Source organism: Variovorax boronicumulans (assembly GCF_030812215.1).
In the GTDB taxonomy this organism is placed as follows: Bacteria; Pseudomonadota; Gammaproteobacteria; order Burkholderiales; family Burkholderiaceae_C; genus Variovorax; species Variovorax boronicumulans_C.
In genome coordinates this window covers 503,251-559,567 of record NZ_JAUSSG010000004.1, presented here as the reverse complement: position 1 = coordinate 559,567, position 56,317 = coordinate 503,251, and the positions used below count along the sequence as shown (strand labels likewise).

Here is a 56,317-nt window from a genome sequence, read left to right as displayed (position 1 = left end):
CGGAAGGCGATGGCGCAGACGCTCGGGCCGTGCTCGCGGGCGAAGCGCTGCGCGAACGAATCGGGCTCGGCATTCAGGATGAAGTTGATATCGCCCTGGCGGTACAGCAGCACGTTCTTGTGGCGGTGCTTGGCGATGGCCGTGAAACCCATGCGCTCGAACACCTTGCCCATGGCGACCGGGTCCGGCGCCGCGTATTCGATGAATTCGAAGCCGTCGGTCCCCATGGGGTTCTCCCAAGGGGTGAAGGCGGGTGCGTCGGCTTGGCTCATGTGCGGTCTCCAGAAGGATCGATAGACAGGTAAGAGGTGGGCGAAAAACGCCCGTGCTGCAATGTAGGTTGGTTGCCGCTCAAGTTTTCAGCGTTGTCGGGCGCGTTTGATAGCAGATGCGCAGTAAAACTGCAAAAATGGCCCAATGGAAGCACTCGACAAGATTGATAGGCTCATTCTGCGCACGCTGCAAGCAGACGGGCGCGCAACCTACGACCAGCTCGCGGAGCAGGTCAGCCTGTCGCCCAGCGCCGTGCTGCGGCGGGTCAAGCGCCTGGAGGAAAGCAAGGTGATCGACCGCTACGTCGCCCTCGTGCGTCCCGAGGTGATCGGCCTGGGCCTCACGGCCTACCTCAATGTGCGGCTCGAAAAGCACACCGAGACCCACAAGCGCAACCCGATGGACCTGTTCCGCGCCAGCGTCCAGACCTGGCCAGAGGTGGTCGAATGCGCCGCACTCACGGGCGACATGGACTACCTGTTGCGCGTCGTGGTGGCCGACATGGCGCACTACAGCCGCTTCATCATGGACACCCTGCTCAAGCACCCCAGCGTCGAAGACTGCAAGACCAGCTTCGTGCTGGACCGTGTCAAAGCCACAACAGCCGTACCCGTTTAACCACGAAGTGGTTGCTCGGGCGCCACGTGTTCTGGTAATGGGTCACGAATGTGTCTTGGAAGTGTCCTTGGTGGGTTGTTGGTTAAGGGAAAACCCTTACATTTGAGCCATGCTTACCGCCAAGACCCTCCTCAAAGCGTCTCTCGGCCTCGGCTCTTTCCTGAAAGCGCCGATGGTTGAGACCCAGCCACGCGCTGTCTCTTCGCCCCAGCCCGTCATGGTGCCGATCCGCTCGATCGGCCCCCGCGAGCGGGAGCGCATCGCGCAGCACCTGCTGGCGCTGACCCCCCACGACCGTTACCTGCGCTTCGGCTATGCCGCGGCCGACGAGCAGGTCCAGCGCTATGTCGACAGCCTCGATTTCGAGCGCGACGAGATGTTCGGCATCTACAACCGCCGCCTCGAACTGATCGCGATGTCCCACCTGGCTTTCGCGCCGGGCGACCAGCACAGCGACTGCGCCGAATTCGGTGTTTCGGTCTCCGCGCACGCCCGCGGCCGCGGCTACGGCGCGCGCCTGTTCGAGCGCGCGGTGGTCGTCGCCCGCAACGAAGGCGTGGGCATGCTCTTCATCCACGCGCTGAGCGAAAACGCCGCCATGCTCAAGATCGCCCGCAACGCCGGCGCGACCGTGGTGCGCAGCGGTGCCGAAGCCGAAGCGCATCTGCAACTGCCGGAGGCCACCTTCGACAGTCGCATGAGCCAGATCTCGCTGGAGCACTACGCGGCGGTCGACTTCGCCCTGAAGAGCCGCGCCAAGCAGTTCTGGGCCTTCCTCGCGAGCCTGCAGGAAGTGCGCAGCGGCATGCGCGATGCCCGCAGCAAATCTGCCCCCTGAGCGCCCCGAAACGGCCTATGCCGAGCGGGCGGTAGAGCGTGTCACACGCAATCCGTTATCCTTGTCCCTCCTCAACTCCGCCCTCCCGCAGTGGCCGAACCTCACCCTGAACGCGCACCCGTAGAACGGGAAGACAAGCGCGGCTTCCTCCAGAAGCTTGCCGAATTCATCCACCCTGGTCCCGACTCGCGCGACGAGCTGATCGAAACCTTGGCCGATGCCGAGGACAACGAGGTGATTGGCGCCGAGTCGCGCGTGATGCTCGAAGGCGTGCTGCGCATGGCCGACATGACTGCCGGCGACGTCATGGTTGCCGCGCCGCGCATGGACCTGGTGAACATCGATGCGCCGTTCGATGCGCTGCTGCACCTCATCATCGACACCGCGCATTCGCGCTTTCCGGTGTACGAGGGCGAAAAAGAAAACATCATCGGCATCCTGCTGGCGAAGGACCTGCTCAAGCTGCAGCGCGCGCCGGGCCTGAACATTCGCGCTCTGTTGCGCCCGGCCACCTTCGTGCCCGAGAGCAAGGGCCTGAACGATCTCCTGCGCGAGTTCCGCGGCAACCGCAATCACCTGGCCATCGTCATCGACGAGTTCGGCCGCGTGGCCGGCCTCATCACCATCGAGGACGTGCTCGAGCAGATCGTCGGCGAAATCGAGGACGAGTTCGACATCGCCGAGGACGAGGGCGACATCTTCGGCCTGGCCGACCACACCTACCGTGTCTCGGGCGACACGCCCATCGAGCGCGTGGCCGAGGCCTTCGGCATCGTGTTCGACGAAGAGCAACTGAGCGAAGACTTCGACACCATCGGCGGCCTCATCGCGCATGAGATGGGCCACGTGCCCAAGCGCGGCGAGCACCATGCGATGGGCGGCTTCGACTTCGTGGTGCTGCACACCAAGGGCGGCGCAGTGCGCTGGTTCAAGGTGTCGCCGGCACGCGGCGGCGACGCGGCCGACTGATGCCGCTGCCCGCGGCGGCGACGGCGCGTATCTCGCCTGCTTCTCCTGTGATGGCCTGGCTTCGGCTGCTCGGGTTCGGGTTGGCCGGATTGGCGCAGTCGCTGTCGATCGCCTGGCCGCTCGGCGGAAGGCCGCTGTGGTGGCTGCAGCTGCTTTCGATGGGGGCGCTGGTCTGGCTGCTCGCCAGCCTGCGTGCCGAGGGCGCCGGCTGGCGCCGCGCCGGGCTTCACGCCTGGCTCTTCTCGACCACCTGGCTCGCCGGCAGCTTCTGGTGGCTCTTCATTTCGATGCACACCTACGGCGGGCTGCCGGCGCCGCTCGCCGCCATCGCCGTGCTGGCGCTCGCCGCCGCGCTGGGGCTCTACTACGCCGTGGCTGCCGCATGGTTCGTGGTGCGCGGCCCGAAGGGACGCGTGACCGGCGCGCTGGTCTTCGCCGCGCTGTGGACGCTCGCCGAGCTCGTGCGCGGCAGCTGGTTCACCGGCTTTCCCTGGGGCGCGGGCGGCTATGCGCATGTGGAAGGCCCGCTCGCCGCATGGGCGCCGTGGATCGGCGTCTATGGCATCGGCGCCGTCGCGGCGCTCGCGATGGCGCTCGTTGCGCTGGGCTCCCTTCCGCGCCGCACCGAGGTCGTGCAGGGGCTGGTGCTGATCGCACTCGTGTTCGGACTCCCTCATTTCGCGCCCTCGCTGCGGGGCGCCGGCAGCGGCAGCCTCCAGGTCGCCCTCCTGCAAGGCAATATCCCGCAAGACGAGAAATTCATCCCCGGTGGCGGCATCGAGACCGCCCTGCGCTGGTACGGCGAACAACTGCGCGATGCCAAGGCCTCGCTCGTCGTCACGCCCGAAACCGCTGTGCCGCTGCTGCCCCAGCAATTGCCGGCCGGCTACCTCGAGGCGATCCAGGCGCGCTACAGCAGCGGCACGCAAGCGGCCATCGTCGGCCTGCCGCTGGGCGGGCGCGGCGGCTACAGCAACGCGGTGCTCGGCTTCCAGCCCGGTGCCTCGCAGCCTTACCAATACAGCAAGCACCACCTCGTGCCCTTCGGCGAATTCATCCCGCCGGGCTTCCGCTGGTTCATCCAGATGATGAACATCCCGCTCGGCGATTTCCAGCGCGGCGGCCTCGCGCAGGCCCCGTTCGTCTGGCAGGGCCAGCGCATCGCGCCGAACATCTGCTACGAAGACTTGTTCGGCGACGAGATCGGCGCGAACTTCCGCGACGAGGCCAAGGCGCCGACCATCCTGCTCAACGTGAGCAACATCGCGTGGTTCGGCGACTCGGTCGCCATCGACGAGCACCTGTCCATCTCGCGCATGCGCTCGCTCGAATTCGCGCGGCCGATGGTGCGTGCCACCAACACCGGCGCCACCGTCGTCATCGACGCCGAAGGTCGCGTGACGCACCAGTTGCCGCGCCTCACGCGCGGCGTGCTCGAAGCCACGGTCGAAGGCCGCACCGGACTCACGCCGTACGCGCGCTGGGTGGCGCCGTTCGGCCTGTGGCCGTTGTGGATCGCGATGCTCGCCATCGTCGGCATCGCCTTCGCGCTGGGCCGCCGCCAGCGCTGAACGCCTTCAGGCCGCCTGCCGCACTGGCCAGTCGCGCAGCTTGCCGGGGTTCAGCAAGCCCATCGGGTCGAAGCGCTTCTTCACCGCGATCACCTCGGCCGGCAGCGGCCCGCCGGCCTTGCCGTCTTCCACGATGTTCACGTGCGGGTTGTTGATGTGCACGTTGTGCGCGCGGTGGATGTCGATGATCTCGGCGAGCCGCTCCTCGGTGCTGAAGCGCACCAGCTGAAGCCCGCTGCAGGTCATGAGACCCGCCACGTTGCGGATGAACTCGATGTGCATCATCACCTCGCCGCCCAGCAGCTTTTCCATCTCGATGATCTGCTCGACATGCCTGCCGGGAATGAAACCGCTCTGCAGGTAAGTCAGCGTCGGATCGATCTTCAGCGCATGCAGCGTGGTGTGGTTCCAGGTGAACTCCATCAGCGTGCGGTTGCTTTTCTGCACCTCGGCTGCGGTCTTGCGGTAGCTCACGGTGCCGCCATGCGCCTCGGCCAGTTGCAGCAGCGCCGGCTCGCACGATTCCGCCACCAGCGACAGCACCGTGTGGCAGCCCTTGGGCAGGTGCGCCGCGAGCTGCGCGAGGTGATCGGAGATCGGCGCCGCGAAGAACGCGATCTCGCGCTTGACGATGCCCGGCCCGTTCGCGAGCTTGTCGGCGAAATGCAGCGCGTTCTCGAAGTCGTCGAAAGTCACCAGCGTCTCGAGCCACGGATGCGCGGGCGCCAATGCAACCTCGAGCTCCAGCACGAGCCCGTTGGTGCCCCACAGGTGGTGCATGCGCATCGCCTCGGCACCGCGCAGCTCGACCACCTGCGGCTCGGGCTCGATCGTCATCGCGCGGATGCCCAGCACGTTGCCGGGCGCGCCGAGCGGCCCGTAGTTGATCGAGCCCACGCCGCCGAAGCCGCCGCCGAAAAGCCCGCCCAGCGTCGCGCTGCGGTAGGTGGACGGCACGCAGCGCATCTCCTGGCCCGAAGGCTTCGTCTGCTTCTCCAGTTCGCCGAGTCGGATGCCGGCCTGCGCACGCGCCACGCCGGGCTGCACCCAGAGGCAGGCGTTGTAGCCCGTCATGTCGAGCACCACGCCGCCCGCGAGCGGCGTGGTCTGTCCGTAGTTGCCGGTGCCGCTGCCGCGAATGACGATCGGCACGCCGCGGCGCGCGCACGCACCCACCACGGAGCGAATCTCGTCTTCGCTGCGCGGTCGCACGACGACATCGGCGCGCTTGTCCTTCAGCTGGCGGTTCAGCACCGGGCTGAACCACGAGAAATCCTGCGAGAGCCGCGTGACGCGCCCTTCGTCGGTGATCCAGTCGAGGTCGGGCAGTTCGAGCAGCAGTTGCTCGATGGAAGAAGCGGGAGCGTTCATGGTCGTCGTCGATGTCAGCAATATCAGTCTTGGGAAAGTTCGCTCGCATGCCAGGAGCCCAGCGCCACCTTGGTGAGCCAGGCCATCAGCACGAAGAGCGCCACGCCGGTCAGCGAGATGAGCAGCAGTGCAGCGAACATGCGCGGAATGTTGAGCTGGAAGCCCGCCTGCAGGATCTGGTAGGCCAGCCCCGCGCCAGAGCCGCCCGTGCCTGCGACAAATTCCGCCACCACAGCACCGATCAGCGCGAGGCCGCTGGAGATGCGCAGGCCCCCGAAGAAGTACGGCAGCGCGCTCGGAATGCGAAGCCGCACCAGCTGCTGCCAGCGGGTCGCGCGGTTCAGCTTGAAGTAGCTCTGCAGATCGGGGTCGATGCTGCGCAGCCCCAGCGTCGTGTTGCTGATGATCGGGAACAGCGCCACCAGCGCAGCGCACACCGTCATCGCCGCCACCGGGTTCTTCACCCAGATGATGATGAGCGGCGCCACCGCGACGATGGGCGTTACCTGCAGCAGCACCGCGTACGGGAAGAGCGCGGTTTCGATGCGCTTGCTCTGCACGAAGAGGAACGAGATCAGCACGCCGGCCACCGTCGCCAGCGCGAACGACAGCACCGTGATCTTGAGCGTGACCAGCAACGCGTTGCCGAGAGGTACCCAGTCGGTCACCAGCGTCTGCATCATGAGATACGGCGAGGGTACGAGGTAGGGCGGCAACTCCATCGCCACCACCATCCATTGCCACAGCGCCACGAGCACCACGCCGATCAGCACGGGGTACAACACGCGCTGCACGCGCGGTTGGTTCAGAAGGGGCGTTTGCTTCATTGCGCGTGCTCCTCGTCGCCCTGGCTTGCGCGCAGCAGGCTGTCCTGCAGCCGCTTCGCATACTTCGCGAACTCGGGCGTCACCATGAAGTCGGCGCTGCGCGGGTAGGGCTCGTCGATCTGGAACTGCTCCACCACGCGCCCCGGCCGCGCGGCCATCATCACCACGCGGCTCGACAGGAACACCGCCTCATGGATCGAGTGCGTCACGAAGATCACCGTCAGTTTCTTCTTGCGCCAGAGCTCGAGCAGGTCGGCATCGAGCTTGTGGCGCGTGATTTCGTCGAGCGCACCGAAGGGCTCGTCCATCAAGAGAAGATCGGGCTGTGTGACGAGCCCGCGCGCGATCGACACGCGCATCTGCATGCCGCCCGAGAGCGCACGCGGCAACGCACTGGCGAACTTCTCCAGCCCCACGAGTGCCAGGGATTCCGTCACTCGCGCATCCGCCTCCTTGCGCTGCACGCCGGCAAGGTCCAGCGGCAGCCGCACATTGGTCTGCACGCTGGCCCACGGCATCAGCGTGGGCGACTGGAACACGAACGACATGCGCCGCGCGCTGTCGTGCAACTGGCTCACCGGCTTGCGCCACACCAGGAGGCGCCCGTCGCTCGGCTCCAGCATGCCCGCCACCATCTTCAGCAGCGTGCTCTTGCCGCAGCCCGAAGGCCCGAGCAGCGTGACGAACTCGCCTTCGGCGATCGACAGGTCCACCGGCAACAGCGCCTGCGTGCCGTTGGGGTAGGTTTTCTCGGCCGAGAGCACTTCCACCGCGGGCACGGCGGGGGCCGTCGGCGGCGCGAGGGTGTGGGGTTCGATGCGGTTCATGGAAGGCGAAGGCTCAGGGAATGACCTTGGCGTCTTTCACGAACTCGGTCGTGTAGGTCTTGGCCAGTTCGACCTTCGCGGGGTCCAGAAGCTTCGCGCTCACGAGAAAGTCGTAGCTCGCCTTCGCCCGCGCATCGGTGATCACGCCGATGCCCAGCTTGGCCGCGTCGCCGCCCGTGATCATTCCCATCTCCTTGAGCTTGGCCACGCTGTAGGCCAGCTGGTCGTCGGTCATGTTGGGGTTGTCCTTCTTGATGAGCGCATTGGCGGGCGCGGGGTCGGCGAGGTAGCTCTTCCAGCCCTCGGCCGAGGCCTTCACGAACGCGGCGACCTGCTTGCTGCGGTCCTTCACCGTCTTCTCCATGCACGACACCGTGGTCGCGTAGGCGGGGAAGCCGTGGTCGCTGAACATCAGCACCGTGCTCTTCACGCCTGCCTTCTGAATGGCATAGGGCTCGGAGGTCAGGTAGCCCTGCTGCGCGGTGTTCTTGTCCGCCACGAAGGGCTGGATGTTGAAGGTGTAGGGCCGCGTCTGTTCATCGGTGAGGCCGAACTTCGCCTTCAGCCACGGCCAGTAGCCGCGGTTGGCCTGCGCGCCGATCAGGAGCGTCTTGCCCTTGAGGTCTTCGAACTTCTTCACGTCGTCGTGCGCGATCAGCACCTGCGGGTCCTTCTGGAAGAAGGCCGCGACGTTGACCACCGGCACGCCGCCCTCGCGCACCTGCATCATCTGGATGTCGCTCGAACCCATGATGCAGTCGGCTTGGCCGGCCGCCATCATCTGCGTGATGTTGACCTGCGGGCCGCCCATCTTGATGGTCACGTCCAGCCCGTACTTCTTGTAGATGCCCTGCGCCACCGCCTGGTAGAAGCCGCCGTGCTCGGCCTGCGCGTACCAGTTGGTCATGTAGGTGAATTTGTCCTGGGCCTGCGCCGGCGCGGCAGCGGCGAGGAGGGAAAGCGCGGCGGCGCCGGCCAGGGAAAGAGCGAAGGAACGCATGGTGGGGACCTCTCGTAGGCAGGATTGAAAGAACAGAGAAAAGGGCCGATGCAAGGCGTGCGCCTCAGGCCGGCACGAACGACTGCTGGATGAAGCCCTGCTGGTGGCCGCGCTCCCAGGTGGGCTCCTCGCGCACCACCCAGCGCAGCGCATGCAGCTCGGTCAGCGCCTGCACCCAGCTGTCGGACAGCGTCTCCAGGATCTCGATGCCCTGTTCGCGCGTGGCGCTGGTCGGGTCGCCGATGACGCCGCTCGGGCCGAAATCGCGCGCGGTCCATGCGCAGGCCGGGCGGCCGTCGGCCGACAGCAGCTTGATCGGGAAGGGCGGCGGAAAGTTGGCCGCGGCACGCTCCATGTGCACCGTGTCGGGTGCGAGCGCGAGCATCAGCGCCGTCTCGGAATGGCCGGCGTGCATCGACAGGCGTTTCTCTTGCTCGCTGATCTGCTTGCTGGACGCATTCGGCAGGCGCGACACGCCGTGCGGCACCACCACGAAGTCGCCATGCCGCAGCCGCAGTTCGCGCGCCGCCATCTCCAGCACCTGCGGCTGGCCGCCATGGCCGTTGGCGAACAACAGCTTGCGAAAGCCCGCGCGGTAGACCGACTCGCCGATCTCGGTCACGGTCGAGAGCAGCGTGGTGCCGGTCAGCGTCATCGTGCCGGGAAAGTGCAGGTGCTCTTCCGACTTGCCGTAGGTGATGGTGGGCAGCGCGAAGGCGCGCACCTCGGCGGGCAGCTTCTCGAGCGCCCGGCCCATCACGCCCGAGGCGATCACGCTGTCGACCGAGCACGGCAGGTGCGGGCCGTGCTGCTCGATGGCGCCGCAGGGCAGCACGATGACCGTGTTCTCGCGGTCGGGGAGCGCCGCGATTTCGGTCCAGCTCAGGTAGGGCAGGAAGCGGTGGGGCGGGATGTAGCCGTGGAGCATGGGAATCCTTGCTTGTTCTTTACTTGGGGAAAAAAGGTGTCGCGTCGCCGTGCGTCACGCGGCCGTCGCGCAGCACCACGCGGGTGGCGGTGCGCGAGGGCCAGCCGTGGCGATCGGCCTGCGTGAAGAGCACCAGGTCGGCCTTTGCGCCGACCAGCGTGGGCGTCGTTGTGGCGGGTGCGCGTTGCAGCCAGTCGCTGCGGCACAGCGCCTGCGACCAGTTGTCGAAGGGTTCGTCGAGTTGCGCGACCAGCGCGGCCGTGCCCAGCGCCTCGACGGGGTCGAAGCTGCCGAGGCGGCAGAACGGGTCTTGCACGTTGTCGCTCGCGAACAGGAGTGGAATGCCGCGCTCGCGCGCTTCCTTCACGAGCGTGATGCCGCGCAGCCGCGGCGTGCGGCCCGTGACCGCGTCCTGCAGCAGCAGGTTGGTCGCGGGCAGCGAGACCACGGTGATCGGCGCACGCGCCACCGCATCGAGCGTGGCGAAGGCCTGCGACTCAGGCTGTGCCGCGAGCGCACAGATGTGGCCGCAGACCACGCGGCCTTCGAAGCCGATTTCCCGCAGAAGGCGCGCTGTGGCCTGCAGGCCTACCGCCGAGGCATTGAGTTCTTCGTCGACATGCAGGTCGATGTCCAGGTCGCAGGCCTGCGCTGCATTGAGCAGGTTGCGCAGCGCGTTCTCGCTCCAGTTGGTCGAATGCACGAAACCGCCGAGCAGCGCATGCGGGCCTGTGGCCTTGACCTGTTTCGCAAGCCGCAATGCCTGTGCCGCGTCTTCGAACAGCGGCAGCTTGATCAGGCTGACCTGCTCCAGCCGCACCCTGTCCGCCCATTCCTGTGCGAGCTCGGCCAGCACCGGCCAGGCCAGCGGCACCGCATCGGGCTCCCACCAGTCGACGTGCGTGCGCACATGCGTGGTGCCGCATTCCCACGCCCACTGCAGGCCGCGCGCGGCGCGCTCGCGCACGTCGGCGGGGCTCCAGTGCACGCGGTCGGCGAGCATCGCGTCGATGGCGCCGAGCAGGCCCGGCCGCACATCTTTCATGCGCGGGAGCGTGAAGGCCTTGTCGAGGTGCGTGTGGGCATCGACGAAGCCGGGGAGCACGAGGGTGCCGGCGAGGTCCCAGCTTCGGGGCGAGGGCGTTGCCTCGCCGGCAGGGTGCACCGATTGCACGCGCCCCGCATCGAGCGCGATGCGCGCGAGCGCCGGTATGCCATCGCGTTGCGGCCAGTCCGAGGGCAGCAACCAGCGCGGCAGCCGCGCGTTGTCGAGCAGCACGGGCGCGTTCATGCGAAGCGCGCCATGGCCTGGCCGACGTGCGCCATGAAGCGCTTGAGCTGGGGCTCGGTCGCCACGTTCATGTGGTACTGGGCGTGGTAGTCCACCTTGGCCCGCTGGCCGGTGAGCCGCTTCATGTAGCGCGTGACGATCTTGCGCGGCGGATCGCCCATGTACCAGGCCATCCAGCGCGGCCGGCCGTAGGTGACCACGGCGCTGATGCGCTTGATGTGCGTGAGCATCGGCTTCACATTCGCCGGGTCGCTGATGTCGAAGGCCACGCCTGGCATGAAGAGCCGGTCGAAGTAGCCCTTGAGCATCGCCGGCAGCCCGAAGCACCACGTCGGAAAGCAGAACACGATGCCCTCGGCCCACTGCAGCCGCTCCACGTACGGCTTGAGCGGCAGCTGGTTGCCGGGCACATCGTGGTAGCCCAGCCGCTCCTCGCGCGAAAGCACCGGATCGAAGCCCTCGGCGTACAGGTCGCAGTCGTCCACCTCGTGCCCGGCCGCGCGCAGGTTCTTCAGCACTTCCTGGTGCAGGGCCGCATGGAAGCTGGTTTCGACCGGGTGGCAGTAGACGACGAGCACGCGCATGGTGTGTTTGACCGCTTAATCAGAGCAAGTGGTCAGGTTATGCAAGCGACGTGCCAGTCCGGATGCACCGCCGTGGTGATTTCCCTGGATTTCCTGGCCGGGCCCGGCGAGCCGCGCCCCCGCGCCCTGCGTGCAGGCGTGGCCGGGTCAGCCTTCGAGCGCCGGCGCGTCGCCCGCCATGCCAAGGCTCCAGAGCCGCAGCGCCACGTGGATCTCCAGCGCCCGGCTTGCGTTGCCCCAGTGGCCCAGCAATTCCTCCACGCTCGCGAGCCGCTGCCGCACCGTGTTGACGTGGATGCCCATGCGTGCCGCGGTCGTCTTCGCGTTCTGGTTGTTGTCGAAATAGGCCAGCAGCGTGGCCGTCAGTTCCGATCCGCGCTTCCTGTCGTGGCCCATCACAGCGCCGATGGTTGCATTCAGGAAGGTGTTCAGGCTCGCCTGATCGTGCGTCTCGAACAGCACCGAGTACAGCGCCATCTCGTTCTGCCCGACGATGTGGCCGCGCATGCCCAGGCGGCCCAGCACCGCGAGCGCGCGCCGCAGCGTCGCGTACAGGGCCGGCATTTCCGCGGGCGTTCGCACCGGCCTCGACAGCACGCCCCGGTAGGCATCGCCGAGTTCGCGGCTGGCGAACGCGGTGAATTGCGCCAGGACGTCCTGCGCCTTCGTCGCGCCGCACACGATGGCCAGCGCCCCGTCGACTTCGTCCATCACCAGGTCGGACAGGGGCGCGCCGGTCCTGAGGCGCCGCGCCCAGAAGCCCGGCCGCGGCTGCTCCATCTCGACCACCATCAGCGAGATCGGCTGCGAAAGATCGAGGCCAAAGCGTTCGGCGCGGTCCTGCGTGAGGGCCGGCTCGTCCTGCCTGGGCGAGATGAGCGTGTGCAGCAGCGCCGAGACATCGCGGCTCTTGCTCGCTTCCACGCGCTCCTGCGACAGCAGCACGACGCCGATGACGCTCGAGCTTCGCTCGAAGGTGCGCACCGAGATGTCGCGCAGGTCGTCGTGCCGAAAGAGCAGCACCGCGCCGAGCACGTCGTTGCCGCCGATCACCGCGATCGCGCGGCACAGCTCGCCGTCGCGCGTGTAGGCGACCGCCGAGCGGCCGGCCTGGCGGCTCTCGCGCAGCGCCTGCGCCAGCGCGGCGCTGTGCGCGTCGTGCGGCGCATAGGCATCGGCCGCCGTGCCGGTATAGCCCGGCGCGGTGGCCCGGCCGATCACTTCGCTGGCTTCGTCGAGCACCAGCACGCTGCCGTTCAGGAGCTGCGCGACCGACTCGCACAGCGCGCCGAGCGAGGCGCCCTTCGCGAGCAGCGAAGTCAACTGTTCGTGCGCCTCCGCCGCCTCCTGCACATCGCGCGCATGCCGCTCGAGTTCAGCGCGCGCCAGGTCCGCGTTCTCCAGCGCCGTCTTCGCTTCCGCGAAGGCCTTGGCGTTGTTGATGGCGACCGCCGCATGCGTGGCGAGCGTGCAGAGGATCGACACGTTCAGCGCCGTGTGCGTGCGGTGGTAGCGGTCGGCCACGAAGAGCAGGCCGATCACGTTGTCGTCGCACATCAGCGGCGCGCCGACCAGCGCCGCGACGCCTTCGTCCCTGAAGGTGTCGTCCAGCGCCGGGTCGTGCGCGAAGCGGTTGTCGTGCAGGTAGTCGGGCGTGAAGAAGGGCAGGCGCGTGGACATCACGATCCCCGCGACGCCCAGGTTCCTGCCTGCGGTCATCTTGCCGGTGCGGTCGGAGATGGCGCCGTCGGCCACGACCACCTGGAACTCGCCGCTCGCCGTGTCGTAGATCGTGAGCCAGCACAGGTGCGCTCCCATCAGCTTGCGCGCGCGGCTCACGATGGCTTTCAGCAAGCCCGCGAGATCCAGGCGGCTCGACAGGTCCTGCGCGGATTCGATCACCGCGAGCATGCCGCGTTCGCGCTGCTCGTGAAGCTCGAGCCGGTTGCGCAGCGCCATGGCCATGCGCACCAGTTCCACCAGCCCGGGCTTGCGCTGCAGCGCATCGGGCAGCGACTCCACATGCGCGAGACAGGCGGCGAACTCCTCGGCGGATGCGTTTCGGTGCAGGAGGCCGATGAGATCGGGTGCGATCTCGTCGCCTGTCTGGCCCAGCGACGGGCCGTTCGTTCGCTTTCGTTCGTGGGGCGATGCCGGCATAGGGCGCGAAGGCTAGCAGAACGATGCGCGCATGGGCATGGGCCCAAGCCCTAGTTCGCGCGGGTGCGCGCCGCGTGCGCCATGGATCACATCGCACGGGCTTCGGATGTGTGTTTGCCGCACATAGGTTTCGGCGAGCGGCATCCGGACACTTGCCGTGCCGAACCGTTCACAAGAGACATCACCACACATCCCATGAGCATCATCGATTCACTGCGGCCCGCGCCCGGCCTGCGCGTGCTGGTCACCGCGGGCGGCTCGGGCATCGGCGCGGCCGTTGCCCGCGCCTTCCGCGAAACCGGCGCGCGCGTGCATGTGTGCGACATCGATCGCGGCGCCCTCGACCGCCTGGCCGTCGAGGCGCCGGAGATCACCTCGAGCATGGCGGATGCCTCGGTGCCCGACGACGTCGACCTCGTCTTCGACGACGTGCAGGGCGCGCTCGGCGGCCTGGACGTGCTGGTGAGCAACGTCGGCATCGCCGGGCCGACCGGCGCGATCCAGGACCTGAGCCGCGGCGACTGGGAACGCACGGTCGACGTGAACCTCAACAGCCAGTTCTATTTCGCCCAGCGCGCCGTGCCCTTGCTCCGGCAGTCCGCGCAGAACCCGTGCCTCATCGCGATGAGCTCGGTCGCTGGCCGGCTCGGCTATGCGTTCCGCACGCCGTATGCCGCCACCAAGTGGGCCATCGTCGGCCTCATGAAATCGCTGGCGATCGAGCTCGGCCCGCACGGCGTGCGCGTCAACGCCATCCTTCCGGGCACAGTGGAAGGCGAGCGCATGAACAGCGTGATCGGTGCGCGCGCGGCGACCGCGGGCGTGTCGGTGGAGGCGATGCGCGCGCAGTACCTGCAGAAGATCTCGCTGCGCCGCATGGTCACGCTGGACGACGTGGCGGCGATGGCGCTCTTTCTCTCTTCGCCTGCGGCGCGCAACGTGACCGGCCAGGCGATCAGCGTCGACGGGAACATGGAATACCTCTGACCCCGGCGTGGCCGCTGCATCGCCTTTCGATTTCCTTTTCATAAAAAGCATGGAGACATCAATGCACAAGTTCAACGCACTCGCCTTCGCCCTCGTTCCCGCGGTGGGCCTTCTCTGCGGCGCCGCCTCGACCGCATCGGCCGCGCCGGTCAAGATCGGCGTGCTCGAAACACTCTCGGGTCCGCAGGCCTCGTCGGGACAGGCCTACCGCGCGGCCGTTCGCTACGCCATCGACCAGATCAACGCCGCGGGCGGCTGGAACGGCGAACCGGTGCAGCTTCTGGAGTACGACAACCAGGGCGGGCCCGCAGGCGCGGCCGACAAGCTCAAGGCGGCGGCAGCGGACGGCGTGCAGCTGATCGTGCAGGGCGCCTCGTCGGCCATCGGCGGGCAGATCACCGAGGACGTGCGCAAGTACAACCTGCGCAATCCCGGCAAGGAAATGGTCTACCTGAACGTCGGCGCCGAAGCGCTGGAGCTCACGGGCGAGAAGTGCAATTTCCATCACTTCCGCTTCGGCGGCGATCCGCAGGTGCGCACCAAGGCGCTCGTGAGCGCGATGAAGCAGGCCAATGCGCTGGGCACCAAGGTCTACTCGATCAACCAGAACTACTCCTGGGGCCAGGACATGGAGAAGGCCATCGCCGACAACGCGGCGGCGGGCGGCTACCAGGTGGTCGAGAAGACGCTGCACGACGTCAACAAGGTGCAGGACTTCGCGCCCTACGTCGCGAAGATCGCCGCGTCGAAGGCCGACTCGGTGCTCACCGGCAACTGGTCCAACGACCTGCTGCTCCTGATGAAGGCCTCGAAGTCGGCGGGCCTCAAGGCACGCTTCGGCACGGTCTACCTCGACCAGCCGGGCAACCTCGCCAACGCCGGCGATCTGGCGGTCGGACATTTCGTCGTGCAGACCTTCAACCCGGAAGCGGGCGGCGCCGAAGGCGAGCGATTCGTCAACGACTACAAGGCCAAGACCGGCCACGTGCCGGTGTTCATCGAACCGCAAACCGTCTTCGGCATGGCCATGGTGGCCGACGCATTGAAGCGCACCAAGCCCGAAGGCGGCGCGCTCAACGTGAATGCCTTCGCGAAGGCGCTGGAGGCCACCACCATCAAGACGCCGATGGGCGAGATGAGCATGCGCGCCGCGGACCACCAGGCGCAGCTGCCGATGGTGGTGTCCACCGTCACCAAGGATGCGAAGTTCAAGGTCGACGACACCGACATGGGCTTCAAGCCGGTCAAGCGCTTCACCGCGCAGGAAGCCTCGACGCCCGCACAGGCCAGCTGCGCGATGAAGCGGCCCGGCTGAGCCCCGCGCATTCCCTGAACTTTCACCGGGCCGGCGGAGCGAAGGCGCCCCGGCCGGCGCAGCTTCGGCTGCCCCCGAGAAAACCTATGGACCAGATCATCGTTTCCCTCATGAACGGCGTCATCTACGGCTTGCTGCTGTTCATGGTGTCCGCCGGGCTCACGCTCATCTTCGGAATGATGGGCGTGCTCAATTTCGCGCACGCCTCGTTCTACATGCTCGGGGCGTACTTCGCGTACACGCTGCAGGGCGCGATCGGCTTCTGGCTCGCGCTGGTCGTCTCGCCGGTGCTCGTGGGGCTGGTGGGCGTGGTGGTCGAGCGCTTCTTCCTTCGGCGGGTGCACCACCACGGCCATGCGCACGAGCTGCTGCTGACCTTCGGCCTCTCGTTCATCGTGGCCGAGTCGATCAAGCTCTTCTTCGGCAACTTCCCGGTCGACTACCGCGTTCCCGCGGCGCTCGATGTGTCGGCCTTCACCGTCGGCGGCTCGCAGTACCCGGTGTACCGCCTCCTGATGGGCGGCGTGGCCATCGCGATGTTCGTGGTCATCTACCTGCTGCTGACGCGCACGCGCGTGGGCATCGTGGTGCGCTCGGCCATCTACAAGCCGCGCATGGCGGAGGCGCTGGGCCACAACGTGCCGCTGGTGTTCATGGGCGTCTTCGGGGTGGGCGCGGCGCTCGCGGGCCTCGCGGGCGCGGTGGCCGGCGCGTTCTACACGACCAACCCCAACATGGCGCTCGAACTCGGCGTGATGGTGTTCGTGGTGGTCGTGGTCGGCGGGCTGGGCTCGCTCGGCGGCGCGATGCTGGCCTCGCTGCTGATCGGCGTGGTCACTTCGCTGGCCGTCGGCGTGGACCGGAGCCTTGCCGATCTGTTCGCGCTCTTCGGCGCTGGCGAGTGGGCCACGAGCGTTGGCGGCCTGATGACGCTGAAGATCTCCAGCCTGTCCGCGACCATTCCGTTCGCGCTGATGCTGCTGATCCTGCTCGTTCGGCCCAGCGGCCTGATGGGCGAGAAGGCGTGATGCGATGAAGACGGCCCTTCTCCTCGTCCTCGCGGGCGTCGCCGCGCTCGCCGCGCTGCCGTTCCTGCTGTCGCAGGGGCTGCTGAACGCGGCCATCCAGATGCTCATCGCCGCGCTGTTCGCGAGCGCCTACAACCTGCTGTGCGGCCAGGCCGGCATGCTGTCGTTCGGGCATGCGGCCTACTTCGGCGTCGGTGCGTTCGGCACGGTGCATGCGATGAACGCCATCGGCGGCGCGGGGCTCCTGCCCACGCCCTTGATGCCGCTCGCGGGCGCCGCCTGCGGCCTGGTCTTCGGCGGCATCGCGGGCTGGTTCGCAACGAAGCGCACCGGCACCTACTTCGCGATGATCACGCTCGCCATCGCCGAGCTGGTGCACTCGCTCGCGCCGCACCTCAAGGGCCTCTTCGGCGGCGAGGCCGGCGTGTCCACCATGCGCATGCCGGCATGGGGGCTGGATTTCGGATCGACCACGCAGGTGTACTACCTGACGCTCTGCTGGGTGCTGCTGTCGGTCGGGCTGTTGTACCTCTTCACGCGCACGCCCATGGGGCGGCTCGCCTACGGCCTGCGCGAAAACAGCCACCGGCTGCGCTTCCTCGGCTACAACGTGCACGGCCTGGGCATGGGGGTGTTCGCGATCTCGGCGATGTTCTCGGGCATCGCGGGCGGCCTGCAGGTGGTGTCCAACGAATCGGCGAACTACGTGGTGTTCGATCCGGCGCTCTCGGCCGCCGTCGTGCTCAACACCTACATCGGCGGCGTGAAGGTGTTCCTCGGCCCCGCATTCGGCGCGGCGCTCATGACCTTCTTCGGCTATGCCGTCTCCGACCTCACCCAGTCGTGGCTGCTCTACCAGGGCATCCTATTCGTGCTCGTGATGATGTTCATGCCCTCGGGGCTCGCCGGCCTCATCGGCATGGCAGGCCAGCTGCGCCAGCGCATCGGCATCGCGCGCCTGATGCCGCTCTTGCTGCTGTCGATCGCCGCCGCGGTGCTGCTGAGCATGGGCGGTGCATTCGCGGTCGAGATGCTGCAGCGCATCTTCTCGCAGGACTACCGCGCGATGGCCAAGCTCGCCGCGGGCGGTGCCTGGCCGCCGGTCACGCTGCTTGCCCGCGCCTGGTCGCCCACGGCGGTGGCGACGTGGGCGGTGCCGGTGGCGCTCATCGGCGCGGGCGCCTTGCTCGCGTGGATCGGGCAGCGACAACTCAAGCAGGCCACCGAGCGCGCGGGAGGTGCCGCATGAACGATCCGATCCTCAGCATCCGCGGGCTGCGCAAGTCTTTCGGCCCGACGGAAATCATGCGGGGCGTGGACCTCGACCTGCTCGGCACCGAGAGGCATGCGCTCATCGGCCCCAACGGCGCGGGCAAGTCCACGCTCTTCCATCTCATCTCGGGGCATCTCGCGCCGAGCGCCGGCACGGTCCGTTTCGACGGGCATTCCATCGGCGGCCGAACGCCGCAGGCGATCAACCGGCTGGGCCTTGCGCGCTCGTTCCAGATCACCAACATCTTTCCGAAACTCACCGTCTTCGAGAACATCCGGCTTGCTGTGATGCGTCCGCACGGTCTCGCGTACGCGTTCTGGAAATTCATCGACAGCGACCGGCGCGTCCGCGAAGAGACCTGCCGGTTGCTGGAGCTGGTGCGGCTGACGAGCCGGGCAGGCGCCATCGCCGGCGAGATGGCGTACTCCGAACAGCGCTCGCTCGAGATCGCGATGACGCTCGCCTCCGACCCGAAGGTGATCTTGCTGGACGAACCGATGGCGGGCATGTCGAACGAGGAAACGCACTACACCGCCGAACTGATCCTCGAAGTGACCAAGGGGCGGGCGCTGATGCTGGTGGAGCACGACATGGACGTGGTGTTCTCGCTCAGCGACCGCATCAGCGTGCTGGTCTACGGCCAGGTGATCGCGACCGGCACGCCCGACGAGATCCGCGCCAACGCGAGCGTGAAGGAAGCCTATCTGGGCGAGGAGGTGGCCGCATGAGCGCCGCAACCGAAACCCTGCTGCAGGTCGAGGACCTGCACGCCCACTACGGCAAGAGCCACATCCTGCATGGCGTGAACCTGCAGGTCGCGCGCAACGAAGTCGTCAGCCTGCTCGGACGCAACGGCTCCGGCCGCTCAACCACGATGAAGGCGGTCATGGGGCTGGTCGCGCCGACTTCCGGCCACATCCGGCTTCAGGGCCGCGAACTCGCGGGCGCAAGGCCCTACGCCATCTGCCGCGCCGGCATCGGCTACGTGCCCGAAGAGCGCGAGGTGTTCGCCAACCTCACGGTCGACGAGAACCTGCGCATGGGCGAGCAGACGCCGGTGCCCGGCGCGCACCGCTGGCGCATCGAGGAGATGTTCGACTACTTCCCGCGCCTCAAGGAACGCCGCAACACCAAGGCCGGCAGCATGTCCGGCGGCGAGCAGCAGATGCTCACGATGTGCCGCTCGCTGCTGGGCAATCCGCTGGTGCTGCTGGTCGACGAACCCACCGAGGGCCTTGCGCCCAAGATCGTCGCGCAGGTCGCCGAATGCATCCGCGACATGCACCGCAAGGGCGTCTCGGTCGTGCTGGTCGAGCAGAAGCTGGCCATTGCGCTGAAGGTCTCCACGCGGGTGTGCGTGATGGGGCACGGGCGCATCGTCTTCGAGGGCACGCCGCAGGAACTGACGACCAACGAGAAGCTCGTGGCCGAGTGGCTCGCGGTCTGACGCCTCTCTTTTCTTTCCATTCACCGCTGCGAATCCCGACATGGCAACGACAACTCCCCAAGACAAGGTCATCATTTCCTGCGCGGTCACCGGCTCCGTCCACACGCCGACGATGTCCGAGCACCTGGCGCTCACGCCCGACCAGATCGCCGAGCAATCGATCGAGGCCGCGGAGGCGGGCGCCGCCATCCTGCACCTGCATGCGCGCGACCCGAAGGACGGCCGGCCCTCGGCCGATCCGAAGATCTTCGATGCCTTCGTGCCGCGCATCCGCGACGCCACCGATGCGGTCATCAACATCACCACCGGCGGCAGCACGCGCATGACGCTCGAGGAGCGCCTGGCCTATCCGCTGCAGGCCAAGCCCGAGATGTGCTCGCTGAACATGGGCTCGATGAACTTCTCGATCCATCCGGCGGCGCGGCGCATCGCCGAGTGGAAGCACGAATGGGAGAAGCCGTACGTCGAAGGCATGGAGGACCTGATCTTTCGCAACACCTTCCGCGACATCAAGCACATCCTGAAGGTGCTGGGCGAAGACTGCGGCACGCGTTTCGAGTTCGAGTGCTATGACGTCGGCCACCTCTACAACCTCGCGCACTTCGTGGACGAAGGCCTCATCAAGGGGCCGCTCTTCATCCAGAGCATCTACGGCATCCTGGGCGGCCTCGGGCCGGACCCGGAAAACCTCGTGGTGATGCGCACCACCGCCGACCGGCTCTTCGGCCGCAACGGCTACCGCTTCTCGATCCTTGGCGCGGGCCGCCACCAGATGCCGCTTTTGACTATGGGCGCGGTGATGGGCGGCAATGTGCGCGTCGGCCTGGAAGACAGCCTCTACCTGGCCAAGGGCCAGCTCGCGAAGTCCTGCGCCGAGCAGGTGCGCAAGATCCGCCGGATTCTGGAAGAGCTCTCGCTCGAGATCGCCACGCCCGACGAGGCGCGCGCGATGCTGGGCTTGAAGGGCCGCGACGCGGTCGCGTTCTGAGCGCCCGCGCGAAACAAGCCATTCACATCAATCAGGAGTAGCAATGAAGAAGTTCTTGGACGGCCGCGTGGCCATCGTCACGGGGGCCGGCAGCGGCCTGGGCAAGGCGCATGCGATGGCGCTCGCCCGGCACGGCGCCCGCGTCGTGGTCAACGATGTGGCGGGCCGGCACGAAGGCTCGCCGGGGCGGGCGGTGGCCGACGAGATCGTGCGGGCCGGGGGCCTGGCCATCGCGGACGGCGGCGACGTCACCGATTTCGCGCAGATGGAGCAGATGGCCGCGCGCGCCATCGGCGAATGGGGCCGCATCGACATCCTGGTCAACAACGCGGGCGTGCTGCGCGACAAGACCTTCTCGAAGATGTCGCTCGACGATTTCCGGCGCGTGATGGACGTGCACCTGATGGGCACCGTCCACTGCGTGAAAGCGGTGTGGGAGCACATGCGCGAGCGCCGGTACGGGCGCATCGTGATGACGACCTCTTCGTCGGGCCTCTACGGCAACTTCGGCCAGTCGAACTACAGCGCCGCGAAGATGGCGCTCGTGGGCCTCATGCAGACGCTGGCGCTCGAAGGCGCGAAGCAGGACATCCGCGTGAACTGCCTCGCACCGACGGCGGCGACGGCCATGACCGAAGGCGTGCTGCCGCCCGAGGCGCTGGCCCGGCTCGCGCCGGACAACGTGAGCCCGGGGCTCGTGGCGCTGGTCGGCGAGGACGCGCCGACGCGCACCATCCTTCTTGCGGGCGCCGGCAGCTTCGAGAGCGCGAACGTCACGATGACGCAGGGCATCTTCATCGGCGACGCGGAAGACCCGGTGGCGCAGGTCCGTTCGCGCATGGAAGAAATCCTGGACCGCCAGGACGAGCGCGTGCCCGGCACGGGGTTCGAGCAGTACCAACTCGAACTGTCGAAGGCCGGCATCGAGATGGCACTGCCCGGCGCATAAGACGAGCGCGCACTGCGCGGCAAGGGTTTTCACGGCATGGGGGCACCACATCGGATTCGCCCCGCCGGTGTCGGGTTCGCACATTGGATTCATCGGGGCCCCGCGCGAGACTTTGCCGGGCCTCGAAAGAAGGCCGCGCAAGCAACCTACAAGGACATCGGAGACAGACCCATGAAATCCAGCAATCGAGACCTGGCCCTGGTGGCCGCGGCGTGCCTCGCGGCGACGGCCATGTTGGCCGGCTGCGGCGGTGGCGGCAATGGCGGCGGCGGCTTCCCGTTCGTTACCCTGCCCCCTGCCGCGCCACCGCCCGCGTCGCCGCCACCGGCCTCCCCGCCACCGCCTTCGCAGCCTGTCGCGCTCACCTGCGACCAACTGCAGGGCATGACCGTCCCCGCATCGGCCATCGGCCTGCCGACCTCCGGCGCCACCGTCACCTCCGTCAAGACGGTGGCCGCGAGCGGCAGCGGTGCGGCGGCCGTGCCCGAGTACTGCGAGGTCGCGGGCAAGATCGCGCCGGTCGACGTCACCGCACCCGACATCCTGTTCCGACTGGCGCTGCCCACGCGCTGGAACCAGAAGGTCGTCATGTTCGGCGGCGGTGGGTTCAACGGCACCATCCCGAGCGTCAAGAGCAATGTGCCCAACGGTCCCGTCGACCAGCCCACGCCGCTCGGCCGCGGCTACGCCACCTTCGCGAGCGACTCGGGCCACCAGGCCAATGCGCTCGGTTCGCAGGACGGCTCCTTCGGCCTGAACGACGAGGCCGTGCGCAACTTCGGCGGCGACGTGCTCAAGAAGGTGCACGACGTGGCGCTGTCGCTGGTGAAGGCGCGCTACGCCGCAAGCCCGGTGAAGGCGTATTTCGCCGGCGGCTCGACCGGCGGGCGCGAAGCGCTGACCGCGATCCAGCGCTGGCCCGCGGACTGGGACGGCGCGATCGCGTGGTATCCCGCGTGGAACGATGCGTCGGCGCTCCTGGCCGGGCATCGCATGAGCCGCGCGCTCGCGCAGCCGGGCGCCTATCCCAACGTGCCGAAGCGCGAGGTGCTCTACAAGGCCGCGATGGAGGCGTGCGATGCGCTCGACGGCGCCACCGACGGCCTCATCAGCAACCAGAACCTCTGCAACGCGCGCTTCGACCCGTCGACGGCCACGCTGGCCGGCGTTCCCCTGCGCTGCCCGGGCGGCGGCGACACCGGCAACACCTGCCTGTCGGATGCGCAGATCGCGGCACTGAAGACGATCGACACGCCAACCAACTTCAACTACCTGCTCGCGAGCGGGGAGACGCAGTACCCGGGCTACAACGTGTGGGGCGCCGACCTGGGCATCACCACCTGGCCCTCGCCGCTGGAGCCGGTGGTGACGTTCCTGGCGTTCGGCACCTCGCAGCCGGGGCGCCCGATGCCGGCGAGCGCGCCCTACATCAGCGTGCTCACCGACCAGTGGATCAAGTATTCGGTGACGCGCGATCCGCTCTACGACTCGCTCTCGCTCGACCCGGAAAACGCGGGCCCCTGGGCCAACCGCATCGGCGCGCTGAGCACGCAACTGGACGTCAGCACCGACATCTCCGCGTTCAAGGCGCGCGGCGGCAAGCTGCTGCTGGCCCACGGCCTGGCCGACGTGCTGGTGAGCACGCGCGCCACCGAGCAGTACTACCAGCGCCTGCAATCGCGGCTGGGGCTCGCGGAGGTCGATTCCTTCGTTCGCTACTACGAGGTCGCGGGCCTCGGCCATGCGGTGAGCAGCGTCTTCAATGCGACCTGGGATTCACTCACCGCGCTGGAGCAATGGGCCGAGAAGGGCACCGCCCCTACGGGGCAGGTGACGACCGACACGGCGGGCGTGCCCGGCCGCACCCGGCCGCTGTGCGACTACCCGAAGTGGCCGCAGTACAAGGGCGCCGGCGACCTGAACCTCGCGGCGTCCTTCCGCTGCGCCGACTGAGGCGTCGACGCGGGCCGGCTCAGGGCTTGCGGGGCGCGGGCAGCAGCCGCATGGCCAGTGCCGCCGCCGCCGTGCCGGTCGCGAGCCCGGTCACGCCGGCCCAGCCCCACTGCGCGAGTGCCAGTGCACCCAGCGCCGAGCCCGCCGCCATGCCGATGAACATGCTGGTGAACAGCACCGCATTCAGCCGGCTGCGCGCGCCGGGCTCGATGCCGTAGACGATGGTCTGGTGCGCGATCAGCGTGGCCTGCAGGCCGAGGTCGAAACCGACGGCCGCCAGCGCCAGCAGCCAGAGCTGGCCATGCGGCGTCATCAACGGCGCGAGGCCCATCGCGGCGAACGACACCACGGCCAGCCCGGCGCCCAGGCGCGTCACCAGCTGCGGCCCGCGCCGGTCGGCCAGGCGCCCGGCCAGCGGCGCCGCGAGCGCACCCGCCGCGCCAGCCAGCCCGAAGGCGCCGGCAGCGGCACTGCCGAGGTGGAAGGGCGCACCGTGCAGCATCACCGCCAGCGTCGACCAGAACGCGCTGAAGCCCACCGCCAGCAGCGCCTGTGCCAATGCGGCGCGGCGCAGCGCGCCATGGCGCGACCACAGCGTGCCCAGCGAACCGAGCAGCGCGCCGTAGGCCAGGTGCGTGGTCGGCCGGAAGCGCGGCAGCCCGCGCCAGGCGGCCGCACCGATGAGCGCGATGCTGGCCGCCGCCGCAATGAACATCGCGCGCCAGCCGAAATGCTCGGCGACGAAGCCGCTCACCACGCGCGACAGCAGGATGCCCAGCAGCAGCCCGGTCATCACCGTGCCGACGGTCTTGCCGCGCGAGGCTTCGGGTGCCAGCGTGGCGGCGGCGGGCACGATGTCCTGCGCCATCGTGGCCGCGAGGCCAATGGCGAGGCTGGCCGCGAGCAGCACGCCGATCGACGGCGCGGCACCGGCCACCAGCAGCGCGGCGCACAGGGCGGCTGCCTTGATCAGCACGATGCGGCGCCGGTCGAAACGGTCGCCCAGCGGCGCCAGCAGCAGGATGCCGAGCGCATACCCCAGTTGCGTCAGCGTGGGAATGAAGCCGACCGCGCGGGCGGAGGCCCCGATGTCGGCGCCCAGCACGCCCAGCATCGGCTGCGCGTAGTAGAGCGACGCCACCGACAGGCCCGCGCCGGTGGCCAGCAGCAGGACCAGCGAGGCCGGCAGCGCATGGCCGTCCGGGGCGGCGCCTGCGGGGGCATGCATTGTTTGAATGGAAGACATGGTGATAACCCTTGGTTTTCTGGCTAGGAGTGGAATGTGCTCCTCTTGGAGGTGGCTTGGTAGCCCTGCGGGTCGCACAATGTCTATACGAGATGCGCATAAAGAGCGAAAAAATGCCCAATTCACCCCCCGCCGCCGACCGCATCGAGCTGATGCAGACCTTCGTCCACATCGTCGAAGCCGGCAGCCTCTCGGCCGCCGCGCTGCGCATGGGCGCGACGCAGCCCACCGTGAGCCGCCGGCTGCAGGCGCTGGAGCGCTCGCTGGGCGTGCGGTTGCTGCGCCGCTCTACGCATGCCATGAAGCTCACCGAGGACGGCGAGCGCTGCTACGAGCGCGCCAAGGAGCTGATCGCCAACTGGCGCGCCTTCGAGGCCGACCTGCGCGGCGTGGGCGACGAGCCCGAGGGCACGCTGCGCGTGGTGGCGCCGCACGCGCTGGGGCAGTTGCTGCTGGTCGGGCCGCTGGCCGATTACCTGCGCGCCTATCCGCGGGTGTCCGTCGAATGGCTGTTGCACGACCGCCGCCCCGACTTCATCGCCGAGGGCGTCGATTGCGCGATCCAGGTCGGCGAGGTGACCGACACCATGGCCGTGGCCATCAAACTCTCGGAAGTGCCGCGCGTGGTGGTCGCCGCACCGTCGGTGCTGGAAGGACGCAAGCCGCCCACGCACGCCTCGGAGCTGGCCGAGCTGCCATGGCTCGCGCTGCGCACCTTCTATCGCAACGAGGTGCAGCTCACCCACCGGCCGAGCGGCGAGCTCGCGCGGGTGCCGATCCGCCCGCGCATGAGCACCGACAGCCTCTATGCGCTGCACAGCGCGGCGGGCATGGGGCTGGGTGCCTGCATCGGCTCGGCCTGGCTCATGAACGACGACATCGCCGCCGGCCGGCTGGTGCAACTGGTGCCGCAATGGCATGCGGCGCCGCTGCCCGTGTACCTGACCTATTCGCCCGCGCGCTTCCAGCCGGCGCGGCTGCGCCGCTTCATCGAGATGGTGCGCCTGGCCATGGCCGACCCGACCGGCCGCGCCTGGGAGGTCAGGGCGTCGTCGTCCTGATGCCGCAGCCGCCCAGCACGAAGGCCACCAGTTCGCGCGCGATGGGCTCGCGGTCGATGGGCGCATCGGGCGGCAGGCCGAGCATCACGCGCGTCTGGATCGCGTAGTCGGCGTAGCTCTGGGTCATGGCCCAGATGTGCATGAGGAGGATGCGCGCATCGAGCGGGCGCATCTGCCCGCGCGCGATCCAGCCGTTGATGATGTCCACCTTCTTCTGCGTCCAGGCCCGGGCGTTGGGCCAGTAGCGGTCCAGGTTGCGCCCGCCGTCGAGGATCTCGCGGGTGAAGATGCGCGACATCTCGGGGCTGTCGATGGCGTGGTCGAGTTTCTTGCGGATGTAGTCGCCCAGCACCGTGGCCGGGTCGCTCGCGTCCTCGAACGAGAACACCACCTTCCACGCGTGCAGCACCTGCATCAGCAGTTCTTCGTAGAGTTCTTCCTTGCCGGCGATGTAGTAGTGCAGTTGGGGCTTGGTGAGGCCGGCGCGGGCCGCGATGGCCTGGGTCGACGTGCCCTTGAGGCCGTGCAGGCTGAACTCGGCCACCGCCGCGGTGCGGATGGCGGCCATGATGCGCTCGCGCCCCGGCCGCGCGCGCGACAGCGGGCCCTCGGGGGCGGGCATTTCCTGGGCGGTGGAGGGGGGCAGGGCGGCGGTGTCGGAGGTCATGCTGGATCAGCTGGGAGAGGGCGGCGGGGGCGCCCGGCCGATGGTAATCCTTGGCGCATGGCCGCACGCCTCGCCAGAAGGCATGGCCGCATGCAGTGCCGGCATGGCCGTGCAGCGCATGCGGGCACGGTTCATGTATCTTCCTCGCCGCTTCCAGAAATTCACCTCAGACCAAGGAGTCTTCCATGTACCTTTCCCCCCGTTTCAGGGCCTTCGCCGCGGGCGCCGCCCTGCTTGCCGCCAGCGCCATTGCGCAGGCCCAGCAGGCGCTGCCGAACGTGGTCATCCTCGCCACCGGCGGCACCATCGCCGGTGCCGGCGCCTCGGCCGTCAACAGCGCCACTTACGCAGCCGCCAAGGTCGGCGTCGAGAAGCTGATCGCCGGCCTGCCCGAGCTCTCCAAGGTCGCCAACGTGCGCGGCGAGCAGGTGTTCCAGGTCGCATCGGAAAGCCTCACCAACGACAACCTGCTGACCCTGGCCAAGCGCGTCTCGGCGCTGTCCAAGCAGTCGGACGTGGACGGCATCGTCATCACCCACGGCACCGACACGCTGGAAGAAACCGCCTACTTCCTCACGCTGACCGTGCACACCAACAAGCCGATCGTCGTGGTCGGCTCGATGCGTCCGGGCACGGCCCTCTCGGCCGACGGCGCGCTCAACCTGTACGACGCGGTCAACGTGGCGGGCAGCAAGGACGCGGTAGGCAAGGGCGTGCTGGTGACGATGGGCGACAACATCGACAGCGGCCGCGACGTGAGCAAGAACGTCAACATCAAGACCAGCGCGTTCTCCAGCCAATGGGGCCCGCTGGGCATGATCGTCGAGGGCAAGAACTACTGGTTCCGCGCGCCGGTCAAGCGCCACACCATGAATTCCGAATTCGACATCGACAGCATCAACGCACTGCCGCCAGTCGAAATCGCGATGGGTTACGAAGGCGTGTCGTCGGTGGCCATCGACGCCATCGCCAAGAGCGGCGCCAAGGCCCTGATTCACGGCGGCACGGGCAACGGCTCGGTGGCCGACCGCATCGTTCCGAACCTGCAGAAGGCGCGCACCGATGGCGTGATCGTGATCCGCAGCTCGCGCGTGCCCGACGGCTTCGTGATCCGCAACGCCGAGCAGCCCGACGACAAGTACGACTGGGTGGTGGCGCACGACCTGCGCCCGCAGAAGGCGCGCATCCTGGCGATGGTGGCCTTGACCAAGACCAGCAACACCAAAGAACTGCAGCGCATCTTCTGGGAGTATTGATCTCCCCCAGGCTTGCTCGCTTCGCGTAGCCTCCCACCCCCTTCCGGGGGCAACACCTGCGGCCCGGCAAAGCCGGTTCCGCGGTGTTTCTGGCAAAGACGCCCGAGGCGAGACTCAGGCCAGCGCGCGCCGCCCTTTGCGGTGCCGCGCGTACTCCAGGCTGCTCACGCACACGAGCAGCCAGGCGAAGCCGGTCAGGAGGCCGGCCACCACATCGCTCGCAAAGTGCACCTGCAAAAAGATGCGGCTGCACGCGATGGTCAGGATGGCGCCCACGGCCGCCATGGCCGCCGGCACATGCCAGCGCGCCGGCAGCGTGCGCAGCGCCAAGTACAGCAGCATTCCGTAACTCACGATCGCACCCGCGCTGTGTCCGCTCGGGAAGCTGTAGCTCGTCTCGAATGCCAGCCCATGGTCATGCACCGGCCGGGCCCGCTCGAAGATGTGCTTGAGCGCGGGGTTCAGCACCACGATGCCGCCGAGCGCCATCACCCAGCCGAGCGCGAGGCCCCGGTGCGCATGGCGCCACAGCACCGCGGCGACGACCAGGCACACGGGCGCGAGAAAGGCGAAATCGCCCAGGTGGGTGAGCCAGCTGAATGCGACGAGGGCCGTCCACGGCACGTGGGCGCCGATGGCATCGGCCAGCGCCTGGTCGGCCTGGCCCATCGAATGGCCGTCCGAGAGGTTCGAGGCGATCCAGGCGAACACGCTCGCCGCAGCCAGGATCAGCAGGAAACCCGCCGCGAGCCCGAGCGCGATGCGCGGTTCGCTGGGCTCTTCGGCATCGAGCGCCTTGAAGTGGCGGCGCTGCAGCATCCAGCAGACGACGCCGGCGCCGAGCACCGACGCAATCCAGATCGAGAGAAACCAGCCGAGCGCATGGGCGCCGAGTTGCTGGGCAAGAAGAACAAGAAGGGGAGTGAGGGGGGAAGCTTCCAATGGCATGCGGCAGGACCCTAAGGGCGCGCCGTGCCGCTGGCAAGCGAAAGCGGGAATACTTTGGCGCACTCGAAGGCTTTGCCAGCGGCCGCGTAGTCCCAGCGCTCGATGCGGCACGCGCGCGCGTCGCCGGCCATGGCCAGGCGCACCACGTTCACCGAATTCGGAAAGCCCGCCCGCACCCGGGACGACACCGCCGTGCCCGCCTGCACCGCGAACGCGGTGCGCTTGCAGCCCGAGAACGCGTCGTGCAGCGAACGCACGTAGGGCAGGTGGATGTGCCCGCCCAGAATCAGGTCGACGCCCGCCTCGGACCAGCGCGCCACGGCCCGCTCGCGCCCATGCAGCCGGTTCGACAGGTCTTCCTGCCGCGTGACCATCACCGGCTGGTGCGTCACCACCACGCGCAGCTGCGAGGGCGATGCGGCCGCGAGGCGCGCCGCCACCCGCTCGACCTGCGCGGGCGACACCACGCCGTCCGCATGCCGGTACCAGCGCGTCGTGTTCACGGTGACCACAAGCCAATCTTCCGATTCGAACACCGGCTCCAGGTCGTCGCCGAAGGCCTCCATGTACCGGCCGTAGGGCGAGAAGCAGCGTGCGGCGAGTTGAAACAGCGGGATGTCGTGGTTGCCCGGAATGACGAGCTTCGCGGGTGCCGCCAGACGCTCGAGGAAGGCGCGTGCCGCCGCGAACTGCACGCGCGTGGCGCGCTGGGTGATGTCGCCCGACATCACCACCACCTGCGGCGCCAGCGCCTCCGCGAACCGCTCGAGCGCTCGCAGCACCTCCGGCTGCTCGGTGCCGAAATGCGGGTCGGAGATCTGCAGCAGGCAGGTGCTCATTGCTTGGCCGCCTCCAGCTCGGGCGCAACATCGGGCCGCACCAGCCACAGCGGCTCGGGCGACACGCGAAAGAGGAGCGGCATGTCGGTCCACGCGATCTCGCCGTCCGTCGCCACTTTCACGCGGCGCGGCGCACGCAGGCGGCCGGCCTTCACCGTCATCGATTCGAAGGGGAAGCTCAGCACCTGGTCGGCGTTGCCCAGCTTGCCGAGCGCGCCACGCACCAGCAGCCCCGGCATTGCGAGCACCCCGACCGGCTTGAGCGCGATGGCCGCGAGCTGCCCCTGCTCGGGCGCAGCGGCATGCTCGATGCCGACCTGCAGCAGCTGCAACGGGTTGTTGCCCACGAAGAGGGTCGGCGTGCGGATGTCCTTTTCCTGCCCGCGCCAGGCCATGCGCAGATTCCAGTGCCGGTGGCGGCCACGCATCACCGTCAGGAGGCCCGCGAAGAACGCGATCCAGCGGCTGCGGCCATAGCGCGCCTTGTAGGTTTCGCGCTCTTCCAGCAATTCGGCGTACAGGCCCATGCTGGCGTTCACGAGAAACACCCGGTCGTTGACCAGCCCCACCTGCGCGGCCCGCGGCTGCTCGGTCAGCAGCACCTGCAGCGCCTCGGCCGTGTCGCGCGGAATGCCATGGGTGCGGCTGAAGTAATTGAAGGTGCCCTGCGGCAGCACGCCGAAGGCGCAGCCGCTCCCGAGCGTGGCCTGCGCCACCGCGTTGATGGTGCCGTCGCCGCCCGCGGCCACCACCACCCCGCCCACGGCGCGGGCGCGTTCGACAGCTTCACGCGCCAGCGCCTGCACCCGGCCCGGGCCATCGACCAGGAAGATGCGGTGCCTGCGGCCGGCCGCGGCAAAGCCTTCCTCGATGACCTGGCGGGCCTCGACGGCGCTTTCGCTGCCGGAGCCGGCATTGAGAACGATGAAGAACGGGGCGTTCGGACCGATGTGGGGCGGTTGCATGTCTGTGGGAATGGAGAAAGACGGGCCCGGAAGGGCCGTGTGGGGGGCTGCCGCGTGCGGCCGGCCGGTGGTTGTCGCATGCCTGGCCGGGCGGCGGGAGCGGCCGGCATCCCGCCCGGCTGTGGGAGAGTTGCCCTACGCCCGTAAAATCGTCCGCTTTCGCGGCGCATCGCCGCGCTACCGTCCAATGTCCGGTCCACGCCGGCCAGCTTCATGTTGACCTTCCAGCAAATCATTCTCAAATTGCAGTCGTACTGGGCCGACCAGGGTTGCGCGCTGCTGCAGCCGTACGACATGGAGGTCGGCGCGGGCACCTCGCACACCGCCACCTTCCTTCGGGCCCTCGGCCCCGAACCCTGGAAGGCCGCCTACGTGCAGCCCAGCCGCCGCCCCAAGGACGGCCGCTACGGCGAGAACCCCAACCGCCTGCAGCACTACTACCAGTACCAGGTCGTGCTGAAGCCGGCGCCCAGCAACATCCTGGAGCTCTACCTCGGCAGCCTGGAGGCCCTGGGCTTCGACCTGAAGAAGAACGACATCCGCTTCGTCGAAGACGACTGGGAGAACCCCACGCTCGGCGCCTGGGGCCTGGGCTGGGAAGTCTGGCTCAACGGCATGGAGGTGACCCAGTTCACCTACTTCCAGCAGGTCGGCGGCATCGACTGCAAGCCGATCACCGGCGAAATCACCTACGGCCTGGAACGCCTGGCCATGTACCTGCAGGGCGTGGACAACGTCTACAACCTCACATGGACCGATGGCCTGAGCTACGGCGACGTCTACAAGCAGAACGAGGTCGAGCAGTCGACCTACAACTTCGAGCACAGCGATGCCGAATTCCTTTTCACCGCCTTCGCGGCGCATGAAAAGCAGGCCAAGCACCTCATGACCGAGCAGCTCGCGCTGCCGGCCTACGAGCAGGTGCTGAAGGCTGCGCACAGCTTCAACCTGCTCGATGCGCGGGGCGCGATCAGCGTGACCGAGCGCGCGGCCTACATCGGCCGCATCCGCAACCTCGCGCGCAGCGTGGCGCAGAGCTACTACGACAGCCGCGAGCGCCTCGGCTTCCCGATGGCGCCGCGCGAATGGGTCGCGCAGATGCCCCCGAAGAAAGCCGCCTGAGCGATGACGACGACTCCCATGAACAACAAGAACTCCCTGCTGGTCGAACTGTTTGTCGAAGAACTGCCGCCCAAGGCTCTGAAGAAGCTCGGCGATGCCTTCGCGGGCGTGCTGCGCGACCAGCTCGTGGCGCAAGGCCTGGCCGAAGCCGGCTCGGTGCTCACGCCGTATGCCTCGCCGCGTCGCCTGGCTGCGCACCTCACGCATGTGGCCGAACAGGCCGCCGACAAGGCCGTGTCGCAAAAGCTCATGCCCGTGGCCGTGGGGCTGGATGCCTCGGGCCAGCCGACGCCCGCGCTGCTCAAGCGCCTGGGCGCGCTCGGCGCCGACGCCTCGGCCGTGCCGGGCTTGAAGCGCGCAATGGACGGCAAGGCCGAAGCGCTCTTCTACGAAAGCACCGCCAAGGGCGCGACGCTGGCCGAGGGCCTGCAGAAGGCGCTGGCCGAAGCCATCGCCAAGCTGCCGATTCCCAAGGTGATGAGCTACCAGCTCGAAAGCGGCTGCGAGCTACCGGGCTGGAGCAGCGTGAGCTTCGTGCGCCCGGCGCACGGCCTCGTGGCGCTGCACGGCGACACCGTGGTGCCCATCGAGGCGCTGGGCCTGAAGGCCGGCCGTGAAACCCATGGTCACCGCTTCGAGGCCGCGGTCGATCCGGTGGTGCTGCGCGATGCCAACAGCTACGCGCTGCAGCTGCAGGACGATGGCGCCGTCATCGCGAGCTTCGAGGCACGCCGCGCCGAGATCGCGCGCCAGCTCGCGGCGGCGGCGGTCAAGGTCGGTGGCGGCTCGGTGCCGATCCACGACGACGCGCTGCTCGACGAAGTGACCGCGCTGGTCGAGCGCCCGAACGTGCTGGTCTGCAGCTTCGAGCGCGAATTCCTCGAAGTGCCGCAGGAATGCCTCATCCTCACGATGAAGGCCAACCAGAAGTACTTTCCGCTGCTCGACGCATCCAGCAAGCTCACCAACAAGTTCCTGGTCGTCAGCAACATCAGCCCCGACGACGCGAGCGCGGTCATCGAAGGCAATGAGCGCGTCGTGCGCCCGCGCCTGGCCGACGCCAAGTTCTTCTTCGACCAGGACCGCAAGAAGTCGCTGGCCTCGCGCGTCGAATCGCTGGGCAAGGTGGTCTATCACAACAAGCTCGGCACGCAGGGCGAACGCGTGCAACGTGTGATGCACATCGCGCGCGGCATTGCCGAGAAGCTGGGCGACGCAAAGGTCGCCGCACAGGCCACGCAAGCCGCGCAACTGGCCAAGGCCGACCTCGTGACCGACATGGTCGGCGAGTTCCCCGAGCTGCAGGGCACGATGGGCCGCTACTACGCGCTGCACGACGGCCTCGATGCCGCGGTGGCCGACGCCATCGAAGACCACTACAAGCCGCGCTTCGCCGGCGACGAGTTGCCGCGCAACGGCGTGGGCCTCGTGGTCGCGCTGGCCGACAAGCTCGAGACGCTGGTCGGCATGTTCGGCATCGGCAACCTGCCCACCGGCGACCGCGACCCGTTCGCGCTGCGCCGTCATGCGCTGGGCGTGATCCGCATGCTGATCGAGAAAGACCTTGCGCTGGGGCTCGACGCCCTGCTGCAGGACGCCGCCGCGCAGTTCAAGGACATCGCCGGCTTCGACAGCGGCAAGGCCACGGTCGAGCTGCGCGATTTCATCCTCGACCGCCTCGCCGGCAGCCTGCGCGAGCAGGGCGCGAGCGCGCAGGAAGTCGACGCCGTGCTGGCCCCGCTGCCGCAGCGCCTGGGCGAAGTGCCCAAGCTGCTGGCCGCCGTGCGCGCTTTTGCCGCACTGCCCGCTGCCGCCGCGCTGGCCGCTGCCAACAAGCGCATCGGCAACATCCTGAAGAAGGCGCCCGAAGCCGACGCGCACGTCAGCGAGCTGCTGCTGCAGGAGCCCGCCGAGAAGGCGCTGCACGCCGCGATGGCCGAGGTCGTGCCCGCCGCCAATGCGCAATTCGAAGCGGGCGACTACACCGCCTCGCTGCAGACGCTGGCCGCGCTGCGCGAGCCGGTCGATGCGTTCTTCGACGGCGTGATGGTCAACGCCGAGCAGGCCGATCTGCGGCTCAACCGGCTGGGCCTTCTGATGTCGCTGCACGCCGCGATGAACCGCGTGGCGCAGCTCGAACGGCTGGCCGTCTGATTCCCTCGACGACTCCTCCACCGGCGGCATTGCCATGAAACTCGTCATCCTCGACCGCAACGGCACGATCAACGTGCACCGCGAAGACTTCGTCAAGAGCGATATCGAGTGGACGCCGCTGCCCGGTGCGCTGGAGGCGGTGGCGCGCCTGAACCATGCGGGCTGGCACGTGGTGGTCGCATCGAACCAGTCGGGCCTCGGCCGGGGCCTCTTCGACATGGCTTCGCTCAATGCCATGCACGCCAAGATGCACAAGATGCTCGCGGCGGTGGGCGGCAAGATCGATGCGGTGTTCTATTGCCCGCACAGCCCCGACGAGGGCTGCGACTGCCGCAAGCCCAAGCCGGGCCTCTTCCTGCAGATCGGCGACCGCTACGGCATCGACCTCAAGGGCGTGCCGACCGCGGGCGACAGCCTGCGCGACCTGCAGGCGGGCGCGGCCGCCGGCTGCGAGCCGCACCTCCTGCTCACGGGCATGGGCGCGGCCTGCATCGGCGTCGATCCGCTGCCTTCCGAATATCCGGCGAACACGATGGTTCACGAGAACCTCGCCGCCTTTGTCGATTTCCTGCTCGCGCGCGAAGCGCGGGCTGCACTGCAGGTGGCTGTCTGATGGCGTTTCTCCGTTCCGTTGTCCACGCACTCTGGATGCTTGTCACCGTGGTGCCGTGGGGCATCATCATGTGCGTCAGTTCGATCTGGAAGCGCGGCATTCCGCTCTACTGGATGGCCGAGCGATGGCTCAGCTGGGCCATCGGCGGCGCGCGCGTGCTGCTGGGCATCAAGACGCGCGTGACCGGCATGGAAAACCTGCCGACCGACAAGCTCGCCGGCGCGATCCTCCTGGTCAAGCACCAGTCCACGCTCGAGACCTTCCTCATGCCCACGCTGATGCCGCATCCGCTGGCCTACGTGTTCAAGAAGGAACTGATCTACGTGCCCTTCTTCGGCTGGGCGATGGCGCGGCTGGACATGATCCACATCGACCGCAGCCAGCGCGCGCAGGCCTTCAACAAGGTGGTGAACCAGGGGCGCAAGCTCCTCGCGCAGGGCATCTGGATCATCATGTTCCCCGAAGGCACGCGCATTCCGCGCGGACAGAAGGGCACCTACAAGAGCGGCGGCACGCGCCTGGCCTGCGAGACCGGCGTGCCGGTGATTCCGATTGCGGTCACCTCGGCCAAGGTCTGGCCGCGCAAGGCGTTCATCAAGCGGCCGGGCGTGGTCGATGTGTCGATCGGGCCGGCGATCTCCAGCGTGGGCCGCAAGCCCGACGAGCTGATGCGCGAAGTCGAGACGTGGATCGAATCGGAAATGCGCCGGCTCGATCCCGAGGCGTACCGCTAGAAGCTGGAAGGCACAGAGGACGCCAGATGCAGGGGCTGCTGCAGTTCACGATGGACCTGTTCGAGGGGCTGGGCAGCGAATTCGCACAGCCCGAGCCACCCGCGCCGCGGCCGAAGAAGGTTCGCAAGGCCGCGCCGCCCGTTGCGACACCGTTGCCTTTCGAGCCGCAGGTAGTGCCCGAAGAAGTCCGGAACACGGGGCCTGCGCTGCCGGCGATCCCGCTGCGCGACACGCTGGCGCTCGCGAGCTTCATCCATCCGCAGGCCACGCGCGAACTCGTGCTGGGCTCGGCGCGCGTGGCCTACGAATTCAAGCGCGGCAAGCGCAAGACCATCGGGTTCCTGGTCGGCGCCGAAGGGCTGTCGGTGCGTGCGCCGCGCTGGGTCGCGCTGCGCGATGTCGATGCCGCGGTGCGCGAAAAGGCCGACTGGATCCTGCGCAAGCTCCAGGAAACACAGCAGCGCCACGCGCGCGTCGAAGCCACGCGCATCGAGTGGAAGGACGGCGCCGAATTCCCGTTCATGGGCGAGCCGGTGGTGATCCGGCTCGATCCGAAGCACGGTTTTGCAAGCGTCGGCGGCACGCTCGATGACGCTGAAGCTGCAGGCGGCCCGCGCATCCTGCGGCTGGCCGTCGCGCAGAACGCCGAACCCTCGCAGATCCGCGATGCCGCGCAGGCGTGGCTCATGCGGCAGGCGCGCAAGCTCTTCATCGAGCGGCTCGATCATTTCGCGCCGCTGCTGGGCGTGCGCTGGCAGAAGCTGTCGCTGTCGAACGCGGCCACGCGCTGGGGCAGTGCGAGCGCGGACGGATCGATTCGCCTGAACTGGCGGCTCATTCACTTTCGCCTGCCCGTGATCGACTACGTGGTGGCGCACGAGCTGGCCCACCTGCGCGTGATGGACCACTCGCACCGCTTCTGGGAAACCGTGGAGAGCGTGGTGCCCGACTACGACGTGCTGCGCCAGCAGCTCAAGGACGAAGCCGTTCCGCGCTGGAACTGACACGGGCTCGCAATCGAAGCGATAACCGCGTTGCTTCGCCTTGCCGTGCGTCAGCACTGTCTGCGGCTTCGCGCCTTGTTCTCGCTTCGATTGCGAACCCGTATGGGCTTCGCGCTATTCCTTGACCGACCCGGTCATCCCCGACACGTAGTACTCGACGAAGAACGAGTAGATGAACGCCACCGGCAGCGAGCCCAGCAGCGCGCCGGCCATGAGCGGTCCCCACTGGTACACGTCGCCCTGCACCAGCTCGGTCACCACGCCGACCGGCAGCGTCTTCACCTCCGACGACGAGATGAAGGTGAGCGCGTAGATGAACTCGTTCCACGACAGCGTGAACGCGAAGATGCCCGCCGAGATGAGCCCCGGCACCGCGAGCGGCAGCACGATCTTCACGAGGATCTGCCAGCGGCTCGCGCCGTCGATGAGCGCGCATTCTTCCAGCTCGGCCGGGATCGAGCGGAAGTAGCCCATCAGCAGCCAGGTGCAGAAGGGAATGAGGAAGGTCGGGTAGGTGAGGATCAGCGCCCAGCGCGTGTCGAAGAGGCCGAGGTTGAACACCACGTTCGCGAGCGGAATGAACAGGATCGACGGCGGCACCATGTACGCGAGAAAGATCGAGAGGCCCACATGCTTCGATCCCTTGAAGCGCAGCCGCTCGATGGCGTAGGCCGCGAACACCGAGGCCGCGAGCGACACGAAGGTCGACACCACCGACACCAGCACCGTGTTCCAGAGCCACTGCGGGTACGAGGTCTCGAACAGCAGCTTGTAGAAATGCGAGAGCGTCGGGTTGATCACCCAGAACGGATTGCCTTCGCGCGAGAGCAGCTCGGCATCGGGCTTCACCGAGGTGATGGCCATCCAGTAGAACGGGAACAGCAGCACGATGAGGAAGACCACGAGCGGCAGGTACACGGTCACCGCCTTGCGCGGGATCGTGTCGAGGTAGCTCATGCCGACGGTGTCGACCTGGCCGGCGTTGCTCATTTGAAAACCTCCGTGCTTCGCACTGCGGTGCGAGCTTGCTTGGGGCGGCCCGGCGCGACGCTCATTGGAATTTCCTCATTTGTCCGAACCACCCTGCTGCCACGCACGCCGCTGCAGGCCGAAGAAACTGAACATCACGCACGCCAGCAGGAACGGCACCATCGCGATCGCGATGGCCGCGCCTTCGCCGAGCGCACCGCCCGAAATGGCGCGCTGGAACGACAGCGTGGCCATCAGGTGCGTGGCGTTCAGCGGGCCGCCGCGCGTGATGACGTAGATCAGCTGGAAGTCGGTGAAGGTGAACAGCACCGAGAAGGTCATGACCACCGCGATGATCGGCGTGAGCAGCGGCATCGTGACGTGGCGGAACTGCTGCCACGGCGTCGCGCCGTCGATGGCGGAGGCTTCGTAGTAGGAGGGCGAGATCGTCTGCAGCCCTGCCAGCAGCGTGATCGCCACGAAAGGCACGCCGCGCCACACGTTCGCGATGATCACCGCGATGCGTGCGTTCCACTCGGAGCCGAGGAAGTCGATGTACTGGTCGATGAGCCCCATCTTCATCAGCGCCCAGCTGATGATGGAGAACTGCGAGTCGTAGATCCACCAGAACGCGATGGCCGAGAGCGCCGTCGGCACGATGTACGGCAGCAGGATCACCGCGCGGAAGAAGGTCTTGAAGCGGATGTTCCGGTTCAGGAGGATCGCGAGCCACAGCCCCAGGAAGAACTTGAACACGCTCGCCACCGTTGTGTAGAAGAGCGTGTTGAAGAGGGCGAGCCGCGTCACGGCGTCGCCCCACAGGTACTCGTAGTTCTCCAGCCCGATCCACTGGCCCGAGCGGCCCACCTTGGCATCGGTGAAGCCGAGGTAGGTGCCCAGGCCGAGCGGGTAGGTCAGGAACAGGAGCAGCAGCACCGCCGCCGGAAACATGAACGCCAGGCCAAGTGCGTTGCGGCTGTTCTGGAACCGGGCAAGGAGCGTCATGGGCGGGCTGCTTCAGGTGGAGTTGAAAAGAAGATCAGACCTTGTAGTAGCGCTCGGCACGCTTCTGCGCGCGCTCGGCCGCTTCCTTCGGCGTCTTCGACCCGCTCGCGGCCTCGGCCACCATGTTCGGAATGATGAAGTCCGCTGCGGCGCCCGCCGACGCGTAGCCCAGCTTGCCGTCATAGCCGGCCGGGCGCAGGTTCTTCACCGAGTCGCGGTAGGGCAGGTTCTTCGGATCGGAGCTCCAGATCGCGCTGTTCTCGTAGAAGCGCAGGGGCTGCGCCACGTAGCCGCCGCCGCCCTGCAGCCACGGATCGAACTGTTCCTTCTCCATCATGAAGCGCAGGAACTCCTTGGCCGCCTGCGGGAATTTCGTGTACTTCATGACCATCTGGTTGAAGAACAGGTGCGACTCCGTCGGCACGCCGACCGGGCCGATGGGGAACACCGCGTGGTTGATGTCCGCGGCCATTTCCTTGACCTTGGGATCGGCCGAATTCTTGGCCGCGTAGTAGATCGAGATGCCGTTGTTGGTGACGCTGATCTGCCCGTCGAGGAAGGCCTTGTTGTTGTTCGGGTCCAGCCACGAGAGCGTGCCCGGAATGAAGTTGGCGTAGAGCTCCTTGCCGTACTCCAGCGCCTTCAGCGTCTCGGGGCTGTCGATCACCACCTTGTTGCTCTTGTCGACCAGCTTGCCGCCGTGCGACCAGATGAGCCAGTTGCACCAGGTGCTGTCGCCGGTCGCGTTGCCCAGCGCCATGCCGCCGGGCGTGCCCTTTTCCTTCAGCGCCTTGTAGAGCTTCAGGAAGTCGTCGGTGGTCTTGGGGAAGGTCGCGAAGCCCGCGGCCTTGACCATGCTCTCGCGGTACACGATGAGCGAACCCGAGGCGCCCAGCGGCAGGCCCAGCCACTTCTTGCCGTCGGGGCGCATGAAGGCTTCGCCGGCCGGGTACCAGCCGCCGTATTTCTTGCCGAGGTATTCGGCGAGGTCCGTCACGTCGAGCAGCTTGTCGGGATAGAGGTTGGCGTCGTCGTTGGTCGACAGGATGATGTCGGGGCCTGCGCCGGTGTTGGCGGCCACCGCGGCCTTCGGGCGCACGTCTTCCCAGCCTTCGTTGTCCACGCGCACTTCGACGCCCGTGGCCTCGGTGAACTTCTTGACGTTGGCCATGTAGGCATCGATGTCGCCCTGCACGAAGCGGCTCCATCGCAGCACGCGCAGCTTGGCGCCCTTCTCGGGCTTGAACGTCAGGTTCTGGGCTTGCGCGAACGGTGCGAACAGGGCGCTGCCCGTGCCGACAGTCGCGGCAGCGGCAACGCCGGCCGAACCCTCGAGAAACTTGCGGCGATTGAAATCACTCATGGCTGTCTCCTTCGTTGTAAACGGACCGGTGTGAACCCAAGAAATCAGGCGACCAGGCGCAAGCCGGTAGCGGCATCGAACAGGTGCGCGCGCGCCAGGTCGGGCAAGAGATGGATCGTGCTGCCCGGCGCGAAGTCGTAGCGCTCGCGGAACACGGCCGAGAGCTCGGCGCCTTCGTGGCGACACGCGACGAAGGTGTCCATGCCGGTCGGCTCCATCACCACCACGCGCGACGGAATGCCGCCGCTGTCGCCGAGCGTCAGGTGCTCGGGGCGCGTGCCGTACACCACGGGCTGGCCGTCGGTGCCGCCTGCATGAATGGGGGCATCGAGCCGCGTGCCGTCAGGCAGTTCGACATGCGCCGCACCGCCCGCGCGCCGCAGCGTACCGGGCAAGAAGTTCATGGCCGGGGAGCCGATGAAGCCCGCGACGAACTGGTTGGCCGGGTGGTCGTACAGCTCCAGCGGGCTGCCGGTCTGCTCGATGCGGCCGTCGCGCATCACCACGATCTTGTCGCCCATGGTCATGGCTTCGATCTGGTCGTGGGTGACGTAGATGGAGGTGGTCTTCAGGCGCTGGTGCAGTTCCTTGATCTCGCTGCGCATCGCCACGCGCAGCTTGGCATCGAGGTTGGACAGCGGTTCGTCGAAAAGAAAAACCTGCGGATCGCGCACGATCGCGCGCCCCATCGCCACGCGCTGCCGCTGGCCGCCCGAGAGCTGGCGCGGATAGCGCTCCAGCAGCGGCGCAAGCGCAAGGATCTCGGCCGCGCGCTGCACCTTGGTGTCGATGGTGGCCTTGTCCATCTTCGCGAGCGAGAGGGCGAAAGCCATGTTGTCGCGCACCGTCATGTGCGGATAGAGCGCGTAGTTCTGGAACACCATCGCGATGTCGCGTTCCTTGGGTGGCAGGTCGTTCACGCGGCGTTCGCCGATGCGGATCTCGCCGCCGTGAATCTCCTCCAGCCCCGCGATCATGCGCAGCAAGGTCGACTTGCCGCAGCCCGAGGGGCCCACCAGCACCGTGAACGAACCGTCGGCAATGTCGATGTCCACCCCGTGAAGGATGGCGACCTCGCCGAATCGCTTCTTGACCGCCTGAATCGTGACACTGGCCATGCAAGGAGTCCTGACAAATCGCGGGAAGGAAAGCCAAGCAACACGGAGACCTCCGCATCGCAGCCCGCGCAGTATCGGTACTCGTTTTTGAAACCGGTATCAGGGCAAACCGGTACGAGAAAATCCCGGTTGACTTGTATGATGACCCGATAACCGTGCTCCACTTCCCCGCTGCCGTGCAGGCCTCCGCCCTCTCAGAATCCTTTCCTCTGGTCACGGACCGCCTGTCTGACCGGCTCGCTTCGCGGCTGGCTGCGCAGATCGAAACAGGCGCGCTGCGACCCGGCGATCGGCTCCCCACCGAACAGCAACTCGCGGCCTCGCACGGCGTCTCGCGCACCGTGGTGCGCGAGGCGGTGCACCAGCTCAAGTCGCAAGCGCTGGTCACTTCGCGGCAGGGCCTCGGCTGCTTCGTGGCGCAGGCGCCGCTGAACCGTCCGCTCGCTTTCGACCCCGCGGTGCTCGAGTCGGTGCAGGCGGTGGTCCATGTGGTCGAGGTGCGTCGCGTGCTCGAAGGCGAGATCGCCGCGCTCGCGGCCAAGCGCGCAACGCGCAGCCAGATCGCGGCGCTGCGGCGCGCACTGAAGGCCATCGACACGGCTGCGGCGGCAGGACAGGACGGCGTGGCCGAAGACCTCGCCTTCCATCGTGTGATCGGCGAGGCCACCGGCAATCCGCAGTTCCGTTTGTTGCTCGGTTTTCTCGAGCAGTACCTGCGCGAAGGCATGCGCATCACGCGCGGCAACGAGGCGCGCCGGCTCGACTTCATGGAGGCGGTGCAGAACGAGCACCGCGCCATCGTCGAGGCCATCGCGGCGCGCGACCCCGTGGCTGCGCGGCATCACGCGACGCAACACCTGATCCGCGGCGAGCAGCGGCTCGTCGAAGGCGGGGTCATCACGGGGCAGCGCCGTCGTGCCGCGGCGCGCGCGATGCGCAATGCCGCGCCCGCAACCACCGCCAAACGCACAACCGGCACCACCAAGAGGACGAAAAGGGACACCCCATGAAACTGTTGATCACCGGAGGCGGCGGCTTCGTCGGCTCCCGACTTGCACGTGCGCTGCTCGCGCGCGGCACGCTGGCCGGCCAGCGCATCGAGCGGCTGGTGCTGACCGACATCGCGCCGCCGCCGGCCGACCTGCTGGCCGATGCCCGCGTCGAGGCCCGCACCGGCCCGCTGCTTGCGCAGACCGAGGCGCTGAAGACGGAAGCCTTCGACGGCGTGTTCCATCTTGCCTCGGCCGTGTCGGGCGAATGCGAGGCCGACTTCGAACTCGGCCTGCGCTCCAACCTCGACAGCACGCGCGCACTGCTCGATGCGCTGCGCGCCAACGTCGGTGCGGGCGGCAAGGTGACGCGGCTGGTGTTCTCCAGCTCGGTCGCGGTGTTCGGGCCCGACCCCTCGGTGCCGCTGCCCACGCTGGTGGCCGACGACACGCTGCCGCTGCCGCAGACCTCCTACGGCACGCAGAAGCTGGTGTGCGAGCACCTCATTTCCGACTACACGCGCAAGGGCTACATCGACGGCCGCGCCGCGCGACTCATGACCGTCACCGTGCGGCCGGGCCGCCCGAACGGTGCCGCGTCGTCGTTCTTCAGCGGCATCATCCGCGAGCCGCTCGCGGGCGTGGAATCGATCTGCCCGGTGTCGCCCGACGTGTCGCACCCGATGACTTCGCCGGCCCACACGGTCGATGGCCTCATCGCCGTCTATGAAGCCAGCCGCGAGGCCTTCGGCGGGCGCGCCGCGCTCAACCTGCCGGCGCTCAACGTGCGCGTGAGCGACATGCTCGATGCACTCGAGGAAGTGGCCGGCCCCAAGGTGCGCGCGCTGGTGCGCTTTGAGCGCGACGAGCGCATCGCCGGCATCGTGGCCAACTGGCCCGCGGGCGCCACGGCCGAGCGCGCGGCGCGGCTCGGTCTCCATCCGCACGAGAATTTCGCAGACATCATTCGCCAATACATCGCCGATTGCGCCGCGCTTCCGAATGCGGCAGAAACCCTGAAGGGAATGTCCTGATGAGCAAGAAGAAAAGCCCCACGTCCAAGTCCAAGAGTGCGTCGAGGAAATCCGGGGGCGCGCTCAAGCTGCGCTCGCAGGAGTGGTTCGACAACCCGGCCAACACCGACATGACGGCGCTCTACATCGAGCGCACCATGAACTTCGGCCTCGGCCTCGACGAACTGCAATCGGGCCGTCCGATCATCGGCATCGCGCAGACGGGCTCCGACATCGCGCCCTGCAACCGCCATCACCTGGTGCTGGCCGAGCGCGTGCGCGAGGGCATCCGCGACGCGGGCGGCATCGCGTTCGAGTTTCCGATCCATCCGATCCAGGAGACCTGCAAGCGCCCGACCGCTTCGCTCGACCGCAACCTGCAGTACCTCTCGCTGGTCGAAATTCTTTATGGCTACCCGCTCGACGGCGTGGTGCTGACCACCGGCTGCGACAAGACCACGCCGGCGCAGCTGATGGCCGCGGCCACGGTCGACATCCCGGCCATTGCGCTGAACTCCGGGCCGATGCTCAACGGCTGGTACAAGGGCGAGCGCACGGGCTCGGGCACCATCGTCTGGAAGGCGCGCGAGCTGCTGGCCGCGGGCGAGATCGACGAGACCGGTTTCCTGAAGCTCGTGGCGTCTTCGGCGCCATCGACCGGCCACTGCAACACCATGGGCACGGCCTCCACGATGAACTCGCTGGCCGAGGCGCTCGGCATGACGCTGCCCGGCAGCGCCGCGATTCCCGCGCCGTACCGCGACCGCCAGGAAATGGCCTACATGACCGGCAAGCGCATCGTCGAGATGGTGCGCGAGAACCTCAAGCCCTCGGACATCCTGACGCGCGCCGCCTTCGAGAACGCGATCGTCGTGAACTCGGCCATCGGCGGTTCGACCAACGCACCGATCCACCTGAACGCCATCGCGCGCCACATCGGCGTTCCGCTGACCACCGGCGACTGGGAAAAGCACGGCTACAAGATTCCGCTGCTGGTCAACCTGCAGCCTGCGGGCGAGTATTTGGGCGAGGACTACTACCGCGCGGGCGGCGTGCCGGCCGTGGTGGCCGAGCTGATCGCCAAGGGCAAGATCCAGCCTGCGCTCACCGTCAACGGCAAGACGATCATCGAGAACTGCGAAGGCCGCTTCACCGAAGACCGGAAGGTGATCTTCCCGTATGCCAAGCCGATGATGAAGAACGCCGGCTTCCTCGATTTCAGCGGCAACCTCTTCGACTCCGCGATCATGAAGACCAGCGTGATCACGCCCGAGTTCCACAGCCGTTACCTGGAGGACCCGGCCGACCCGATGGCCTTCGAAGGTACGGCCGTGGTGTTCGACGGACCCGAGGACTATCACCGCCGCATCGACGATCCGAAGATGAAGATCGACGCGCACAGCATCCTGTTCATGCGCGGCGTCGGGCCGGTCGGCTACCCCGGCGCGGCCGAGGTGGTGAACATGCGGGCGCCGGCCTACCTGCTGAAGAAGGGCATCACTGCGCTGCCCTGCATTGGCGATGGACGGCAGTCGGGTACGTCGGGGTCGCCATCGATCCTGAATGCCTCGCCCGAGGCCGCGACGGGCGGTGCATTGGCGTTGCTGAAGACCGGCGACCGCGTGCGCATCGATTTGAAGAAGCGCACCGCGAACATGCTGGTCTCCGACGAAGAGCTGGCCAAGCGCCGCCAGAAGCTCGAGGCCGCCGGCGGCTATGCGTACCCGCCGAGCCAGACGCCGTGGCAGGAGATCCAGCGCGCGGTGGTCGATGAGCTTTCCGAGGGCATGGTGCTCAAGCCGGCGATCAAGTACCAGAAGATTCACGCCACCTTCGGCGTGCCGCGCGACAACCACTGACCCCGTAAGAGCCACAGCCGTTCGGGCTGAACTTGTCGAAGCCTTGCGCGGCGCTTCGACAGGCTCAGCGTGAACGGCTTTTTATTTCTGCAAGCTTCAGGCGCTCAGCGCGCGTGCGTCACGCCGCCGTCGACGATGAGCGTGGAGCCCATCACGTAGTCGCCCGCGCGCGAGGCGAGGTAGATCGCGGCGCCGGCCATGTCTTCCGGCGTGCCGATGCGGCCTGCGGGAATGCGGCCCTTGACCTCGTCGCCGTGGTCGCGCGCGTCCTTGTTCATGTCGGAGGCGAACGCGCCCGGTGCGATGGCGCTCACCACGATGCGCTCTTGCGCGAGGCGCAGTGCCATGCGGCGCGTGAGCTGGATCAGGCCGGCCTTGCTGGCCGCATACGAATACGTTTCCTGCGGGTTCACAGAGATGCCGTCGATCGATGCGATGTTGATCACCTTCGACAGGTGATCGGTCGCGGCCTTCTTGAGCATCGGCGTGAGCGCCTGGGTCAGGAAGAAGGGCGTCTTCAGGTTCAGGTCGACCACCTTGTCCCAGCCGCTCTCGGGAAACTCCGCATAGGGCGCGCCCCAGGCGGCACCGGCGTTGTTGACCAGGATGTCGAGCGAGCCTTCATGCTTCGCATAGGCATCGACTAGGCCCTGCGCACCTTCGACCGTGGACACGTCCGCCGGCAGCGAGACGCAATGGCCGAAGGCCGAGAGCTCCTTGGCGGTCTGGTCGCAGGCGGCGGCCTTGCGCGCCGAGATGTACACGCGCGCGCCCTGGGCCAGAAAGCCCTCGGCGATCATGCGGCCGATGCCGCGCGAGCCGCCGGTGATCAGGGCGGTGCGGCCCTTCAGCGAGAAGAGTTGGGTGGTGTCCATGATGCGGGTGTCTCCTGAAATGAAAGAATTTCAGGAAACGAGCTTAGTGCGGAGCGTGCCCGCGCCGCGTCACCTTGGTGCCAGCGACAGGCTTCGGGGGCTGGTGAAGCTGCGCAGGTCGCCCGTCACCGGGTCCTGGAAAGCGACGGACTTGGCCAGCAGCTGCAGGGGCTTGTCGAAGTCGTCGGTGTTCTCGGGCAGCAGCACGGGGTAGATGGGGTCGTTCTCGATCGGCATGCCGAGCGCGAGGCAGTGCACACGCAGCTGGTGCTTGCGGCCGGTGACGGGCGAGAGCCGCAGCAGCGCGCGATCGCCCCGTACTTCCTGCACTTCGATGCGCGTCTCGGAGTTGGGCTCGCCCGGTTCTTCGCGCATGCGCATGAAGTGCTCGTCGTCGACGAGACGGCTGCGGTAGGTGTCGGGCACCGACGAGACGCCTTCCTGCCATGGCACCACCGCCTCGTAGTGCTTGGCGATGCGGCGCTCCGGAAACATCTGCTGGTAGGTGCCGCGCGTTTCGCGGCGCACCGAGAACAGCACGAGGCCGGAGGTGCTGCGGTCGATGCGGTGCAGCGGCACGAGGTCGTCGATGTTCAGCTTGCGCTTGAGCCGCACCAGCAGGCTTTCCTGCAGGTACTTGCCGGTCGGCGTGACCGGGAGGAACGGGGGCTTGTCGGCCACGACGAGCTCGTCGTCCTGGAACAGCACCTGCTCCTCGAAGGGGATGTGCACTTCGCCGTCGAGCGTGCGGTAGTAGTAGACGCGCAGCGGCGATTCGTAGCGGCGCTCGAGGGTGACGGGCATGCGGTGCTCGTCGATCACGTCGCCGGCCGCGATGCGTTCCAGCCACGCGTCGCGCGTGATCGCCGGAAAGCGCTCGATGAGGAACTCGGCGATGGTCGGCCAGGGCCCGTACGGCAGGCCGACGCAACTCGGACCGACGCCGTCGCGCGTGGGCAGCGGCGGTGTCTGGCGCGGGCGACTCACGATGCGGCTTCCTGTTGCAGCACGCGCAGCACTTCGTCGAACGATGGGCGCGAGGCGACGTCGGGTTGCATGCAGCGCTCCTTCAGCACGGACATGGCGGTGGGTTGCGCATCGCTGCAGCGCGCGAGCAGTTCTTCGAGCAGGCAGCCGAAGGCGCGAATTTCCAGGCGCTGCAAGGCAGCGGTCTGGCTTGCATCGAGCGAGCCCGTCATCCAGCCGGCGCCGAAGTCGCCGAGACGGCCGCCGCCTTGCGCATTCCACAGGATGTTGTGCGCGTAGAGATCGCCGTGGAGGATGCCGCGTGCGTGCAGGTGCTGCATGGCCGAGGCGATGTCGCCTGCGATGCGTTGGGCGACGTCGGCGGTCCACTTCGCATCGTCCGCATAGATGTCGCGTGTGCAAGAAGCGAGACTCGGTGGCCCCGCCAGCGTGCGGAAAGAGGGCGGAACCAGCGGCATCACGAGGCCCTCTGTGCCCTTGGGGTGGCTGTCGATCCGGCTCTGCGCGGCGATCAGCGTGGGGTGCGCGCCGGCCGCGATGCAGGCGGCCATTTCGCTGTGCGGCCAGCCGTCGCTGGTGACCGCGCCCTTGAAGAGCTTGACCGCGACTTGCTGCTGCGATGGCGCCAGCGTGGCCTGGTGGATCACGCCCGATGCGCCTTCGCCAAGCTTCTTGCCGAGCACAAGGTCGTGCCAATCGACATGCGGCACCGACTGCGCGGTGATGGCTGCGCCTTCGGCTTGGGTATCGAACGGGTTGCCGGCAGCCGCGAGCCACGAGAGGCGCGGCAAGGAGAGCAACCACTCGGGCAGCGCCTCGAAACGGTTGGCGGAGAGGCGCAGCAGTTCGAGCTGCTGCAGCGCAGTCATTGACTCAGGCAGCCGACTCAACCGGTTGCCCGCCAGCATCAGCTTCTGCATCCGCGTGCAATGGCCGAGCGTGTCGGGTACTTCGCTGATCTGGTTGTCCGTGAGGATCAGCCAGCGCAGCGATGCTGGCAACGCAGCGGCCGGCACGTGCGCGATGCGGTTGGCCTTGAAGCCGACCATTTCGATGCCATGGCAGCCGCCGATGGATTCGGGCAGCGTCGTGAAGCGGTTGTCGGAGCAGAACAGCACCCGCAGCTTGTGCAGACGGCCCAGGTCGTCGGGGAGCGCATCGAGCGCATTCCCGGAGAGATTCAGTGTTTCGAGCGAATCGGCAAGGTCGAAGACCTCGCGCGGGAACTCGGTGAGTCCGCACGAGAGGTCGAGCCTGGTGGCGCCTGCCAGCCGACCCGCGCGCAGCTCGGCCAGTGTGTCCATCCGCCGAGTCTAAATCCCTAGGCGACGGTGGTCCGGGGGCCGAAGCGGTAGACGCCGTCTTTGCCGAGTTCGCGCTTGACCTGGCCCGAGAACCACAGGAGGTGCAGGTGCGCCACCGTCTCGCCCATCGCGAAGGTCATCTGGTGCAGGTCGAGTTCGCGCTTGAAGAGGATCGGCAGGCCCTCGGCGGCTGTGAGCGCGCGCGCCGTGCAGGCTTCGAGCAGCTCGGCCAGCCGGTCGCGGTGATGTTCCTGCAACTGGTCGACGCGGCGATGGATGCCGGTGAACGGCTTGCCGTGCGAGGGCAGCCCCACGGTGTCGACCGGCAGCGCCTTGAACTTGTCGATGCTGTCCAGAAAGAGCCGCAGCGAGTTGGCCTCGGGCTCGCCCGCGTGCACACTCACATTGGTCGAGATGCGGGGCAGCATCATGTCGCCGCCCAGGAGCAGCTTCTGCTCGTCGCAGTACAGCGCGATGTGTTCGGGCGCATGGCCGTAGCCGCTGATGCAGCGCCAGCCGCGTCCGCCGATGGTCACGATGTCGCCGTCCATCATGCGCACGTACCGGTCGGGCACCGAAGGCACCATGTTCGCGTAGTAGTTGGTGCGCGCTCGGATCTTGGCGATGCCCACCGGGTCGGTCATGCCGTGCGAGGCGAAGAAGTCCGCCGCCGCATCGCCGCCCGCGAGCGTGTCGCCGGCGGTGCTCAGCACGCGGGCCACGTGGTAGTCGGTGGCGCTGATCCACAACGGCGCATTCCAGCGTTTGCAGAGCCAATCGGCCAGGCCGATGTGGTCGGGGTGCATGTGGGTGACGATCACGCGCAGAATCGGCAGGCCTTCGAGCTGCGTCTCGAATATCTGCTCCCATTGCTTGCGGGCCTCGTCGTGCGAGATGCAGCAGTCGACCACCGTCCAGCCGTCGACACCATCGATCGTGTCGCGCAGCAGCCAGAGGTTGATGTGATCCAGCGCAAAGGGCAGCCGCATGCGGATCCAGCGCACGCCGGGCGCGACCTCCAGGGCTTCGCCGGGCCCGGGCAGGGTGTCGCCCAGGGTGTAGTGGAGTTCGCGTTCGAGGAGGTTCATGTAAGATTGACGTTTACGTAAACGTCATGTGTAGGTGGCACCATTGTAGGGATCGCGGCAAAAACCTGCTGTCGCCCCCATAACACCCCTCCAGGCGTTTTTCGGAACGTTCTTTCATCCGCATGTCCACGCCAACCTTCACCATCAGCGAGCTCGCGAAGGAGTTCGACCTCACGACGCGGGCGATCCGCTTCTACGAGGACATGGGCCTGCTCACGCCCGAGCGTGCCGGCCTGCAGCGGGTGTACAGCGCGCGCGACCGGGCGCGGCTCACGCTCACGCTGCGCGCCAAGCGCCTGGGCTTGAGCCTCACGGAGGCCAAGGACATCCTGGACATGTACGACAGCCCGCGCGACACCGTGCCGCAGCTGCAGAAGTTTCTCGGCGTGCTGGGCGCTCACCGTGCCCAGCTCGAAGCGCAGTTGGCCGAACTGCAGGCCAACCTCGCGGAAGTGCGCGCACACGAGAAGAAGGGCCGCGCCACGTTGGCGAAAGCCAAGAAGGCGGCCAAGTCCCCCCGGGTGTCCTGACCGGCCACGACTCATCGACAATCACGATCTATGTCCGACAACAACCTCGAAGACCTGTTCGCCCACAACCGTGCCTGGTCCGCACAAATGGAACGCGACCGCCCCGGCTTCTTCACCAGCCTGGTGAAGCAGCAGACGCCGCGCTACATGTGGATCGGCTGCTCCGACAGCCGAGTACCCGCCAACCAGATCACCGGCCTGGAACCCGGCGAAGTGTTCGTGCACCGCAATGTCGCCAACATCGTGGTGCACTCTGATCTGAATGCGCTCTCGGCGATCCAATTCGCGGTGGAGCACCTGAAGGTCGAGCACATCATGGTGGTGGGCCACTACGGCTGCGCGGGCGTGAAGGCCGCGCTCAGCGGCAAGCGCATCGGCCTGGCCGACAACTGGATCCGCCACATCCAGGACGTGCGCGACCGCCACAGTGTGATGATCGAAAGCCTGCCCGAAGAAGTGCGCGTCGATGCCCTGTGCGAACTCAACGTGGCCGAGCAGGTGGTCAACGTGGCCGTGAGCACTGTCATGGTCGATGCCTGGGCGCGCGGCCAGAAGGTGCAGATCCACGGCTGGACCTTCGGCGTGCACGACGGCCTCCTGCAGGACCTGGGCCTGAGCGTCGACGGCGCCAAGCCGCTGGATACGGCGTACAAGGCCGCGGTGCAGCGCATCCGCTACAAGTGGAGCAAGCCGGCGGGCGCGGCGCTTGCATCGCCCTCCGCGCAGGCGGGCGCAGACGGCACCGAAGGCACGGCAAAGTAAACCGGCCCGGGCTCATGTTCCCGCAGCGCCTCGATTCACCGCTGGCCTACGACATCGCCAAGGCGATGATCGATGGGTTCAACCGGCACTACCGGTTGTTCCGCGCCGAATCGGCGCGCGCCAAGCACCGTTTCGAAACCGCCGACTGGCACGGCCAGCAGCGGGCGCAGCGCGAGCGCATCGAGTTCTACGACCTGCGCGTGAACGAGGCCGTGGCCCGGCTCGAGAAGGAGTTCAGGGCCGGCGACCAGCCGATGGAGGTGTGGCACCAGGTCAAGCTGCACTTCATCGGCCTCTTGGTGGACCATCACCAGCCCGAGCTGGCCGAGAGTTTCTTCAACTCGGTGACCACCAAGATCCTGCACCGCGCGTACTTCCAGAACGACTTCATCTTCGTGCGGCCCGCGATCAGCACCGAGTACATCGAGCCGCGCGGCGCGCCGACCTATCGCCCTTATTACCCCGCGCACGACACGCTCGTCGACACCATCGAGCAGATGCTCGACGACTTCGCGCTGCAGGGGAGCTATGCCAACAAGCGGCGCGATGCCGAGCGCGTGGCGCACGTCATCCTGAACCGCTTTCAGCAGGTGAAGCTGCGCGCCAACTTCCAGCTGCAGGTGCTCTCGGGCCTCTTCTTCCGGAACAAGGGCGCGTACGTGGTCGGGAAGATCATGAACGGCTTCACCGAGATTCCGTTCTCGCTCCCCATCCTGCACGACAGCACCGGCAAGTTCTACATCGATGCGGCGCTCTTCGGCGAAGACGACCTGCAGATGCTCTTCAGCTTTGCGCGCGCCTATTTCATGGTCGACATGGAAGTGCCTTCGGCCTGGGTGCAATTCTTGCGCTCGCTCATGCCGCGCAAGCCCCGCGCCGAAATCTACAACGCGCTCGGCCTCGCCAAGCAGGGCAAGACGCTCTTCTACCGCGACTTTCTCTCGCACCTGAACTATTCGAGCGACCGCTTTCGCATCGCGCCCGGCATCAAGGGCATGGTCATGCTGGTGTTCGACCTGCCGTCGTTCCCGTTCGTGTTCAAGGTCATCAAGGACTTCTATCCGCCGCAGAAGGACACCACGCGCGAGCAGATCAAGGGCAAGTACATGCTCGTGAAGCAGCACGACCGCGTGGGCCGCATGGCCGACACGCTGGAGTACAGCGACGTGGGTTTTCCGCTCGACCGCTTCGAGCCCGAGCTGATCGAGGAGATCCAGAAGTTCGCGCCCAGCCAGCTCGAGATCGGCGACCGCGACGGCAATGGGGAAATGGAAGTCGTGCTCAAGCACGTCTACATCGAGCGCCGCATGATCCCGCTGAACATCTACCTGCAGGAAGCCTTCGACACGCTGGCGCACCCGGAGAGTCCAGCGCACGCCAAGCGCGCGAAGGAGCAGCTGGAGCACGCGGTGGTCGAGTACGGCAACGCCATCAAGGACATGGTGGCGGCGAACATCTTTCCCGGCGACATGCTGTGGAAGAACTTCGGCGTCACGCGCGGCGGCAAGGTCGTGTTCTACGACTACGACGAGATCGAATACATCACCGACTGCAAGTTCCGCAAGGTTCCCGCGCCGCGCAACGAAGAAGACGAGATGAGCGGCGAGGTCTGGTACTCGGTGGGCCCGAAGGACGTGTTCCCCGAGACCTTCGAGCCCTTCCTGCTCGGCAACAAGGACGTGCGCGCCGCCTTCATGGCGCACCACGCCGACCTGCTCGACGCCGCCTTCTGGCAGCACCACAAGGAACGCATCCAGGCGGGGCAGATGCTCGATGTGTTCCCGTACGAGGAATCGCAGCGCTTCCAGCACGAGGGGCACGCGACCCATTTCTGACCGGCTGCGGCCGTGGCCGCAGTCGACCGTTTCACTTTCGCATTTGCATTCAAAGAAGGAGACCACCATGTCCGAATCCATCGTCATCGTCGGCGCCGCCCGCACCCCCATGGGTGGCTTTCAAGGCGACTTTTCTTCCCTCTCCGCGCACGACCTCGGCGGCGCTGCCATCAAGGCCGCCGTCGAACGCGCCGGCATCGCACCCGAGAGCGTGGGCGAAGTGCTGTTCGGCAACTGCCTCATGGCCGGCCAGGGCCAGGCGCCGGCGCGCCAGGCGGCCTACAAGGGCGGCCTGCCCGACAGCGCGGGCGCGGTCACGCTCAGCAAGATGTGCGGCTCGGCCATGAAGGCCGCGATGCTCGCGCACGACCTGCTGCTGGCCGGCACGCACGACGTCATCGTCGCGGGCGGCATGGAAAGCATGACCAACGCGCCTTACCTCATGCTCAAGGGCCGCGGCGGCTACCGCATGGGCCACGACAAGATCTATGACCACATGATGCTCGACGGCCTGGAAGACGCCTACCAGCCGGGCCGCTCGATGGGCACCTTCGGCGAAGACTGCGCCGCCAAGTACAACTTCACCCGCGAGCAGCAAGACGCCTTCGCCATCGCAAGCGTGCAGCGTGCCAAGGCCGCGACCGAGTCGGGTGCGTTCAAGGAAGAGATCACCCCCGTCACCGTGAAGGGCCGCGGCGGCGACACCGTGATCTCCATCGACGAAGGCCCGGGCAAGGTCAAGCTGGACAAGATCCCCACGCTCAAGCCCGCGTTCAAGAAAGAGAACGGCACCATCACCGCCGCATCGAGCTCGTCGATCAACGACGGTGCCGCTGCGCTGGTCATGATGACCGAGTCGCACGCCAAGAAGATCGGCGCCAGGCCCATCGCCCGCATCGTCGGCCACGCCACGCATGCGCAGGAGCCTGAGTGGTTCTCCACCGCTCCCGTCGGCGCGGTCACCAAGCTGTTCAAGAAGACCGGCTGGACCGTGAAGGACGTGGACCTCTGGGAAGTGAACGAAGCCTTCGCCGTGGTGCCGATGGCGCTGATGCACGAACTCGACGTGTCGCACGAGATCGTGAACGTGAACGGCGGCGCCTGCGCGCTGGGCCACCCGATCGGCGCGAGCGGTGCGCGCATCATGGTCACGCTCATTCATGCGCTGAAGGCGCGCGGCAAGAAGCGCGGCGTGGCGACGCTGTGCATCGGCGGCGGCGAAGGCACCGCCGTGGCACTCGAATTGCTATAAGCAGCACGGGCCGGCGGCGTCCGAGGGAGGGCGCGCCGGCTTTCGCCATCCGGCATTTCAACAATCAGACATCGCGTTAGAGCAGGAGTTTTTTCATGCGCCCATCCATTCACCGTACCGCCCTGGCCGCCCTGCTGGCCACCGCCTTCCTGGCGCCCGCCGCCAGCTGGGCGCAGAAGCGCGACAACGTGCTCTTCCAGGCCGCCACCGACGAGCAGCCCGCCGTCATCAAGACGCTGGAAAAGCTCGTCAACATCGAGACCGGCACGGGCGATGCCGAAGGCATTGCGGCGGCCGGCAACTACCTCGAAGGCGAGCTCAAGAACCTGGGCTTCACCGTCACGCGCAGCAAGTCGGCCGGCATCGTGGTCGGCGACAACATCGTCGGCAAGATCAAGGGCCGCGGCGGCAAGAACCTGCTGCTGATGTCGCACATGGACACCGTGTATCTGAAGGGCACGCTCGCCAAGGCGCCGTTCAAGATCGAAGGCGACAAGGCCTACGGCCCCGGCATCGCCGACGACAAGGGCGGCAACGCGGTCATCCTGCACACGTTGAAGCTCCTGAAGGACTACGGCGTGCGCGACTACGGCACCATCACCGTGCTCTTCAACACCGACGAGGAAAAAGGCTCCTTCGGCTCGCGCGACCTGATCCAGGAAGAAGCCAAGCTCGCCGACTACGTGCTCTCGTTCGAGCCCACCAGCGCGGGCGACGAGAAGCTGTCGCTCGGCACATCGGGCATTGCCTACGTGCAGGTCAACATTACCGGCAAGGCCTCGCATGCGGGCGCAGCGCCCGAGCTGGGCGTCAACGCATTGGTCGAAGCGTCGGACCTCGTGCTGCGCACGATGAGCATCGACGACAAGGCGAAGAACCTGCGCTTCAACTGGACCATCGCCAAGGCCGGCAACGTGTCGAACATCATCCCGGCCAGCGCCACGCTGAACGCCGACGTGCGCTATGCGCGCAACGAAGATTTCGAAGCCGCGATGAAGACGCTCGAAGAAAAGGCGCAGCAGAAGAAGCTGCCCGAAGCCGACGTCAAGGTGCTGGTCACGCGCGGCCGTCCGGCCTTCAATGCAGGCGAAGGCGGCAAGAAGCTGGTCGACAAGGCCGTGGCCTTCTACAAGGAAGCCGGCGGCAACCTCGGCGTGGAAGAGCGCACGGGCGGCGGCACCGATGCAGCCTATGCCGCGCTCTCGGGCAAGCCGGTGATCGAAAGCCTGGGCCTGCCGGGCTTCGGGTATCACAGCGACAAGGCCGAGTACGTGGACATCAGCGCGATTCCGCGCCGCCTGTACATGGCAGCGCGCCTGATCATGGACCTGGGCTCGGGCAAGTAAATAGTGCCCCCCGGCTTTTCACTCGCTTTGCTCGTGTAACTCCACCCCCGAGGGGGAGGCGCGGTCCGCCTTGGGGCGGTCCGGCGGCGACCGCCGATCCACAGAAAAGGAATTGCTATGTTGTTGACAGCCGACCAGGAAGCCATCCGCGACGCGGTGCGCGATTTCTCGCAAGCCGAACTCTGGCCCAACGCTCCCAAGTGGGACCGCGAACACAGCTTTCCGAAGGAGGCGCACCAGGGCCTCGCGGCGCTGGGCGCCTACGGCATCTGCGTGCCCGAGGAGCACGGCGGTGCGGGTCTCGACTACCTCACGCTCGCGCTGGTGTTGGAAGAAATCGCGGCCGGCGACGGCGGCACGAGCACCGCGATCAGCGTGACCAACTGCCCGGTCAACGCGATCCTCATGCGCTACGGCAATGCGCAGCAAAAGAAGAAATGGCTCGAACCGCTCGCGCAGGGCCGGATGCTCGGCGCCTTCTGCCTCACCGAGCCGCAGGCCGGCAGCGATGCATCGAGCCTGCGCACCACCGCGCGCAAGGACGCCGACGGCTACGTGATCGACGGCGTGAAGCAGTTCATCACCAGCGGCAAGAACGGGCAGGTCGCCATCGTCATCGCGGTGACCGACAAGGGCGCGGGCAAGCGCGGCATGAGCGCGTTCATCGTGCCCACCGATGCACCCGGCTACGCCGTGGCGCGCCTGGAAGACAAGCTCGGCCAGCACAGCAGCGACACCGCGCAGATCAACTTCGACGGCTGCCGCATTCCCGCGGAGAACCTCATCGGCGCCGAAGGCGAGGGCTACAAGATCGCGCTCGGCGCGCTCGAAGGCGGCCGCATCGGCATCGCCGCGCAGAGCGTGGGCATGGCGCGCAGCGCGTTCGACGTGGCGCTGGCCTATGCCAAGGAGCGCCAGGCCTTCGGTGGCTCGATCTTCGATCAGCAGGCCGTGGGCTTTCGCCTTGCCGAATGCGCGACGCAACTCGAAGCCGCGCGCCAGCTCATCTGGCATGCCGCGAGCCTGCGCGATGCGAGCCTGCCGTGCCTGAAGGAGGCGGCGATGGCCAAGCTCTTCGCAAGCGAGATGGCCGAGCGCGTGTGCAGCGCCGCGATCCAGACGCTCGGCGGTTATGGCTACGTGAACGACTTTCCGCTCGAGCGCATCTATCGCGACGTGCGCGTGTGCCAGATCTACGAAGGCACGTCGGACATTCAGAAGCTCCTGATCCAGCGCGCGCTGGCTTGATGAAGTCCCGCCCGGCGACAGGGTGACGGTCGCCGACCGTCACCCCTCATGTAAAGTTTCCGCCGACCAACAAAGGGGAGACTCGCATGACTCAGGCATTCGCGGCCACGCTGCATCGTCGTCCGCGCTTCTCGATCGGCGCGGCGGCCGCAGCAGTGGCAACCAGCCTGGCATTCGGTGGATTCAATGCGCCTGCGAATGCCGAAGTACTCGTTGCCACCAAGCCCGCCGCGGCCTGGCCGGCGCCGCCTTCCGCGCTGTATCCGGAGCTGTTCGCCGCGGTGCAGTTGGGGCAGGTCTTCAAGGACGGTAAGACTTTCGTCGATGCCGTACCCAAAGGTTCACCGGCCGCCGTCGCCGCGCAATACAAGCGCGAAAAGGACCGCCCCGGTTTCGATCTGCCCGGCTTCGTGCGGCAGCATTTCAATCTGCCGCAAGACAACGCCGACGTCTACGTCAGCGATCGTTCGCAGTCGCTCACGCAGCACATCGCCAGCCTCTGGCCGCACCTGACACAGCAACCGCAGAAGCCAGCGGCCGGTTCCTCGCTGCTGCCCTTGCCCGGTCCCTACGTGGTGCCGGGCGGGCGCTTTCGCGAGGTGTACTACTGGGACTCCTACTTCACCATGCTGGGCCTGCTGCAGAACGGCGAGCCGCGCTCCATACGCGACATGGTCGGCAATTTCGCGAGCCTGATCGACCGCTACGGCCACATCCCGAACGGCAATCGCAGCTACTACCTGAGCCGGTCGCAGCCGCCTTTCTATTTCAAGATGGTCGGCTTGCTGTCCACGCAGGACGAAGCCGCCGCCTACGCGCGCTACTTGCCGCAGCTGCAGCGCGAATACGCGTTCTGGATGGAGGGCGCGAAGGACCTCAAGCCCGGCACCGCGCACCGCCGCGTGGTGGCGCTGGCCGACGGCAGCGTGCTGAACCGCTACTACGACGACCGCGCCGTGCCGCGCGAC

The 56,317-nt window shown here is 67.3% G+C and carries 52 protein-coding genes (2 of these 52 running past the window's edge); 30 read left to right on the top strand and 22 right to left on the bottom strand.

From position 1 onward, the window contains the following. A protein-coding gene (gene hppD, locus J2W23_RS14590) for a 4-hydroxyphenylpyruvate dioxygenase (RefSeq protein WP_307649229.1) crosses the window boundary here: on the bottom strand, positions 1-272 show its 5' portion. 856 nt of this gene lie to the left of the window's left edge; the window shows 272 of its 1,128 coding nt (coding positions 1-272); the start codon lies at positions 270-272; the stop codon falls past the left edge of the window. Positions 273-417: 145 nt separating this feature from the next. Here hppD and J2W23_RS14585 point away from each other — a divergent pair, with 145 nt between their 5' ends. From J2W23_RS14585 to lnt, 4 genes are all read left to right on the top strand, one after another. After that, entirely contained in the window at positions 418-891 is a 474-nt protein-coding gene (locus J2W23_RS14585; protein ID WP_013543779.1) for an Lrp/AsnC family transcriptional regulator, read from the top strand. Between the two features lie 109 nt (positions 892-1,000). Then, positions 1,001-1,729 carry a GNAT family N-acetyltransferase gene (locus J2W23_RS14580; RefSeq protein WP_176661542.1) on the top strand — a complete coding sequence of 243 codons (729 nt, stop codon included), beginning with the start codon at positions 1,001-1,003 and terminating at the stop codon, positions 1,727-1,729. Between the two features lie 90 nt (positions 1,730-1,819). Beyond that, positions 1,820-2,698 (top strand): HlyC/CorC family transporter, encoded by an 879-nt coding sequence (locus tag J2W23_RS14575; protein ID WP_176661543.1) that lies wholly within the window; start codon positions 1,820-1,822, stop codon positions 2,696-2,698. Further along, positions 2,698-4,269, top strand: coding sequence for an apolipoprotein N-acyltransferase (gene lnt / locus J2W23_RS14570; RefSeq protein ID WP_307649228.1), 1,572 nt, complete (start codon positions 2,698-2,700; stop codon positions 4,267-4,269). The genes J2W23_RS14575 and lnt overlap by 1 nt, the downstream gene beginning before the upstream one ends. Positions 4,270-4,275: 6 nt before the next feature. Here the strand turns inward: lnt and J2W23_RS14565 are convergent, their stop codons facing one another. From J2W23_RS14565 to J2W23_RS14530, 8 genes are all read right to left on the bottom strand, one after another. Next, a complete protein-coding gene (locus J2W23_RS14565) occupies positions 4,276-5,640 on the bottom strand; it encodes an FAD-binding oxidoreductase (protein ID WP_176661545.1) in 1,365 nt (454 codons plus the stop codon). 23 nt (positions 5,641-5,663) lie between these two features. Further along, positions 5,664-6,467, bottom strand: coding sequence for an ABC transporter permease (locus J2W23_RS14560; RefSeq protein ID WP_307649227.1), 804 nt, complete (start codon positions 6,465-6,467; stop codon positions 5,664-5,666). Further along, the gene (locus J2W23_RS14555) at positions 6,464-7,294 is read right to left on the bottom strand and encodes an ABC transporter ATP-binding protein (RefSeq protein ID WP_307649226.1); all 831 of its coding nucleotides are present in this window, start codon (positions 7,292-7,294) and stop codon (positions 6,464-6,466) included. Before J2W23_RS14555 ends, J2W23_RS14560 begins: the two co-directional genes overlap by 4 nt. Before the next feature lie 13 nt (positions 7,295-7,307). After that, positions 7,308-8,294, bottom strand: a complete 987-nt coding sequence (locus J2W23_RS14550) for an ABC transporter substrate-binding protein (protein ID WP_176661548.1) — start codon at positions 8,292-8,294, stop codon at positions 7,308-7,310. A gap of 64 nt (positions 8,295-8,358) precedes the next feature. Further along, entirely contained in the window at positions 8,359-9,222 is an 864-nt protein-coding gene (locus J2W23_RS14545; RefSeq protein WP_176661549.1) for a creatininase family protein, read from the bottom strand. Positions 9,223-9,241: 19 nt separating this feature from the next. Further along, positions 9,242-10,513 (bottom strand): amidohydrolase family protein, encoded by a 1,272-nt coding sequence (locus J2W23_RS14540; protein WP_307649225.1) that lies wholly within the window; start codon positions 10,511-10,513, stop codon positions 9,242-9,244. Continuing rightward, the gene (locus J2W23_RS14535; protein ID WP_307649224.1) at positions 10,510-11,097 is read right to left on the bottom strand and encodes an NAD(P)H-dependent oxidoreductase; all 588 of its coding nucleotides are present in this window, start codon (positions 11,095-11,097) and stop codon (positions 10,510-10,512) included. The genes J2W23_RS14540 and J2W23_RS14535 overlap by 4 nt, the downstream gene beginning before the upstream one ends. Before the next feature lie 147 nt (positions 11,098-11,244). Next, positions 11,245-13,257 (bottom strand): helix-turn-helix domain-containing protein, encoded by a 2,013-nt coding sequence (locus J2W23_RS14530; protein WP_307649223.1) that lies wholly within the window; start codon positions 13,255-13,257, stop codon positions 11,245-11,247. Positions 13,258-13,452: 195 nt separating this feature from the next. On the opposite strand from J2W23_RS14530, the gene J2W23_RS14525 reads away from it, so the two are divergent. The 9 genes from J2W23_RS14525 to J2W23_RS14485 all read left to right on the top strand — a co-directional run bounded on the left by J2W23_RS14525 (position 13,453) and on the right by J2W23_RS14485 (position 23,197). Further along, positions 13,453-14,244, top strand: a complete 792-nt coding sequence (locus J2W23_RS14525; RefSeq protein ID WP_176661553.1) for an SDR family oxidoreductase — start codon at positions 13,453-13,455, stop codon at positions 14,242-14,244. Between the two features lie 61 nt (positions 14,245-14,305). Continuing rightward, complete coding sequence (locus J2W23_RS14520) at positions 14,306-15,559, top strand: branched-chain amino acid ABC transporter substrate-binding protein (RefSeq protein ID WP_176661554.1); 1,254 nt, start codon at positions 14,306-14,308, stop codon at positions 15,557-15,559. A gap of 86 nt (positions 15,560-15,645) precedes the next feature. Then, complete coding sequence (locus tag J2W23_RS14515; protein WP_307649222.1) at positions 15,646-16,587, top strand: branched-chain amino acid ABC transporter permease; 942 nt, start codon at positions 15,646-15,648, stop codon at positions 16,585-16,587. A gap of 4 nt (positions 16,588-16,591) precedes the next feature. Continuing rightward, entirely contained in the window at positions 16,592-17,836 is a 1,245-nt protein-coding gene (locus J2W23_RS14510) for a branched-chain amino acid ABC transporter permease (RefSeq protein WP_307649221.1), read from the top strand. Further along, positions 17,833-18,588 carry an ABC transporter ATP-binding protein gene (locus tag J2W23_RS14505; RefSeq protein ID WP_307649220.1) on the top strand — a complete coding sequence of 252 codons (756 nt, stop codon included), beginning with the start codon at positions 17,833-17,835 and terminating at the stop codon, positions 18,586-18,588. The genes J2W23_RS14510 and J2W23_RS14505 overlap by 4 nt, the downstream gene beginning before the upstream one ends. Continuing rightward, positions 18,585-19,307 carry an ABC transporter ATP-binding protein gene (locus J2W23_RS14500; protein WP_307649219.1) on the top strand — a complete coding sequence of 241 codons (723 nt, stop codon included), beginning with the start codon at positions 18,585-18,587 and terminating at the stop codon, positions 19,305-19,307. Before J2W23_RS14505 ends, J2W23_RS14500 begins: the two co-directional genes overlap by 4 nt. A 40-nt stretch (positions 19,308-19,347) precedes the next feature. Continuing rightward, the gene (locus tag J2W23_RS14495; RefSeq protein WP_307649218.1) at positions 19,348-20,295 is read left to right on the top strand and encodes a 3-keto-5-aminohexanoate cleavage protein; all 948 of its coding nucleotides are present in this window, start codon (positions 19,348-19,350) and stop codon (positions 20,293-20,295) included. A 43-nt stretch (positions 20,296-20,338) separates the two neighbouring features. Beyond that, on the top strand, positions 20,339-21,244 hold the full coding sequence (locus J2W23_RS14490) for an SDR family NAD(P)-dependent oxidoreductase (RefSeq protein ID WP_307649217.1): 906 nt from the start codon (positions 20,339-20,341) through the stop codon (positions 21,242-21,244). Between the two features lie 171 nt (positions 21,245-21,415). Next, the gene (locus tag J2W23_RS14485) at positions 21,416-23,197 is read left to right on the top strand and encodes a tannase/feruloyl esterase family alpha/beta hydrolase (protein WP_307649216.1); all 1,782 of its coding nucleotides are present in this window, start codon (positions 21,416-21,418) and stop codon (positions 23,195-23,197) included. A 19-nt stretch (positions 23,198-23,216) separates the two neighbouring features. On the opposite strand, the gene J2W23_RS14480 is transcribed toward J2W23_RS14485, so the two are convergent. Next, positions 23,217-24,443, bottom strand: coding sequence for an MFS transporter (locus tag J2W23_RS14480; RefSeq protein ID WP_307649215.1), 1,227 nt, complete (start codon positions 24,441-24,443; stop codon positions 23,217-23,219). Between the two features lie 113 nt (positions 24,444-24,556). Between J2W23_RS14480 and J2W23_RS14475 the strand changes: the two genes are divergently transcribed. Beyond that, a complete protein-coding gene (locus J2W23_RS14475; RefSeq protein ID WP_176661563.1) occupies positions 24,557-25,504 on the top strand; it encodes a LysR family transcriptional regulator in 948 nt (315 codons plus the stop codon). On the opposite strand, the gene J2W23_RS14470 is transcribed toward J2W23_RS14475, so the two are convergent. After that, positions 25,485-26,171, bottom strand: coding sequence for a TetR family transcriptional regulator C-terminal domain-containing protein (locus tag J2W23_RS14470; RefSeq protein WP_176661564.1), 687 nt, complete (start codon positions 26,169-26,171; stop codon positions 25,485-25,487). The genes J2W23_RS14475 and J2W23_RS14470 overlap by 20 nt on opposite strands. 185 nt (positions 26,172-26,356) lie before the next feature. Here J2W23_RS14470 and J2W23_RS14465 point away from each other — a divergent pair, with 185 nt between their 5' ends. Continuing rightward, positions 26,357-27,427, top strand: coding sequence for an asparaginase (locus J2W23_RS14465; protein WP_176661565.1), 1,071 nt, complete (start codon positions 26,357-26,359; stop codon positions 27,425-27,427). A 114-nt stretch (positions 27,428-27,541) separates the two neighbouring features. Here J2W23_RS14465 and J2W23_RS14460 read toward each other — a convergent pair whose 3' ends face one another. From J2W23_RS14460 to J2W23_RS14450, 3 genes are read right to left on the bottom strand one after another with little or no spacing between them, the layout of a single operon-like run. After that, positions 27,542-28,375: a phosphatase PAP2 family protein gene (locus J2W23_RS14460; protein WP_307649214.1), complete on the bottom strand. Its 834-nt coding sequence runs from the start codon at positions 28,373-28,375 to the stop codon at positions 27,542-27,544. Between the two features lie 11 nt (positions 28,376-28,386). After that, positions 28,387-29,214, bottom strand: a complete 828-nt coding sequence (locus J2W23_RS14455; protein ID WP_307649213.1) for a metallophosphoesterase family protein — start codon at positions 29,212-29,214, stop codon at positions 28,387-28,389. Further along, positions 29,211-30,179, bottom strand: a complete 969-nt coding sequence (locus J2W23_RS14450; protein ID WP_176661568.1) for a diacylglycerol/lipid kinase family protein — start codon at positions 30,177-30,179, stop codon at positions 29,211-29,213. Before J2W23_RS14450 ends, J2W23_RS14455 begins: the two co-directional genes overlap by 4 nt. A gap of 213 nt (positions 30,180-30,392) precedes the next feature. Between J2W23_RS14450 and glyQ the strand changes: the two genes are divergently transcribed. The 5 genes from glyQ to J2W23_RS14425 are packed head-to-tail and all read left to right on the top strand — an operon-like array spanning position 30,393 to position 35,806. Next, the gene (gene glyQ / locus J2W23_RS14445; RefSeq protein WP_176661569.1) at positions 30,393-31,301 is read left to right on the top strand and encodes a glycine--tRNA ligase subunit alpha; all 909 of its coding nucleotides are present in this window, start codon (positions 30,393-30,395) and stop codon (positions 31,299-31,301) included. Between the two features lie 18 nt (positions 31,302-31,319). After that, positions 31,320-33,455: a glycine--tRNA ligase subunit beta gene (gene glyS, locus J2W23_RS14440; RefSeq protein WP_307649238.1), complete on the top strand. Its 2,136-nt coding sequence runs from the start codon at positions 31,320-31,322 to the stop codon at positions 33,453-33,455. 34 nt (positions 33,456-33,489) lie between these two features. Beyond that, positions 33,490-34,068, top strand: a complete 579-nt coding sequence (gmhB, locus tag J2W23_RS14435) for a D-glycero-beta-D-manno-heptose 1,7-bisphosphate 7-phosphatase (RefSeq protein WP_307649212.1) — start codon at positions 33,490-33,492, stop codon at positions 34,066-34,068. Then, complete coding sequence (locus J2W23_RS14430; protein WP_176661573.1) at positions 34,068-34,802, top strand: lysophospholipid acyltransferase family protein; 735 nt, start codon at positions 34,068-34,070, stop codon at positions 34,800-34,802. The genes gmhB and J2W23_RS14430 overlap by 1 nt, the downstream gene beginning before the upstream one ends. Positions 34,803-34,828: 26 nt before the next feature. Further along, positions 34,829-35,806, top strand: a complete 978-nt coding sequence (locus J2W23_RS14425) for a M48 family metallopeptidase (protein WP_307649211.1) — start codon at positions 34,829-34,831, stop codon at positions 35,804-35,806. A gap of 114 nt (positions 35,807-35,920) precedes the next feature. Here the strand turns inward: J2W23_RS14425 and J2W23_RS14420 are convergent, their stop codons facing one another. The 4 genes from J2W23_RS14420 to J2W23_RS14405 all read right to left on the bottom strand — a co-directional run bounded on the left by J2W23_RS14420 (position 35,921) and on the right by J2W23_RS14405 (position 40,261). Next, positions 35,921-36,796: a carbohydrate ABC transporter permease gene (locus tag J2W23_RS14420; RefSeq protein ID WP_013543745.1), complete on the bottom strand. Its 876-nt coding sequence runs from the start codon at positions 36,794-36,796 to the stop codon at positions 35,921-35,923. 75 nt (positions 36,797-36,871) lie between these two features. Then, entirely contained in the window at positions 36,872-37,780 is a 909-nt protein-coding gene (locus tag J2W23_RS14415; protein WP_307649210.1) for a carbohydrate ABC transporter permease, read from the bottom strand. Between the two features lie 34 nt (positions 37,781-37,814). Then, positions 37,815-39,143 (bottom strand): ABC transporter substrate-binding protein, encoded by a 1,329-nt coding sequence (locus J2W23_RS14410; protein ID WP_176661575.1) that lies wholly within the window; start codon positions 39,141-39,143, stop codon positions 37,815-37,817. A gap of 44 nt (positions 39,144-39,187) precedes the next feature. Further along, on the bottom strand, positions 39,188-40,261 hold the full coding sequence (locus J2W23_RS14405; protein ID WP_176661576.1) for an ABC transporter ATP-binding protein: 1,074 nt from the start codon (positions 40,259-40,261) through the stop codon (positions 39,188-39,190). Between the two features lie 155 nt (positions 40,262-40,416). On the opposite strand from J2W23_RS14405, the gene J2W23_RS14400 reads away from it, so the two are divergent. From J2W23_RS14400 to J2W23_RS14390, 3 genes are read left to right on the top strand one after another with little or no spacing between them, the layout of a single operon-like run. Beyond that, the gene (locus tag J2W23_RS14400; RefSeq protein ID WP_307649209.1) at positions 40,417-41,271 is read left to right on the top strand and encodes a FadR/GntR family transcriptional regulator; all 855 of its coding nucleotides are present in this window, start codon (positions 40,417-40,419) and stop codon (positions 41,269-41,271) included. Then, entirely contained in the window at positions 41,268-42,284 is a 1,017-nt protein-coding gene (gene denD, locus J2W23_RS14395; RefSeq protein WP_307649208.1) for a D-erythronate dehydrogenase, read from the top strand. The genes J2W23_RS14400 and denD overlap by 4 nt, the downstream gene beginning before the upstream one ends. Further along, positions 42,284-44,122, top strand: coding sequence for an IlvD/Edd family dehydratase (locus tag J2W23_RS14390; protein ID WP_307649207.1), 1,839 nt, complete (start codon positions 42,284-42,286; stop codon positions 44,120-44,122). Before denD ends, J2W23_RS14390 begins: the two co-directional genes overlap by 1 nt. A gap of 104 nt (positions 44,123-44,226) precedes the next feature. Here the strand turns inward: J2W23_RS14390 and J2W23_RS14385 are convergent, their stop codons facing one another. From J2W23_RS14385 to J2W23_RS14370, 4 genes are all read right to left on the bottom strand, one after another. Further along, positions 44,227-44,997: an SDR family oxidoreductase gene (locus J2W23_RS14385; protein WP_176661578.1), complete on the bottom strand. Its 771-nt coding sequence runs from the start codon at positions 44,995-44,997 to the stop codon at positions 44,227-44,229. Between the two features lie 69 nt (positions 44,998-45,066). Beyond that, positions 45,067-45,984, bottom strand: coding sequence for a pseudouridine synthase (locus J2W23_RS14380; protein ID WP_307649206.1), 918 nt, complete (start codon positions 45,982-45,984; stop codon positions 45,067-45,069). Then, a complete protein-coding gene (locus tag J2W23_RS14375; RefSeq protein ID WP_307649205.1) occupies positions 45,981-47,288 on the bottom strand; it encodes a leucine-rich repeat-containing protein kinase family protein in 1,308 nt (435 codons plus the stop codon). The genes J2W23_RS14380 and J2W23_RS14375 overlap by 4 nt, the downstream gene beginning before the upstream one ends. A 17-nt stretch (positions 47,289-47,305) precedes the next feature. Next, complete coding sequence (locus tag J2W23_RS14370) at positions 47,306-48,376, bottom strand: MBL fold metallo-hydrolase (protein WP_176661581.1); 1,071 nt, start codon at positions 48,374-48,376, stop codon at positions 47,306-47,308. A 122-nt stretch (positions 48,377-48,498) separates the two neighbouring features. Here J2W23_RS14370 and J2W23_RS14365 point away from each other — a divergent pair, with 122 nt between their 5' ends. The 7 genes from J2W23_RS14365 to treF form a co-directional block, all read left to right on the top strand. Further along, entirely contained in the window at positions 48,499-48,906 is a 408-nt protein-coding gene (locus tag J2W23_RS14365) for a MerR family transcriptional regulator (RefSeq protein WP_176661582.1), read from the top strand. Between the two features lie 30 nt (positions 48,907-48,936). Beyond that, positions 48,937-49,668, top strand: coding sequence for a carbonate dehydratase (gene can / locus J2W23_RS14360; protein ID WP_176661583.1), 732 nt, complete (start codon positions 48,937-48,939; stop codon positions 49,666-49,668). A gap of 14 nt (positions 49,669-49,682) precedes the next feature. Continuing rightward, positions 49,683-51,503, top strand: coding sequence for a bifunctional isocitrate dehydrogenase kinase/phosphatase (aceK, locus tag J2W23_RS14355; protein ID WP_307649203.1), 1,821 nt, complete (start codon positions 49,683-49,685; stop codon positions 51,501-51,503). A 67-nt stretch (positions 51,504-51,570) separates the two neighbouring features. After that, positions 51,571-52,755, top strand: coding sequence for an acetyl-CoA C-acyltransferase (locus J2W23_RS14350; protein WP_307649202.1), 1,185 nt, complete (start codon positions 51,571-51,573; stop codon positions 52,753-52,755). A gap of 95 nt (positions 52,756-52,850) precedes the next feature. Then, on the top strand, positions 52,851-54,101 hold the full coding sequence (locus J2W23_RS14345) for a M20 family metallopeptidase (RefSeq protein ID WP_176661586.1): 1,251 nt from the start codon (positions 52,851-52,853) through the stop codon (positions 54,099-54,101). Between the two features lie 117 nt (positions 54,102-54,218). Beyond that, positions 54,219-55,349 carry an acyl-CoA dehydrogenase family protein gene (locus tag J2W23_RS14340; protein ID WP_307649201.1) on the top strand — a complete coding sequence of 377 codons (1,131 nt, stop codon included), beginning with the start codon at positions 54,219-54,221 and terminating at the stop codon, positions 55,347-55,349. Between the two features lie 86 nt (positions 55,350-55,435). Beyond that, positions 55,436-56,317, top strand: partial view of an alpha,alpha-trehalase TreF gene (gene treF, locus J2W23_RS14335; RefSeq protein WP_307649200.1) — the 5' portion only. Its footprint extends 780 nt past the window's final position; 882 of the gene's 1,662 nt are visible here — the first part of the coding sequence; it begins with the start codon at positions 55,436-55,438; the stop codon falls past the right edge of the window.

Coding starts and splice junctions, on each gene's coding strand:
- J2W23_RS14585 (WP_013543779.1), top strand. CDS start 418: ATGGAAGCACTCGACAAGATTGATAGGCTCATTCTGCGCACGCTGCAA.
- J2W23_RS14580 (WP_176661542.1), top strand. CDS start 1,001: ATGCTTACCGCCAAGACCCTCCTCAAAGCGTCTCTCGGCCTCGGCTCT.
- lnt (WP_307649228.1), top strand. CDS start 2,698: ATGCCGCTGCCCGCGGCGGCGACGGCGCGTATCTCGCCTGCTTCTCCT.
- J2W23_RS14565 (WP_176661545.1), bottom strand. CDS start 5,640: ATGAACGCTCCCGCTTCTTCCATCGAGCAACTGCTGCTCGAACTGCCC.
- J2W23_RS14560 (WP_307649227.1), bottom strand. CDS start 6,467: ATGAAGCAAACGCCCCTTCTGAACCAACCGCGCGTGCAGCGCGTGTTG.
- J2W23_RS14555 (WP_307649226.1), bottom strand. CDS start 7,294: ATGAACCGCATCGAACCCCACACCCTCGCGCCGCCGACGGCCCCCGCC.
- J2W23_RS14550 (WP_176661548.1), bottom strand. CDS start 8,294: ATGCGTTCCTTCGCTCTTTCCCTGGCCGGCGCCGCCGCGCTTTCCCTC.
- J2W23_RS14545 (WP_176661549.1), bottom strand. CDS start 9,222: ATGCTCCACGGCTACATCCCGCCCCACCGCTTCCTGCCCTACCTGAGC.
- J2W23_RS14540 (WP_307649225.1), bottom strand. CDS start 10,513: ATGAACGCGCCCGTGCTGCTCGACAACGCGCGGCTGCCGCGCTGGTTG.
- J2W23_RS14535 (WP_307649224.1), bottom strand. CDS start 11,097: ATGCGCGTGCTCGTCGTCTACTGCCACCCGGTCGAAACCAGCTTCCAT.
- J2W23_RS14530 (WP_307649223.1), bottom strand. CDS start 13,257: ATGCCGGCATCGCCCCACGAACGAAAGCGAACGAACGGCCCGTCGCTG.
- J2W23_RS14525 (WP_176661553.1), top strand. CDS start 13,453: ATGAGCATCATCGATTCACTGCGGCCCGCGCCCGGCCTGCGCGTGCTG.
- J2W23_RS14520 (WP_176661554.1), top strand. CDS start 14,306: ATGCACAAGTTCAACGCACTCGCCTTCGCCCTCGTTCCCGCGGTGGGC.
- J2W23_RS14515 (WP_307649222.1), top strand. CDS start 15,646: ATGGACCAGATCATCGTTTCCCTCATGAACGGCGTCATCTACGGCTTG.
- J2W23_RS14510 (WP_307649221.1), top strand. CDS start 16,592: ATGAAGACGGCCCTTCTCCTCGTCCTCGCGGGCGTCGCCGCGCTCGCC.
- J2W23_RS14505 (WP_307649220.1), top strand. CDS start 17,833: ATGAACGATCCGATCCTCAGCATCCGCGGGCTGCGCAAGTCTTTCGGC.
- J2W23_RS14500 (WP_307649219.1), top strand. CDS start 18,585: ATGAGCGCCGCAACCGAAACCCTGCTGCAGGTCGAGGACCTGCACGCC.
- J2W23_RS14495 (WP_307649218.1), top strand. CDS start 19,348: ATGGCAACGACAACTCCCCAAGACAAGGTCATCATTTCCTGCGCGGTC.
- J2W23_RS14490 (WP_307649217.1), top strand. CDS start 20,339: ATGAAGAAGTTCTTGGACGGCCGCGTGGCCATCGTCACGGGGGCCGGC.
- J2W23_RS14485 (WP_307649216.1), top strand. CDS start 21,416: ATGAAATCCAGCAATCGAGACCTGGCCCTGGTGGCCGCGGCGTGCCTC.
- J2W23_RS14480 (WP_307649215.1), bottom strand. CDS start 24,443: ATGTCTTCCATTCAAACAATGCATGCCCCCGCAGGCGCCGCCCCGGAC.
- J2W23_RS14475 (WP_176661563.1), top strand. CDS start 24,557: ATGCCCAATTCACCCCCCGCCGCCGACCGCATCGAGCTGATGCAGACC.
- J2W23_RS14470 (WP_176661564.1), bottom strand. CDS start 26,171: ATGACCTCCGACACCGCCGCCCTGCCCCCCTCCACCGCCCAGGAAATG.
- J2W23_RS14465 (WP_176661565.1), top strand. CDS start 26,357: ATGTACCTTTCCCCCCGTTTCAGGGCCTTCGCCGCGGGCGCCGCCCTG.
- J2W23_RS14460 (WP_307649214.1), bottom strand. CDS start 28,375: ATGCCATTGGAAGCTTCCCCCCTCACTCCCCTTCTTGTTCTTCTTGCC.
- J2W23_RS14455 (WP_307649213.1), bottom strand. CDS start 29,214: ATGAGCACCTGCCTGCTGCAGATCTCCGACCCGCATTTCGGCACCGAG.
- J2W23_RS14450 (WP_176661568.1), bottom strand. CDS start 30,179: ATGCAACCGCCCCACATCGGTCCGAACGCCCCGTTCTTCATCGTTCTC.
- glyQ (WP_176661569.1), top strand. CDS start 30,393: ATGTTGACCTTCCAGCAAATCATTCTCAAATTGCAGTCGTACTGGGCC.
- glyS (WP_307649238.1), top strand. CDS start 31,320: ATGAACAACAAGAACTCCCTGCTGGTCGAACTGTTTGTCGAAGAACTG.
- gmhB (WP_307649212.1), top strand. CDS start 33,490: ATGAAACTCGTCATCCTCGACCGCAACGGCACGATCAACGTGCACCGC.
- J2W23_RS14430 (WP_176661573.1), top strand. CDS start 34,068: ATGGCGTTTCTCCGTTCCGTTGTCCACGCACTCTGGATGCTTGTCACC.
- J2W23_RS14425 (WP_307649211.1), top strand. CDS start 34,829: ATGCAGGGGCTGCTGCAGTTCACGATGGACCTGTTCGAGGGGCTGGGC.
- J2W23_RS14420 (WP_013543745.1), bottom strand. CDS start 36,796: ATGAGCAACGCCGGCCAGGTCGACACCGTCGGCATGAGCTACCTCGAC.
- J2W23_RS14415 (WP_307649210.1), bottom strand. CDS start 37,780: ATGACGCTCCTTGCCCGGTTCCAGAACAGCCGCAACGCACTTGGCCTG.
- J2W23_RS14410 (WP_176661575.1), bottom strand. CDS start 39,143: ATGAGTGATTTCAATCGCCGCAAGTTTCTCGAGGGTTCGGCCGGCGTT.
- J2W23_RS14405 (WP_176661576.1), bottom strand. CDS start 40,261: ATGGCCAGTGTCACGATTCAGGCGGTCAAGAAGCGATTCGGCGAGGTC.
- denD (WP_307649208.1), top strand. CDS start 41,268: ATGAAACTGTTGATCACCGGAGGCGGCGGCTTCGTCGGCTCCCGACTT.
- J2W23_RS14390 (WP_307649207.1), top strand. CDS start 42,284: ATGAGCAAGAAGAAAAGCCCCACGTCCAAGTCCAAGAGTGCGTCGAGG.
- J2W23_RS14385 (WP_176661578.1), bottom strand. CDS start 44,997: ATGGACACCACCCAACTCTTCTCGCTGAAGGGCCGCACCGCCCTGATC.
- J2W23_RS14375 (WP_307649205.1), bottom strand. CDS start 47,288: ATGGACACACTGGCCGAGCTGCGCGCGGGTCGGCTGGCAGGCGCCACC.
- J2W23_RS14370 (WP_176661581.1), bottom strand. CDS start 48,376: ATGAACCTCCTCGAACGCGAACTCCACTACACCCTGGGCGACACCCTG.
- J2W23_RS14365 (WP_176661582.1), top strand. CDS start 48,499: ATGTCCACGCCAACCTTCACCATCAGCGAGCTCGCGAAGGAGTTCGAC.
- can (WP_176661583.1), top strand. CDS start 48,937: ATGTCCGACAACAACCTCGAAGACCTGTTCGCCCACAACCGTGCCTGG.
- aceK (WP_307649203.1), top strand. CDS start 49,683: ATGTTCCCGCAGCGCCTCGATTCACCGCTGGCCTACGACATCGCCAAG.
- J2W23_RS14350 (WP_307649202.1), top strand. CDS start 51,571: ATGTCCGAATCCATCGTCATCGTCGGCGCCGCCCGCACCCCCATGGGT.
- J2W23_RS14345 (WP_176661586.1), top strand. CDS start 52,851: ATGCGCCCATCCATTCACCGTACCGCCCTGGCCGCCCTGCTGGCCACC.
- J2W23_RS14340 (WP_307649201.1), top strand. CDS start 54,219: ATGTTGTTGACAGCCGACCAGGAAGCCATCCGCGACGCGGTGCGCGAT.